Genomic DNA, 55,111 nt, shown 5'->3' with positions numbered 1-55,111 from the left:
GACTGGGCCGGCCATGCGAATGCCACCACCGGCAACCTCGAAGAGCTCGCCGACTTCAACGCCTCGGTCGAGGCCGTGCACACCTGGGTGGAGGAGAACTCCAGCTGGGATGAGACCCTGCTCATCGTCACCGCTGACCACGAGACCGGCTACCTGTCCGGCCCGAGCGATGAGGACCATTGGAAGCCGCTGACCGGCGAGGCCGGCGAGCTGCCGCGCACCGGTGCCGAGCTCGGCCTCGCCGGCGGCATTGCAGCCGGCCTCGCCGCCCTCGGCAGCACGGCCGTCTACCTGGCGCGCCGCCGCCAGCAGCACTGAGCCGGTGCGAACCACAGCTGAGCCGCCGCTGATCCGCGGCTGAGGCCAGCCCGCGGCTGAGGCTCAGCAGCCCAGAGGGCCCCGGGAATCCTCCCGGGGCCCTCTGCTGTGCTCGGCCGATACAGTGGGGCTCATGGGCTATCAGACTCTGTGCCGGGAGGCGCATGCCGAGATCGAGATCAAGCGCTCGCGCTTCATCTCCCGCGTCGCCCCGGTCGAGACCGAGGAGGCCGCTCGGGCGATCATCGAAGAGCAGCGCAGCGCGCATCCGAAGGCACGCCACCACTGCACGGCCTTCATCCTCGACCCCGATGGCCGCACCCAGCGCTTCAACGACGACGGCGAGCCTGCAGGCACGGCCGGCGCCCCGATCCTGGAGGTGCTCACCGGTCACGAGCTGACCAATGTGGTGGCGGTGGTCACCCGCTACTTCGGCGGCACTTTGCTGGGCGCCGGCGGGCTCGTGCGCGCCTACGGCGGCGCGGTGTCCGAGGCCCTGACCGATGCCGCGGTCGTCACTCGCACGCTGCTGACGCCGGTGCGGGTGGAGCTGGACTACGGCACCGCGGCCGCGGCTGAGCGGCAGGCCCAGCAGGCCGGCTGGAAGATCATCGACAGCGAGTACGGCGCCGCCGTCACGCATGTGCTGGCCGTGCCCGCCGCGGAGGTGGAGGCGTGCCTGGCGATGCTCGCCGACGTTTCGGCCGGGGAAGCCGCGCCCGAGGCGGGGGATCCGATCTATCGGTAGGCCCACCTCGGCGGCGGGGCAGGACTCCCGAGGTGCCGAAGCGGGGCTGGGTTCCCGAGGCTGCGGGGCTGCTCAGTCGAGGCTGGCGATACGGGCGACCTGCGCATTGGTGAGCATGACGAGGTCGTCGGGGCGCAGTTCGATCTCCATGCCGCGGCGTCCGGCGGAGACGTAGACGGTGGAGAACTCCTGCGCGGAGAGATCCATGACCACCGGTGAGGAGTTGCGCTGCCCGAACGGGCTGACGCCGCCGACCATATAGCCGGTGCGGCGCTCGGTCTCGGCGATGCCGGTGAGCTGAGCCTTCTTGCCGCCGCACACGGCTGCGACCGCTTTGAGGTCGAGCTGCCCGGATACGGGAACCAAAGCGACGACGGGCTGCTGATCCACATGGATCATGAGGGTCTTGAGGATGCGGCCGGATTCGACGCCGAGCTTCTCAGAGGCTTCAGTGCCATAGCGGCGTCGGGTCGGGTCGTGGTCGAACTGATGGACTGAGTAATCGATGCCGGCAAGGTTGAGCACGCGCAGAGCGGGGGTTGCCGCAGCGTGTGATCGGGCTGCAATCGACATGGGATTCTGTGCCTCCTGCCTGCCTGGCCGATCAGGCTGCTGACCGGCGAGACGGGCGGGTGAGTTGACGGTGTGGGGACGTTGGACGTCAGCTACTCTAAAGTACCGGTCCGGCTGAAGACCAATCATTTGTGGAGTTCCGACAAGCACAGAGCCGAAATCGAGCACCTCGGGCGGGTGATTTTGTCGCCCAGCGCCGGGAATCCGTCAGGCACTGTGCCTGACTGCTCCAGTGTCCAACGGCCGCGTGTCTGTCAGCCCTCACCTGTCAGCCCCAGCCGAGCTCGTGGAGCCGCTCATCGTCGATACCGTGGTGGTGGGCGATCTCGTGGACGATCGTCGTGAGGATCTCCTCGCGCAGCCGGTCAGCCGTGCGGGAGAACTCGATGAGGTTGATCCGATAGAGGAAGATGACGTCCGGGGGCACGAAGGACCACGGATCGCCGCGCTCGGTCAGCGGGATCCCGTCGTAGACTCCGAGGATGTCCGGCTCCTCCGGCGGCGGCTCATCCTCAGCGAAGAGGACGACGTTGTCCATATAGTCGAGCACCCCGTCAGGCAGCTCCTGCATGACCTCGTCGACGAGGTCATCGAAGACCGCGTACAGCGCTTCGAAGGCGGCATCGTCGATCGGCTCCAGCTCCTCACCGTCTGCCGGATCCTCATGCTCGGGGTGGCCACAAGTCATGGCGCCAGTCTACTGAGATCGGGCCGCCTCAAAGGCTGTGCCGCAGACCGCAGCAACATCATCGCCACCGGCTCACTGGTGACGTGACAACCAGGTTCGCCAGGATCTTCGGCTGGTGCGCGCCTCGACGGCCGGTGATGTCTGATGCGTGCATTCGCTGAGGCCGCACGGCTCACCGATGACCTGAACCGTCCTGGGATTCGTTCCCAGATGGTTGTCAAAGACGGTTCGCGGTGGGTGAGGGGTTCAGCGTACCGTGCTTCGACTTCTGCTGGGGTCTGGTAGTCCAGCGCTTCGTGCAGCCGGATCCTGTTCGGCCAGTGGACCCCTCTCTCCTTCATCCTCGACGATCTTGCGGTCACCGATGCCGAGCTCATGGCCCGCGTCGCCCAGCTGATCCCCGTCATCAGCACCGCTGAGGCTCCTGCCGTCGAGGGCTCCGCCACGAGGCTGATCGCAGCCGTTCCCGTCGAGCAGATCGCCGAGGTGGCGCTGCCGGCGCTGAAGGCATGCCCGGCAGGTGACTGTGGAGGCAGGATCAGCTCCTGCCTCCACAGCCGCTCACAGCAGGAACTGGCTGGCGATGAAGAAGTACATGAGCACGCCGGTGCCGTCACAGATGCTGGTGATGAGCGGAGCCGAGGCATTCGCCGGGTCGAGACCGATCTTGCTCAGCAGGAAGGGCAGTGACATGCCGATGACGCTGCCGATGATCACGACAACCACCATCGTGACTGCGACGACCAGCGCGATCTCGGGTCCGCCGCGTACCACGCCGAGCACCGACACAGCGGCCGCCATCGTCAGGCCGAGCAGCGCCGCCACCATGATCTCCTTGCCGAGCACCTTGAACCAGTCTTTGAGCACCACGTCACCGGTCGCGATTGCACGCACCATGAGGGTCGCCGACTGGGAGCCTGCGTTGCCGCCGCTGTCGATGAGCAGCGGCAGGAAGAACACGAGTGCAACTACGCTTTCGATGAGTTCTTCGTAGTAGGCGATGCCGGCGCCGGAGAAGATGTTGCCGAACACCAGGATGACCAGCCAGGCGACTCGGCTGCGGTACAGCATCCAGACTGAGGCGCTCTTGATGGATTCGGTGAGCGAGCCCGCCGAGCTCATTCGGTGGAAGTCCTCGGTGGTTTCGGTGTCCATGATCTCTGCGGCACGGTCAGCCGTGATGACGCCCAGCAGGCGGCCGTTCTGCACAACCGGCAGCGCCATGAGGTCGTTCTCCTGAATGATCTGCGCAGCGATCTCACGGTCGGTCTCCGGGGTGACGGTCTGCAGCACAGCGGTGGAGATGTCACTCAGCGGGGTCTCCTTTTCCGCGGTGACGATGCCTCGGAATGACACGACGCCGGTGAGCATGCCTTCGACATCGACCAGGTAGACGTAGCTCGATGCCTCAACATCGCGAGCCAGAGTGCTCAGCTGATTCAGCGCTTCGTCCGAGCGGGTGTGTGCAGAGAGCATGAGGAAGCTCGGCGTCATGTTGCCGCCAGCGGTGTCGGCCTCCCACCGCAGGAGGCTCGCCACCGTCATGCGGGTTTCGTCCGGCAGGCTGCCGAGCACCAGAGCGCGCTCGGTTTCCTCAAGGCTGCGTATGCCGTCGGCAATGTAGTACGGGGACAGATGCTGCAGCACCGCGCCGGCGTCGGTGGGCTTCATGCTGATGACGGCTATCAGACCTTCATAGGGTGTGGCCTTCTGCAGCACCCGAGCCATCGCCTCAGTGCCGAACTGCGCGGTGAAGGAGCACAGTTCCTGCCGGCTGAGCGTCGCCAGGTCCTTCGCCCTCTGCTTCGGCGTCATGGGTGCGTCAACCCATGCGTCGATACCCTGTTCCAGGTTCTCCTGCAGGATGCTGCGCAGGCGGATGCTGGTCTTGCCGCCCTTGCGGGCTGTCATGGTGTCTTTGGTGTTCGAGATGATCGTTGCCATGGGAATGTCCTTCTCGTTTCAGGAAGATTTCGGGCACGCCGAATAACCCTGCGAGAATTGCGACAGAAGAACGCAGATTTCAGGGTTTCTGGGCGCGGATATTCAATCCCTTGAATGAAGAGGGATTGTATTAACGGGACGCCGGAGGTCGACACCGAGTCGACGATCTTCGACTATTCATGCCGTCACCTCCTAGTTTTCGGCGCGCAGAGAACGCGCAGCGCCAGCACAGCATCGAGGCATAGGGATACCTCTGTGCCGTGAGCAGTGATTGTGCAGGCCCCCACGTAAGAGCTTTGGCTCTGCGCGACGTAACCGCCGGTGCGGTAGCCGCTTTGGGTAGACCCTTAAGCCGGGAATACCTGTCCTAGCCTGGCGACATCTCTCGATACTCGGCAGACCAGCGGCCTGTGTTCGCGCAGGAACCTCACCGAACGAAGTCCTGCATAGACTACTCTGACCTATTGGTTTCGGATTGTCAAATCCCCGGCGCGCTTTCTGGATATTCATCATGCAACCCTCGCAGTGCCTTAGATGGTTTTCGCGCCGCACATCACCTGACCGCGCATTTCTGCATCCAACAGCCACCATCACGCAGAGAAGAGCTGGACGCCCCTGCCCCCAGAAGTGCCTGCAGATCCACATCCATACCTCGACGTCCAGCCTCCCCGGCCCGCACGTTCAGCGCAGACCCCGCAGGCGGATCCCGCCTCGGTTCAGCAGATGCGCCCCCGAATCAGCCGGCGGACCCCACCTCGACCGCGGTGACCGACCTCACAGGAATCAACCTCGCGTCGTTTTGCATAACGCTCAGAAGGTGCGCTAAGCTATCGGAGGTTCACGCCCCGGGCAACCGGGAGCTGACAGCCCCATCGGGAGACTGATGCGGAAGCCCCCATCGTCTAGTGGCCTAGGACACCGCCCTTTCACGGCGGCGACACGGGTTCGAATCCCGTTGGGGGTACGTGTAGGATGGAGTTCGCCTCATCCGGCACACAAATGAATAAGGCCCTGTGGCGCAGTTGGTTAGCGCGCCGCCCTGTCACGGCGGAGGTCGCGGGTTCGAGTCCCGTCAGGGTCGCGGAGCAATCGGCTCTTCTGTTTCAGAAGAGCCTTTGTTCTATCAGCAGGCAGATGAGCCACGCTCACTGCCAGCGGATCTGGCTCTGTAGCTCAGTTGGTAGAGCGTTCGACTGAAAATCGAAAGGTCACCGGATCGACGCCGGTCGGAGCCACAGTCACGAAAACCCCCGGGAGACCGGGGGTTTTCGGCTTCTAACAGTCGGCAGCCCCTTAGAAACCCCGGGTTAATGCTCAAAAATGAGTCCGCACCCCCATTGTCGAGGGCGCGTTCTTCGTCCTCAGCGGCGTCATGCTCTTCATCGCCGAGGTCGGCGAGCCGAAGTACAAGAAGTCGACCGTCCGTGAGAACCGCAGGGAACGGCCCCGGGTGATCATCGAGAACGGCACCGAGTCCGCGATGTACCGGCAGTTCCTCGGCATCCGCATGGGAGAACGCGACGACCTGGCCGTCGTCCCCGCCTCGTTCGAGTCGGTCCTGGCCGAGGACGTGGAGACTGGCTACATCTACGTGTTGCGTTCGCTCAGCGACGGCCCGCAGATCGCTAGCGTTCCCGACCTCTACAAGATCGAGTTCTCACGAGGCCCGGTTGAAAATCGGATCGCCCGTGCGGAGCAGGAACCCACCCACCTCATGGCCCCAGTGGAGGTCATCGCGACCTGCCGCACCTCCAACCCCAAGACCTCCGCTCTAGAGCACCTCCTGCACCTCGTGTTCACGGACGCTCGGCTACAGGTCAGCCAGATCGGCAAGAATGGCAGAAGCTACGAGCCCTCCGAATGGTTCAACGTGCCCCTCCCCGTCATCACCCAGGCGATCGATCTCATCACCTCTGGCGACGTCGTCGACTACGAGTACGACACCGCCTCACAGCGCCTAATCGAGCGCAGCTAAAGGGGTCACACGCTCCGGAACTCTCCGATCAGAAGCGCGCGTCTTGCCGGGGCAGGTCGGTGTCACGCCTGGTGATCGCGGGGAGAGACCGGCCGGACGAGGCCCTCCCAGAACTGCTCGTGCTGTCGGTGCTGGCCCACCAGTTTGGGCAGGATCGGTAGGGTCGCGGTGCCGCGCACCAGGACATCGCTGAGGGAGGCGACGACATCGATCACCGAACGTGGTTCGAACTGTCCGGCGAGGCGCTTCGCCTTGGCACGGACGTTGTTCGGCGTCGGGCCCGCGTCGATCACCGAGTGATGCCACAGGCGACTGTGGTGGGCGCAGCGGTTGCGGAGGTAGACGAGTGCTCTCACCCGGTAGGCGAACCCGGCTCGTGCGACGCCGATGCTGGACGCGACAGAATTGGCCAAGGAGCTTTGAGCGCCGCGCTCGACGACCTTCGACAAGGTCCCGAACGACCACGCCTCGACCGCTGACCACACCGGCAGCTCCGCGTACCGCGGAGCATTGCTGGCGGGAGCGCGGTAGCGAAGGATGTGGCGCTCGCGGCTGCGCTCGATGTCGCGCAGACACGACTCCACAGTCGGCTCTGCGTCACCGACATCCGTGTAGAAATCGCGGTCGAGGTAGCTGCCATATGCGCCATGGACATCCGCGATCACCCTGGCAACGTGGGTGCGGAGCAGCAGCTCCGCAAGGGCAAGAGGCCGCGTCAGCGCTGCCCGCAGCTCCTCGTCAGCGTCGTAGATGGCACGGATAGCCTCGAACGAGGCCGATGGTTCGAACGTGTTGGTTCCGAGGTGCGGAGCGCGCTGGAGGTACCGGGCATAGCCGGAGAACCGGTAGTAGTTCGTGGACCGAAGGAACCGGGCGCACTCGTCGCGATCCTCGATGACGAGCCCGCGCTCTGCGAGCAGCTCGACCTGCTGCGCAACGGTCAGGCTCGGCTTCACTCCTACTCCTCGGACAAAAGAGGCCCCTCCCATTTGAGCATCGCCGAGAGGCTTGGGAGGGGGTCGATTGACTCCAGTTTAGCCCGGCAGGGCGGCACTGTCCATGCGGGCGAGGCGTGCTGTCCGTCGCAGCAGGTCAGCCCCGAGTCCACGTGTGTCCCGTATGGGAACGACCGTGCTCACCGATCGACTTCCCCGCAACCCCGGATCTACTCCGGAGATTCGCAGGCAGGCCGCGACAGTCGATGGCAGCGGATTCGAACGTTGACCAGCGTCCACGGAAGATCCTGGCACCCCGCAGAAACCCCGGAAACCCTAGGATTCTTACTCGAAAGGTCACCGGATCGACGCCGGTCGGAGCCACAGTCACGAAGGCCCTCGCATGTCTTGCGGGGGCCTTTCCGCATGCGTGAGCCGCGGATGCTCCGGAGGCTTGCTCGGAATTCTTTTCTGCAGAGCTGTCGATTTCGCCCAGCGCGATCCGTCATGATGATGTCGGACCCTCCGGTTCGATGAACATCCACCTCAGCAGCGACGCTGGGGAGAACGTGAGGAGAAGCTCATGAAGTACGCACTTCTGCTGATGGGACGCACCGATGACCCGAACTGCGGCGAGGACGGGGGCGCCGATCCTGCAGAGTTCTTCGCCTTCGATCAGGAGATCACGAATGCCGGTGTGGTGGTCTCGTCGTTCGCTTTGGAGGACCCGGAGCATGCGGTGAAGGTCGAGGGCAATGCCGCAGGCGACCGGGTGGTCTCCAGCGGGCCGTTTGCTGAGGTCCAGGAATTCGTCGGCGGGACCTACATCATCGACGTCGACAACCTCGATGAGGCGATCGCCTGGGCCAAGAAGAGCCCGGGCTCCAAGCCGGGCGGACATGTGGAGATCCGTCCGGTGGCTCCGTACTGAGAATCGCAACGGTGTCCAGACTCCCCGATGCCGCGACCGAGGCGGCAGTGCGCAGCGCTGTGGAATCCCTGGGCGCTGCGGGACGGGCCCGCGTGCTCGGCGCAGTGGCCCGGCATCTGTCAGATCTGGACCTGGCGGAGGAGATGGTGCAGGAGGCCCTCGTTCAGGCGCTGCGCACGTGGGAGCGCACCGGAATCCCCCGCTCACCCGAGGCCTGGCTCATCACCGTCGCCAAACGGCGGGGCATCGATGCGCTGCGCAGCGACCAGGCGCGCTTGCGGATGATCCCCCGCCTGGAGGCTCAGCAGAACCGCGAGCCTCCAGGAGAGGGGGTCGGCGATCCCTCCGATCAGGTCGCTGCCCCGGATGTCTCGATCCCGGACGACCGGCTCGGGCTCTTCTTCGCCTGCGCGCACCCTGCGCTCACGCCTGAGGAGCAGATTGCGCTGACGCTGCGATTCCTCGCCGGGCTGAGCACGGCTGAGGTTGCGCACGGGCTGCTCGTCCCGGTGCCCACCATGCAGCAGCGGATCGTGCGGGCCAAACGACGGATCAGGACGATGGGCATCTCGTTCGATGTGCCGCCGCGTGCGCTGCTGCCGCAGCGGCTGGCGGGAGTGCAGCGGGTGGTCTACCTCCTGTTCGCCGAGGGGTTCGCTCGCTCGACGGGTCAGGAGCATGTGCGTGATGATCTGACCGCCGATGCCATCCGGCTCGCGCGTGTGCTGGCAGAGCTCATGCCTGGATCTGCGGAGGTCACCGGCCTGCTGGCACTCCTGCTGCTCACCCAGGCCTGACGCCCCGCTGACGGTCCGCCGCCGCTCCCGCGGTGTGCAGCTGACCGATGCCGGGCTGGCTGCCGTCGAACACGCCCGCGAGCTCCTCACCGGAGTCAGCGGTCTGGCCGACGCCGTCGATGGCGAGCTGGGGCGGGTGCACGGCACCCTGCGGGTCGGGTGCTTCCCGACGATCGCCACGTGGGCGATCCCCGAGCTCATCGAGCACTGCCTGACCCACCACCCGGATCTTGAGGTCGTCGGCATCGAAGACGAATCGGCCGGGCTGACCGAACGGCTGCGCGGCGGGGATATCGATGTCGCTGTGCTCTTCACCGCTCACCTGCTGCCAGGCAACGAGGTGATCCACCCGCTGCGCGAGGCGCGCCCGCACCTGCTCCTGCCTGCCGGGCACCGGCTGGCAGGCCGGGAATCGGCGGCCTTGGAGGAACTGGCGGGAGAACCGATGGCGCTGCTCGACCTCCACCCGGTCAGCGACATCCTCCTCGGTGTCATGCGTCAGGCCGGTATCGAGGATTCGGTGCGCTGGCGCAGCCCGACGGCCAATGTCGTGCGCAACCTCGTCGGCCGCGGTCTGGCCTGGACGATCCTCATCGGGCTGGGCACTCCCCTGTACTCGGGTGAAGGTCGCCGGCTGGCGTCGGTGGCGATCACCGACGCCAGCCGGCCAACGGCGTCGTCGCCCTCACCCGCGGCCACCGCCCGCCGAGGCGGGTGATGGCGGCACTCGAGGTGCTCCGCCACAGTGAGGAACACGGAAGAGGTCGCTCATGAAATATCGGCAGCACACGCTCACCGTCGACGGCGAGCAGTTCCGCATCCGGCAGACGGGGCGCACGGAGTATCACTACGACTGGCTCACCGGACCCAATCCGGGCTACGGCTTTGCTGGCGGGACCTATCCGCCTTCCACGCTGACGGATGAGGACCACATCGAGGCGATCCGCGACTTCCTCGCCGAGATCGACCCGGAGACCGGTTACCTCGCAGACGACTGAAGCCTCGGCCGGGACGACTTGGCCCTGCACCCCGCCGACGGAACACGCGCAAGCGCCGGGTTCAGCGTTCACGTTCCTCCCGGTCAGGTGCAGTCGCGCTGAGAGCGGTGCTGACGACCGATTCGGGCCCCGCAGCGGCGGGCGCGACCGGCAGCACGTCGCGACCGGCACCGTGGTTGAGCGTCTGCGTCCGGTATCGCCGCTGGTGCCATACGATCAGTGCCGCGCCGATGGCATAGAGGATGCTGGAACCGACGAACACCGACACGTACCCCAGCTGGCCGGCCACAGACAGGGAGACCGCACCGGCGCCGAAGGACACGAGCATGGCGAACGAGGCGAGCGTGGTGTAGTCCGACCCGGCGCTGCCCGGGCGCGAGTAGTCCATGTTGATCGAGTACACGAGGATGGAACCGGCGGTGTAGCCGAGGAAGAACACGATCGTCACCGCGAGGATGTAGATGGTCGACGCCGCGCCCGAGATGACGGGGATGAATGCCACCATCCCGAGAACCGCCAGTGCACTGCCGACCAGCAGCACGCGCTCCCTGCCGAAGCGCTGAATCAGTGCTCCTGTGGCAAGCGCGGCCACGGTCCCGCAGACACCAGCGAGCAGCGTCGTCAGGCTGGCTGTCTCTTCAGCGCTCCACCCCTGGTCGATGAGACTCGGGGTGATGAGACTGTAGCCTGCGGTGAGCCCCACCCAGGATGTCGGCACCACCAGCAGCATCCAACTGCCAGCGCCCGGCTGCCGCACGACCGTCCAGATGGTGCTCACCGAAACCCGCGTGGCCCGCGCCTCGGCGGCGGCTGGGGGTTCAGGGCTCACGGCGATCAGCAGCGTCGGCAGGAGGGTGAGGACAGCAAGTGTCACGAGGGCGGCGAACCAGCCGGCCCATCCGTAGATCACGGTCGTCAAGCCGCCTCCGACGATGAGTCCGATGTAGTTTCCAGCGACTTGGACGCCGTTGGCGAATCCGCGTTCGTCACTGCGGATCGAGGAGATCGCCAGGGCATCAGCGGCCACGTCCTGCGTCGCGGAGACAAAGATGTAGACGGCCGTCAGCAGCAGGAACAGCCCGAACTGTGCGCGCACGTCCGACAGGCAGGCGATGGCGACGAGGTCGCAGGCGAGCAGCGGCTGGAGGACGAGCAGCCAGCTGCGGTAGTGACCGCCTTTCCGGTTGCGGCCGAATCGGTCGACCACCGGCGCCCAGAGGAACTTCACCGCCCAGAGCATGCCCAAAGCGCTCACGGCTGCCAGCGATTCGAGTGCGACACCCTTCTCGCGGAGGATGGCCGTAGCGCCGGTCATGAGGAACCCGATGCCGAAGTACTGGGAGGCATAGAGAGCAAGAAGCAGCAGGAAGCGCCGTTCGCTGAGGCGGGTTTTCGAGGATCCGCTGCGGATTCGTGTGTCAGAGGCGCGCACGACCAACCTTCCAGAAGCCCGAGCTCATCACCTGACGGCGGGGGACATCGCATTCCTTGACCAGGAAGCGCCGTCCGAGCGCGGCGGTCTTGGCCTCGGCGCACACCCATCCGTAGTCGATGCCGTCCATCTGCAGCTCACCGAGCTCAGCGGCGAGCGCCGAGCCTGGCACGTCGTCGCCGCGGTGCACGACGGTGATGCCAGCCTCGCGTGTGCCCGGCAGGACATGATCCTCGCTCGGAACCTCGACGATCGCGCTGAAGCGCCGGTCGGCATTCGAGGCGTGCGCGGCGAGGATCTCGAGCATGCCGGGAAGACCGGTCTCATCGGCGATCAGGACATGGTGCCCAGCATCGGGAGCACTGCCGTAAGGCGCGGTCTGGAACCGCACGCCGACGGGATCGCCGGCCTGGACGCGCGTGATCCAGCGGGCGCCGGGACCGTCGTGACCGCGGCTGACGATGTCGATGTCGATCTCTGAGAGCTCTCGGCGCTGCTGACGCACGGTGTACCACCGCAGGTCGGGCCGGGAGGCCTCGGGAATGTGCGAAAGCGTCGATCGTGGGTTGAAACCTGCGTAGGCGGGCATCTGCAGGCCCTGCCCGGGCGGCGGCATGAACAGACCCACATACTCATCCGGACCCATCAGCGCCACGTCTGAGATCTCCGGGGCTGTGATCGTGACGCGGCGGAACGCCGGCGTCAGGTCGGTGACTGCGGTGACGCGAGCCGGGAACTGCGGATAGTGGTCGCGTTCTGGTGGCAGCGCCATGGACCGCGAGTAGACCGCACGGATCGTCGACTTCGCGGTGTTCTCCAGCAGATTGCCGCTTTTGGACATGTAGCCCTCGCTTAGGATAGCCAAACCTCAAGAGGGATCATACACTGGATTCCGCAGATCTGCCGCACCGGCCGTGAGTGAATTCGGCTACTGGGAAGCCGGAAGCGGCGGGGATGCACCCCGCCGCTTCCGCATGTCGTCGAATCTCAGACGAGCATCAGCCGTTGCCGGCCTCGGCCACCACTGAGGGGTCGACGACGATCCGGCGCAGCACCTCGGTGAGGTGATCGACGCCGGCGAGCAGATCCTCGTCCTTGGTGAACTCGTTGAGGTTGTGCGAGATCCCCTCGACGCTCGGCACGAACAGCATCACCGTCGGCACGAGGTCCTTCATGTTCGTCGAGTCGTGACCGGCGACGGTCAGGACCTCGCCATGGGCCAGGCCCAGCGCCTCGGCGACGGAGCGCGAGAGCGCGGTGCCCTCCGGCTGGTAGGGGTTCTGGTCCCAGGCGTGCTCGTGGACGATGTCGATCTCGACGCCGACGCTCTCCTCGACCTCAGCCATCGTCGCCCGCAGCTTCTCGGCCGCGCTCTCGATGACGTCCATGCTCGGCGAGCGCAGGTCGAGGAGGATGCGGGCTTCGCTGGCGACGACGACCGGGGAGTTCGGGTAGACGGTGATCTCGCCGACTGCGGTGTGCAGCGCGCCCTCGTCGTAGTCGTCGACGAGCTCGCGAGCGGCGACGATGAGCTTGGCCGCCCCGAGCAGCGCGTCGCGCCGGTCGGCCATGAGCGCCGAACCGGAGTGCGCCTGATCGCCGCGGATCCGCAGCTCGTACTTGTGCGCAGCCCACGTGGCGGATACGAGCCCGATCGTCACCCCGTCCTCTTCCATGCTGCGGCCCTGCTCGACGTGGATCTCGGCATAGGCGGCCAGGTCGAGCTCGACCGGGGCGTCCCCGCGCTCACCGATCGCGTCGAGGGCCTCGCGGACGGTCACACCCTGCTTGTCGCGGGTCTCGAGGGCTTCCTCCAGCCCGAGCTTGCCGGTGAACACCCCGGAGCCCATCATCGAGGGCTTGAAGCGGCTGCCCTCTTCGTTGAACCAGTTGATGACGGCGATGTTGCAGGCCGCCTCACCAGGGCGTTCGGCGAAGTGCTCAGCAAGCCGGAAGGCAGCATGCGCGGCGGCCATGACCCCGTAGGCACCGTCGTAGCGTCCGGCCGTCGGCTGCGAGTCCATGTGCGAACCGGCGAGCACATAGGGGGCGCCGGGGACGAGTTCGAGCAGACCGAACTGGTTGCCGATCTCATCGCGGAGCACCGTCATGCCGTGGTCCTCCATGAGGCGGGCGAACCAGCGGCGCTGCTCGGCATCGGGCTCGGTGGCGGCCTGCCGGTCGACGCCGTTGGTGCCGGGCACTGCACCGAAGGTGGTGTGGACGTTCCAGTCGGCGAGGAAGGCCTCGTGTCGCGATGCGTTCTGAGCGTTCATGCGTGGGCTCCGTTCGAGTCAGCGGCCGCGGGCACTTCGCCTGAGGGTCCGCGCAGGGCCGGGTCGGTGATGACGTGCAGCAGCGCACCGGTGGGGCTGGCCAGTGCCCGCTCGACGGCGCCGGCGATGTCGTCGCTGGTGCGCACCGTCTCACCATGCAGCCCATAGGACTGCGCCATCATGGCGAAGTCCGGGTTGGTCAGATGAGTGCCCGATGGCCGCTGCGGATACTGGCGCTCCTGATGTTCCACGATCGTAGCGAAGATCCCGTTGTCGATGACGACGACGACCATCTTCGCGCCATAGCCCACCGCGGTGGCGATCTCCTGGCCGTTCATCATGAAGCAGCCGTCGCCGGCGACCGAGATGACCGTCCGGTCCGGATGGACGAGGCCGGCGGCCACCGCAGCGGGGATGCCGACGCCCATCGCGCCGTTGCGCGGGGCGACGAGCGAGCTGGGCTGCTCGTGCCGGATGAAGCGCGGCGGCCACAGCGCATGGTTGCCGGCGCCGTAGGTGACGACCGCCTGTCCGTCGACCTGCCGGTCGAACTCCCGCATGAGCGCATGCAGGTCGACGCCGGCGTGGGCGCCCGCAGCTCCGGCAGCAGGATGATTGGCTGGGCGGGCGGTGGAGAAGGCCTCGTGCTCGCTGCGCATCCGCTCCAGGCGGGTGCGGCGCGCCTCCGCGCCCGAGGCGGTGGCCGCCGGGGCTGCTTCCGCGCCCGAGGCGTCTGGCGCCTCGGCGGTCAGGGCCGGGACGATGGCGGCCGGGCTGGCCTGGATGTGCAGGTCGACGCGGCCGGTGTGGCCGAGCAGACCGGGATCCGGGTCGATGACGATGGTGCGGGCCTGCAGGCCGCGGGTGTAGCCGTCGCTCAGCACATCGGAGCGCACCGCGCCGATGAACACGAGCAGATCAGCAGCGTCGACGTCAGCGGCGAGCGCATCGCTGCGCCCATAGCCCAGGCTGCCGACCCAGGCCGGGCTGGAGGCCGGGATCGCATCGTAGGCGCGGAAGTCGGAGGTCACCGGCACGCCGTGGGCTGCGCACCAGGCGGCAAGATCGGCACCGCAGCCGTCATGCCAGCCGTCACCGCCGACGACGACCACGGGGCGCTCCGCCTCGGCGATGGCCGTCCGCACGCCGGCGAGCGCGTCAGCGCTGATAGCCGGGGCCGGCAGCGGGCGCGGGTCGAGGGCCGGGGCGTCGGTGGGGACGGTGAGCACGTCCTCGGGCACGCCGATGATGACCGGTCCGGGCCGCCCGCCGGCGGCCGTGCGCATGGCATCGGAGACGAGTTCGCCAGCGGAGTCCGGATCGTCGAGGACGAGGACTTTCTTCGCCGTCGAGCCGAACCAGGCGTGCGGGTCGAACTCGTGGAAGGACTCGCGGTTGCGGTCGGCGATCGGGATAAGGCCGACGAACATCACGAGCGGGGTCTGGTCCTGGTACGCGGTGTGCACGGCGATCATCGCATTGGCCGCACCGGGGCCGCGGGTGACCATGACGACGCCGGGCCTGCCGGTCAGCCGCGCCTCGGCGAGGGCCATAAAGCCGGCGCCGCCTTCGTGGCGGGCGACGACATTGGTGATGGGGGCGTCGTAGAGTCCGTCGAGGATGTCGAGGAAGCTCTCGCCGGGCACGCTGTAGACGCGCTCGACGCCTTCGCGCACGAGCTGCTCGACCATGAGGTGGCCGGCGCTGCGCTCAGTGAAGGCCGCGTTGGTGTTCGTCATCCGTTCATCTCTCCTTCCGGAGCGTGGGGTCCACGCGCTGTGGGCGGGTGCGCTGGGAGTGCGCTCCGTCGGCGGGTCCGGAGGTGGTGGACCCGGCGGTGGTGGTTCGCATCAGGGCGGGTCGGGATGGAAGCGGATCGGACCGAGGTAGAGATGTGCACACCTGGGCACGACTGCACCGGCCATCCACCCTCACAGTGCCCGCGTGCACAAGCGCTTTTCAATGGACGAGTGCACACGATTGGCTCACCCGGTTATGCGGATGCACAATGACGATATGGAGCCGTCCTCATCACGACCCCGCCTCGATCCGTGGTGGGAGGAAACGCTGTCCGCGCTGGCCGCGCAGGTCCCGCAGCTGGCCGCGGAGTTCGTCAGCCTGCTGCGTGAGGAGGTGCCGGGATATGCGCATCTGTCCAGCGCCGAGGTGACGGAGACGGCCGAGCAGTCCCTCGGCCTGCTCATCGGCCGGCTGGCCGGGCATGCCTCGGCAGCGAAGCTGCGCGCACTGTCCGAAGACCTCGGAAGCCGCCGCACAGCCCAGGGGATCGAGCTCGATGAGATGATCGCAGCGATCCGGCTGGACTTCCGGGTTCTGTGGTCCGGGCTGATCCGCAGCGTGGCACAGGAAGACGCCGCGCAGCTGCTCGCCCACGCTGAAGATGTGCTCGAAACCGTCGAAGAGTACTCGTCATATGCACAGCGCGCTTACCTCAAAGAGGCCGAAGCGCTTGCTGCTGACACCGCCGTCCAGACACGACGGATGCTCACCCACTTCCTCTCCGCAGACGACCCACTCCCCCTGACAGACCGCGTCGCCAAGCTCACCGGGTTCAGTCCGCAGGCGCACTTCACCGTCTGGGCGATGCGGGCTGATGCCGAATCAGATCTGCTGCATCGCTGCGGTCAGTCCCTGCGCCGCCAAAGACTGCGCCACCACTGGTCAGCCGTCGAAGAAACGACTGTCGTCATCGTCGAAGCCGAGCAGCCACCTGACAGACCGGACCTCACAGACGAATCAGTGCTGGAGATCGGCGCAGTGGCCGGACTGTCCGACGTGCCCGCAGCCGCGACTCGTGCCCGGGAGCTCGTTGGCTTCGCCGAGCCCGGATCGTGGGCGACCGAGCGCGATGTGTGGGTGCCGTTTCTGCACAAGCACCTGGCCGCAGGGTTTCCCGAGCAGCAGTCAGCGATCCGAGCCGGTCTCGCCACGCTCTCCCCCGATGAGCGAGAACGAGTCATCGTCACTGTGCTCACCTACCTCGGGTGCGGTTCGACGCAGCGCACGGCCGAGCGTTCCTACGTTCATCGCAATACGGTGCTCAACCGGCTGCGGCTGTTCCGCGAATGCACCGGCCTCGACGTCACCGTTCCCATCGAAGCCGCCGCAGCGCTGCTGGCTCTCGGACGGCCGGTGCCCCCGATGCCCGGTTGAGTCTGCCCACCTGCACAGCACAGCTTCTCCCTGTGTGGGAAGCGCGTGCCGAATTCCCGCACATGAGCGCGGCTCCCGTCCACTCGATGCCCACTCGACGCCGGAGACCGGATCTGCCGCAGGCTGCCCTCCGCCGGGCACCTCGGCGGCGGTGGCGTTGCTGGCAGTGATCGGCCCGACACTCAGGACTACGCCGAAGCTCAGCACCACGCCGGATCTCAGCGCCACGTCGCTGAAAGCGCCTCCCAGGCGGCGTCGATGTCACTGCCCGGGGGCAGCCGGGCGTCGAGTTCGAGGATCGTGAGTCCGTGCGTCGCCGCCCACAGGGCCTGCGCGCGCACTGGGTCTCCGGTGACGATGAAGAAGGGCTCACCGGACCATTCCTCCAGCCCGTCCGGCAGCCGCTGCCGGTCGAGCGGGCCGGTGGTGGCGAGCCGGTAGAGGGCGGGTGCACCGGCGGCGGCCTGCCGGTAGGCGCGCAGCAGCCCCGCGACCGAGGCGTCGGCCGCGATCGCCTGCCGGCACTGCTGTCCCATCTCGACGAGTGCATCGATGAGCAGGTGAGTGCGCAGCTCCTCGCGGCTGGAGAGATGCTTGTACAGCGAGGGTGCGCGGATCCCGAGGTCGGCGGCCAGGGTGCGCATGCTCAGCGCCTCCCAGCCCTCGGCCTCGATGCGGTCCCGCGCGCAGCTCAGGATCTCGCTCAGCCGCCGGCTGCGGGCCGGCAGCTCCGGCAGCTCAGTCATCGACACCTGCGTCATCCATCGCCTGCCTCCAGCGCGCCCTCAGTGCGCAGGGCTGCGGCGCGTGCGTCCACGGCGGTGTTGACGGCGCCGAACTCCGCTTCCATCTCGCTGAGCATACCCGCCGCCCACGGCACGGCTGCGCCGGCGAACACCTCGGTCTGGGTCAGGCGGGTGCCGCCGTCTGGCAGCGGCTCGAGGTGGAAGGAGTGGCGGCCGTCGGCCAGTCCGGGCATCCACGTGTGTCCGATCCACGTGAGTTCGCGTTCGGGTTCGGCGGCGAGCACTTTCGGTCTGAAGGTCATCGTTTCGTCTCCGAAGATGACGGTGTTGTGCAGGCGCTGACCGACGGCGATCGTGCCGCTGCTGTCGATGATCGAGGGGTGCCATGCGCTGTAGGCGCTGTTGTCCGCCAACACCGCCCACACCTCGGCCGGGGTGGCGTCGAGCTCAGTCTCAGCGGTGATGGCGAGGGGCCGGAGGTGGCTGTAGGCCAGTGATCCGGCGGCGAGTGCAAGGGGGATGCAGAGGCAGATGGCGAGGATGCGCAGCGCGGTCATGGGGCGATCCTTCCGGTGCGGCCGGTGGGGCACACCGGCACTACGGCTAACACTGTTAGCCTAACGGCTGAGTCTGCTGCGAAACAACCCCTTCGGGCACCTGCCGCCCAGCGACACCGGTCATCCAGTCAGGCCGCCCACCCCATCACCCAGCCCGTCCCTTCAGGCCGACCACCCGGGCGCCGACCGACTCAGGCACCGGCCGACTCAGGTGCCCGCCTCGGGCGCGGCTTCGCTGCCTGCCACCGGGACTCCGGCAGACGCGGACGGTGCCCGGCGCTGGCACCCGAGGCGAGCCCTGAGCACGGCGACCCACGCAGCTGCGATGAGCGCGAGGGCTGCGGCGAAGGCGGCGAGCGCCACCGGGTTCGTCACCGCCGTCGTCCAGATGAGACGGGTGGGCACGAAGGCCGCGAAGCCGAAGGCGATGAGGGTGCCGACATAGGAGCCGACCATATTGCCGATGTGCCCGCGCTTATTGCCGCGCGTGATCATCCAGACCCCGAGGGTGACGGTGACCGTCGTGAACACCGACAGCCCGTGGAGGAAGGTGAAGCCGTCCTCGAGCCCGAAGAAGAAGCTGGAGCCGCAGGTGAGGTACATGAGCCCCACCCAGGTGCGCCCGAGCATCCGATGCAGGGCGTCGCGGCGGGGTCGGAAGATGTTGATGGGTCCGATGAGGAGGACGAGGAACGCTGCACTGGCATGGACGATAACGGCAAGCGGGATGGTCTCCATACTCGGTAAGATAGTGACGCTGTCTAACAGCGGCAACGTAGATAGCAGCACCCCGGTTCAGTATCCGACAGTCCCAGCTCGCGACGACCTCAGCTCGCGGAACGGAAGGAGAGCACGGTGAAGCTCAGCGCGCTGGCAGAGGCCACCGGCACCTCGACGGCCTCGATCAAGTACTATCTGCGCGCCGGCCTCCTGCCGCCTGGGGCCAAGCGGAACCAGACGACCGCGGTCTACGACGACACCCACGTCGAGCGCCTGGAGCTCATCAGCGCGCTCCGGCAGCTCGTCGGCCTCTCGATCGAGCAGATCCGCACGCTCACCGATGTCATCGACGATCCGCAGGCAGGCATGCTCGATGTCATGGAGACCGCCCAGCTGCTCGCCGGCGGGCTGCCGCCGCTGGGCACCGCGGCGCAGGCTGCCGCGGATGAGCGCACAGCGGCCGCCGAGGCGAAGGTCACCGCGGTGATCGAGGCCCAGGGCTGGCCGGACACACCCAGCGCTGCCCGGGCAGCGGCCACCTCGGTGGTAGCGGAGCTGACGGAGCTGGGGCTCAAGGTCGGCGATGAGTACCTGCAGCTCATCGCGCGCGCCGTCGACATGATCTCCGATTCCGATATCGAGATCTCCGGTTCGCGGGACCGGGTCGCAATGCACGTGGCGGTCGGCACCCACCGATACTCACGCCTCGTGCTCGCGCTGCTGCAGCTCGGCCAGACCTCGCACAGCATCGCGCGGTCCGGCGAGCAGCCAGGCCGGTGAGCAGCCGGGCAGGTGAAGACACAGCCCGGTGACGCAGAATTCATGTGCTGGTGAGCGGAGCGTCATGTGCTCGTGGACGGACAGTCGCCGCAGATCAGTGCCGCACACGCTACACCCCCATGCCATGATCCCCACCATGCACTCGCCTGTGCCCCACCACCTCCCGGTCCGCCGCACATCACCTCGCCGTCTCCTCGCCGCCCTGTGCGTCACCGGTCTGGCACTGAGCGGCTGCTCTTTCGGCAAGGACGACGTCGAAACCTCACCGAAGTCCCCCGGCGACGACAGCGCTGCGAGCTCCGAAGCCGCTGACGCACCGCCGGCGATCGTCGAGGACGAGGGCTTCTACCGCGCCAACACCCTGCCGGAGCCGATCGTCGAGGTGCCGAGCCCCGAGGGCATGTCCCGGGCCCGGCTCGGGGTGCTGTCCCTGGACTCCGACGGCACGAACGCCCGCATGGTGCTCGCCTGGCTGCCGCCGACGGACGGCCCGGTCGCCCAGCCGGATGAGCTCGTCGCCGAAGCCCAGTCGAACAATTCTCGTCCGTGGGTGCGGCTGGTCGATCTGGACAAGCGCACGCTGACCGAACCGCTCCAGCTCGACTCCCCCGGCGCCAGCTTCCAGGGAAACGAACCGGTCGCCAGTCAGCTCGAAGAGGCCGAGGCGAACCCCCAGCGCAAGGGCGCGGCCATCTCCTCCTATGCCGGCGGATCGTCGATCGAGGCCGGCGAGCCTGATGCCACCGATCTCATCTACATCGACTTCCCTGCTCCGGAGTCGGAGCAGGTCACAGTGCTCGCCGGCGATTCGACCGCCCCGCTCACCGATGTGCCGGTCAGCTCCCAGCAGCCCTTCGACGCTGCCGGCGAGCTGGCGCAGTTCCGCTACGTCGCTGCCCGCGACGGCAAAGAGCTCCCAGGCGACTACGGAGCCGGCGCCACCCGCATGCGTTCGGTGCCGCTGGAGCTGAGCACGGAATCGGTCACCGGCGCCTCGGTCGACGACAAGGGCGAGCAGAAGTCGCTGACGCTCAAAGCCGATGTGCTCTTCGCCCTCGATGCCGACACCCTCGATGCGAAGGCCGATGGGGTCATCAGCTCCGCTGCCGATGAGCTCAAGCGCTCGGCGAAGGGCCGGACGGTCACCATCGAGGGCCACACCGACGACCAGGGCGAGGACGACTACAACCAGTCGCTGTCTGAGCGCCGCGCCGAGGCGGTCAGGAAGGCCATCGAACCCAAGCTCGACGGCGCCGACATCACACTGGAGACGAAGCGCTTCGGCGAGTCCCAGCCGAAGGTGCCCAACGCCGGTGCCGATGGGCAGCCGATCGAGAAGAACCGCGCAATCAACCGCCGCGTCTCGTTCGCCTACGCCCCGGCCGCGGACGTGAATCCGAACGTCGACGCCGGTGAGAAGCTCGCCGACATCCCGGAGATGAAGCCGGCCGACGGGGCCTCCAGCGGCAGCGCGCCCAGCGGCGACGCCTCCGACAGCGCCTCGGGCAGCCCCGACGCTTCCGGCGGGCAGGCGCCGATCGCCTCGGGCATCCTCGCCCCGCCGGAGGGCAACCCGGGACCGGAGCTGCAGATCGACGTGAACTCGCTCTCCGAGGTCGGCGACTACTACGTGCTCGACTACAGCTTCCGCACCGCTGACGGCTCCGACGACGAGCAGGCACTCGCCGGCGACCCGACGAAGCCCGAGGCGCTGCACTTCGGCGAGAACGCCCAGACGACCCTGCGCTCATCTGCCACGAGCGCGATCCGCCTGACACGGCAGAAGCCATCGGAGCTGCCGAGCGATCAGCCCCCTCTCAAGCACTCAGCTGCTGCGTGCGTAGAGGCCGAGCATCTCCCACTGGCGGGTGTAGCGGTTGAAGGCGCGGATCGCACCCTCGGCATCGTCGGTGTCGAGGCAGTCGATCCAGTCGGTGACGTGTTCGGCGCCGGTGTCCGGCCACAGCACCTCGCTCATGCCGCCGAGGTCGAGTTCGAGCATCGCGTTCATATCGAAGTCGTCGAGCCAGTCACCGAAGGCCTCGGTCGATTCGACGACGCTGCGCAGCCGCGACTTCTCGTTCATCACCTCATGGGCCCATTCGACGCGGGCAGCGGCGGTGATGATCGGGGTGTGGATGCGGATCCGGAAGCTGCCGTAGGGAGCATCAGTGCTGATGACGCGGTCGTGGTTCGGGTCGATCGCCAGCCACCACACCGGGGAGACGTCCCAGGCGGCGGTGCGGGTGAAGACGCGGGTGTCCGGGTCGTCCTGCATCCACTCGACCCGCTGGCTGGCGGCCCGACGGCGCGCGGCCTTGGGCACGAGCATGTCGAGCTCCGCGCGCGGATGGGCTTCCATGAGAGTGTCGAGGGCGTGCCAGCAGCGGATGTCGTCCTGCACCGGGCAGACCCGGTCGAAGCTGTCGCCGGTCTCAGCGCCGATGAGGAAGATCGGGGTGCCGCGGTAGGAATCGGCGACGGGGTCCGGCGGCAGACTGATGAGCCGCTCATCAGCGTCAGCGGCGACGAGGCCGTCGATGACATCCCGGTTGGCGCTGACAGGGTAGTCGCTGAACTCCTTGTGCACCGCCATCGGCTCGAAGACCCGCAGCTCAATGGCATAGCTCCGCTCATAACCCATGATCTTACTCTAACCTCTGCTCCATCCTCTGCACTCGGGGTCTGCACCAGCCTCTGCACCGGAATCGCTGCCGCAGCTGCGGCGGCTTTTCTGGACTCATTCGCCTTTTACCCGGTCCTGTCTCATAATGGTGTCCAGACTTCTCCCGCCCAGTTCGGACGACATGACACCTCTGAGACGGCGGGGTAGGATTCGAGACACAGACAACCACGACATCTCGGGGCCGCTGGCCGGCAGTCCCGGGCCTGACCATGGAGGGGGTCGACGCCTGTGGGTCGCGGCCGCGCTAAGGCGAAGCAGATCAAGGTTGCCCGTAAGCTGAAGTACTACAGCCCGGAGACGGATCTGAGTGCACTGCAGCGAGAGCTCGGGGGCGCGTCGACTTCTGAAGACTCCGACGACTACGCAGACGACGGACTCTACGACGATCCCGACTACTCCGACTACGCCGATAAGTACGCCGACGATGAGGACGGCGACGACGGCCGCTGAGCATCGGATCAGCTGACGCAGCACTGACACAGGGCCCTGCCGCACCGGCGGGGCCCTGTTCCGTTCCCGAGGCGCCGGCTCAGTCGAGCAGGATCGCCGCTCCCCCATCGACGCCCTTGGCGCCCTGGACGTAGTACGGATCGGCGGCGAGCGCACCGTCATCTGCGGTGACCTCGCCGAGCAGCCAGGAGCCGGGCAGGGCGGCGAGCACCGCCTCGGCGGCGGCCGGGTCGACGGCCAGGACCATGCCGACGCCGAGGTTCCACGTGCGTTCGCGGTCGGCCTGCGGGACCTGGCCGAGGTCGCCGAGGACGGTGAACACCGGCGGGATCTCCCAGCTTGAGCGGTGCATGCGCGCCAAGGTGCCGGGTGGGATGACGCGGGCGACATTGGCCGACAGGCCGCCGCCGGTGACGTGCGACATGGCGTGCACGGCGCCGGGGCGGGCGTCGAGGACGGCGGCGAGGTCGCCGGTGTAGACGCGGGTGGGGGTGAGGATCTCCTCGCCGAGGGCGCGGGAGAACTCCGGCACCTCACGCTCGAGCGCCCAGCCGGCATCGGCGATGATGCGGCGGACGAGGGAGTAGCCGTTGGAGTGCAGGCCGGAGGCCGGCAGGCCGATGAGCACATCGCCGGTGTTGACGCGTTCGGGGCCGAGCAGGTCATCGGCTTCGACGGCACCGGTGGCGGCACCGGCGACATCGTATTCGTCGACGCCGAGCAGGCCGGGGTGTTCGGCGGTCTCACCGCCGACGAGGGCCACACCGGCTGAGGCGCAGGCTTCGGCGATGCCGCGGACGATATCGGCGATGCGCTCGGGCACGACCTTGCCGCAGGCGATGTAGTCGGTCATGAACAGCGGGCGGGCGCCGCAGACGATGATGTCGTCGACGACCATGCCGACGAGGTCGTAGCCGATGGTGTCGTGGATGTCGAGGGCCTGGGCAATGGCGACCTTGGTGCCGACGCCGTCGGTGGAGGTGGCGAGATAGGGCTTGCGGAAGTCCTTGAGCCAGGAGACGTCGAAGAGTCCGGCGAAGCCGCCGAAGCCCCCGACGACATGCGCATTGTGGGTTTGGGCGACGGCGGACTTCATGAGCTCGACCGCCCGGTCACCTGCTTCGACATCGACGCCGGCAGCGGCGTAGGTCGTCTGACCGGCAGCGTCCTGGTCGGCAGCGTCCTGGTCGGCAGCCTTCTGGCTGGCGGGGGTGTGGCTGGTGGCGTCCGGGATCATCAGCATCCTCTTTCAGCAGCCGCGGTGGCGGGCACGGTGATGGGGTAGTTGCCGGAGAAGCAGGCGGTGCACAGTTCGGATTCGCGCTGCTGGGTGGCGGCGATCATGCCGTCGAGTGAGATATAGCCGAGCGAATCGGCTCCGAGCGACTGGCAGATCTCATTGGTCGTCAGCCCGTTGGCGATGAGCTCGGCGCGGGTGGCGAAGTCGATGCCGTAGAAGCACGGCCATTTGACCGGCGGGGAGGAGATGCGGATGTGGATCTCCTTCGCGCCGGCTTCACGCAGCATCCGCACGAGCGCCCGCTGGGTGTTGCCGCGCACGATCGAGTCGTCGACGACGACGAGCCGGCGGCCGGCGATGTTCTCCTTGAGCGGGTTGAGCTTGAGCCGGATGCCCAGCTGCCGCAGGGTCTGCGAGGGCTGGATGAAGGTGCGGCCGACATAGGCGTTCTTCATCAGCCCCTGCCCGAACGGGATCCCGGATTCCTCGGCATAGCCGACGGCGGCCGGGGTGCCCGATTCGGGTGTGGCGATGACGAGGTCGGCGTCGACGGGGTATTCGCGGGCGAGCTGGCGGCCCATCTCGGTGCGGGCGGCGTGCACGGTCTTGCCGTGCAGGACGCTGTCGGGCCGGGCGAGGTAGACGTACTCGAAGACGCAGCGCGCCTGCTCGGTCTCGGCCCACGTATAGGAGCGCAGCCCGTCCTCGTCGATGGCGATGAGCTCACCGGGCTCGATCTCGCGGACGAAGGAGGCGCCGACGATGTCGAGCGCGGCGGTCTCGCTGGCGACGACCCAGCCGCGTTCGAGGCGGCCGAGCGCCAGCGGGCGCACGCCGTGACGGTCGCGGGCGGCGTAGAGGGTGTGCTCGTCCATGAACACGAGCGAGAAGGCTCCGTCCAGGCGCGGCATGAGCTCCCGGGCAGCGCTCGTGAGATCCGGCTCCGCGGTGGAGGCGAGCAGCTCGGTCACGAGCGAGGTGTCATTGGAGGAGTCGCGCATCGGGCGGGTGCGGGCCGTCTTCTGGGTGGCGGCCTTGACGGTCTCGTCCCGGGCCGAGGCATTGGCGTCGGCCATCTCCTGCAGATCGGCGAAGTTCGTCAGATTGCCGTTGTGGGCCAGGGCGACGGTGCCGAAGGGGGTGGGCCCGAGCGTCGGCTGGGCGTTCTCCCATGAGGACACTCCGGTCGTCGAATAGCGGGTGTGACCGACGGCGATGTGGCCGGGCAGGGTGTCGAGGTCGCTTTCGTCGAAGACCTGGGAGACGAGCCCCATATCGCGGTAGATGAGGATCTGCTTGCCGTTGCTGGCGGCGATGCCGGCCGATTCCTGCCCGCGGTGCTGCAGGGCGTAGAGCCCGAAGTAGGTGAGTTTGGCGACTTCTTCACCGGGAGCCCAGACCCCGAAGACCCCGCATTCGTCCTGCGGGCCGCGGTCGCGGAAGTCGAAATCGTCGCTGGAGGATGCGTTCACGCGTGTCACGGCGTCATTCTCTCACATCCGGCTCGCCCGGCCCCTCCGGCGCCTCCGGCACGGAGCCCTCCGGCGCCTCGGGCGCGGACGGCTCCTCCGCTTCCTCCGGCTCCGCGGCAGCCGGCACAGTGTAGGTGCGGGCGCGCTTGAGGCTGATGCGGTCGAGGATGAGCGCCACCGCCGCGCCGAGGAAGCCGCCGACGGTGCCGCAGAAGATCATGAGCATCCACGTCGCCGAGGCCTGGGTCACCTCGGTCTCGACACCGGACATGTCGACGGGCAGGAAGGACAGGATGCCGCCGACGATCATGCCGAGGATGACGCCGAGGGTGATGAACGCCGAGTACTTGGGGCTGCGGCGGACCGAGACGTCGATCGTGTCGTCGTTCATGGGCTCCTTTGGTTGCCGTGGCTGCAGGCGACGCGCCTACCGGTGTGCGCCCCACAGTCTAGTTCACCCGGCTGGGCGCCGCCGCCGGCCCCGGCACGCTCAGAGCTTCACGACGACGGTCTTCGTCTGGGTGTACTCGTCGAAGGCCTCGATCGACTTCTCGCGCCCGTAGCCGGACTTCTTGAATCCGCCGAATGGCAGCTCGACTCCTCCGCCGGCGCCGTAGGTGTTGACGAACACCTGGCCGGCTTCGATCTCGGCGGCCATCCGGTGGGCGCGCGAGAGGTTCTGCGTCCACACGGCGGAGACGAGGCCGTAGTCGGTGCCGTTGGCGTCGGCGATCGCCTCCTCATCGGTCTCGAAGGTCCGCGAGACGACGACGGGCCCGAACACCTCCTCCTGCCAGATCTCCGAGTCGGCAGCGACATCGGCGACGATCGTCGGGGAGAAGAACGCGCCCGTGGCGCCGCCCTCCGTGCCCGAGGTGCCGACCGCCTTGGGTGCGGCGCCGCCGGTGATGATCTCACCGGAGTCCAGGCGGTCGAGGAATCCGGAGACCCGCTCGAACTGCTTCTGGGACACGAGCGGGCCGAGCATCGGATCCTTCAGGCCCGGCCCGATCGTCACCTCGCGCATGGCCCGGCTCATCTTCTCCAGCACCTCGTCGCGGACGCCGGTGTGGACGAGCAGCCGAGAGCCGGCCGAGCAGGTCTGGCCGGCGTTCTGGATGATCGAGCGGACGAGCGAGGGCACGGCGGCGTCGATATCGGCATCGGCGAAGACGATATTGGCGGATTTGCCGCCGAGTTCGAGCACCGTCGGGATGACCCGGTCAGCGGCGGCATGGGCGATGATCGAGCCGGTGCCGGTCGAGCCGACGAAGCCCAGATGGGCGATGCCCGGATGCTGAGCGAGCGCGGCGCCGGCTTCGCTGCCGAGGCCGGTGACGACGTTGAATGCGCCGGTGGGGAAGCCGGCCTGGTCGATGAGCTCGGCCAGCCGCAGGGTCGAGCGCGGGGTCTCATCGGCCGGCTTGGCGACTGCGCAGTTGCCGGTGGCCAGCGAGGTGGCCGCGGCCCGGCCGACGAGCTGCAGCGGATAGTTCCAGGCGACGATGTGGCCCGTGACGCCGTAGGGTTCGCGGCGGGTGTAGACGTGCATGCCCTCGCCGAGCGGGATCGTCTGCCCGTAGTAGGACTCGATGGTGTGGCCGTAGAACTCGAAGTAGCGGGCGCAGACATCGACATCGGCAAAGGCCTGGCTCAGCGGTTTGCCGGTGTCCTGGCTCTCCAGGCGGGCGAGGTTCTCACGGTCTGCGCGGATGAGAGCGGCAGTGGCGACGAGCAGCCGGGAGCGCTCCTCCGGGGAGGTGCGGCGCCAGCTGCGCTGGGCCTTGACGGCGGCGGTGACCGCCTGATCGACTTCGTCTGAGCTGCCGCGGGCCACCTGCCCGATCGAGGTGTTCGTGGCCGGATCGATGTTGTCGTACGTCGTGAGTGAGGGGACGTGCCGCCCTCCGATAAAGGAGGTGATCTGTGCAGTGTGTGAAGCCATGATCCGAGCCTACGACCCCTCCCCCGCCCTGTCAGCGCAGCCGACCGGATCGCGGACATCGCCCCACCTGTGGCTCGCCGCCGGTCCCGAGGCGTCAGTCCGGTTAGAGCGCCGTCGTCCAGCCGGTGCCCGGCAGGTTCTCGAAGACGAGGTTCGTCTGGGTGCGGGTGATGGCCGGGTGGCTGGCGAGGTTGTCGACGACGAAGTCGCGCAGCGCATCGGCATCGGTGGCGACGACGTGGATGATGAAGTCGTCGCTTCCGGCCATGTGGAAGACCGAGAGCACGCCCGGCCAGGTGGGGGCATCGCGGCGCAGCGCGGCGATGGCGGTGCGGTCGAGGTGGCCGATCTGGCACGAGACCATCGCCTCCAAGGGCAGGCCGATGCGGTCCTTGTCGACGGTGATGCCGAACTTCTCGATCACCCCGGTGGACACGAGCCGGCGGATGCGCAGCGCAACCGTCGATTCGGCCACCCGCAGCTGGCGGGCCAGCGCCCGGCCGGAGGCGCGGGCGTCGGCGTCGAGCAGGCGCAGCAGCTGCCGATCGATCGCGTCGAGTTCGACATCGGCCATGGGCACTCCCCCTTCCGCATCGCAGTGTCTGCGGCGGACTGCGATCCGATGTCCATTGTGCCGCAGTTCCTGCAGGATCATCCGCCCATCATGCAATTATCTGCAGCGGATGCGCAGGTTCACGCCGAAGAGGAGTTGAATGCAGGCTATGAGCCACATCACGCCCGGCGACTCCGCCGCCCACGACACCCACCCTGACACCCTGGCCGTGCACGGCATGGCCGCGCGTGCCATCAGCGAGGGCACTCACGTTCCGACGATCGATCTGTCGACGACCTACCCGCTGCCCGAGGTGGAGTCCGGCGGGGATTCCTATGAGCTGCTCGCCGGGGGCGGCCGCGCCAAGGATGGGGCGACCTCGCTGGTCTACCAGCGGCTGTGGTCGCCGAACGCCTCGGACTTCGAAGAGGGCCTGGCCGCACTCGAAGGCACCGAGTCAGCCGTCAGCTTCGCCACCGGGATGGCGGCGATCTGCGCGGTGCTCCAGCAGCGGGTGGCTGCCGGCAAGCCGCACATCGTGGCGATCCGCCCACTCTACGGCGGCACCGACCATGTGCTGGCCACCGGGTTCCTCGGCACTCGCGTCACGTGGGCGACCCCCGACACTGTGACTGAGTCGATCGAGGCCGACACCGGTCTCGTCGTCATGGAGACCCCGGCGAATCCGACGCTCGAACTCGTCGACATCGCAGCCGTTGTCGCGGCAGCCGGTGAGGTGCCGGTCATGGTCGATAACACCTTCGCCACTCCGGTCCTCCAGCAGCCGCTGGCGCACGGGGCTGCGTATTCGGTGCACTCGGCGACGAAGTACCTCGGCGGCCATGGTGACGCGATGGGCGGCATCGTCGCCTGCTCCGAGGAGCGGGCCCGCGAGCTGCGCGGCGTGCGCGCCCTCACCGGTGCGCTGCTGCATCCGATGGGCTCCTATATGCTCGCCCGCGGTCTGCGCACCCTGCCGGTCCGCATGCGCCAGCAGCAGGAGAATGCCCAGGCTGTCGCCGAGGCGCTCAACGGCCACGAGGCGATCGCCCGGGTGTTCTTCCCTGGCCTCGACCGCCAGGACCCGGCCGGGCTCATCGGCTCGCAGATGTCCGGCCCCGGCGCGATGCTCGCCCTCGACATGGCCGGCGGCTACCAGGCCGCGGCGGCATTCGCCGAGCGCACCCGCCTGGCTGTGCACGCGGTCTCACTCGGCGGCGTCGACACTCTCATCCAGCATCCGGCCTCGCTCACCCACCGCCCGGTCGCCCCTGACGCCCGCCCGGCCGCCGGTGTCGTGCGCGTCTCGATCGGACTGGAGGATCCGCGCGACATCATCGCCGATTTCTCCCAGGCGCTCAGCTGAGGGACAACTTCCGGAAACATCTCAGCGACCGCGCCTGTTTCGGCGCGGCCGCTGCGCATGTCGGCGGTAGAATGACAGTTTATGAAGACCGGTTCTCCCCTCGGTCCATGGGCGATCGGCTGGCGCATCGCCGCACCTGCAGCTGCACTTGCGGTGCTGACGACCGGCCAGTTCCTCATGACCAACGACTATTTTCCCCTCGGCTCGCTGTCGCAGTACTCGACCGCCCGTGACCTCGACGGGCAGGTGAAGACCGCCTACGTGCTGGCCCGGTTCCCCGGCAGCGACCGCGGCGTCAAGCTCAGCCTCAACCTCAACAACGTCGGCATCGAACGCGGAGATGTCGAATCCCAGCTCGGCAACATCATCGACGACCCGTCGATGCTGCAGACGATCGCCGACGGCTACGCCCGCCTCCACCCGGGTGAGCCGCAGCCGACCCATCTGACGCTGTGCCGGTCGATCAAGCAGCTGAAGAACGGCGTCGAGACCGGCGAGGAGCAGAAGGTCGTGCTTGCCGAATGGCAGGTGCAGTGATGAATCGCTTCACCGACTGGCTGCTGCCCGCCGTCCCGGCTGCGCGCCTGGCGGTCTTCCGCGCCATCATCTACATATTCGTGCTCATCGACGTCTTCGCCATGTCCAACGACGTCGTCAACCACGGCTACAAGCCCGACTTCTACCAGCCGACGCTGCTGCCGCGGCTGCTGCACCTGCCGCCGGTGTCCGTCTGGGGTGCGCACACCCTGCAGGTGCTGCTCATCGTCTTCTGCGTCCTCGGCGCGATCGGCATCGCCCAGCGCATCACCACCATCGGCGTGGCCGTGTGCTTCTGGCTGTGGATGATGTACTCGCAGGGCTACGGCTATGTCGCCCACGACCATATGGCGCTCATGTTCGCCGTGCTCCTCATCCCCACCGCCGGCGTCATCGCCTTCTCCGACTTCGAGCCCGACCGGCGCGCCGGCTGGGTGCTGCGGATCGTGCAGATCTGCGTCGTGCTCACCTACTTCTATTCGGTGCTCATGAAGTGGATCGCCTCTGGCTCACTCATCCGCTGGGCCAACGGCGCGGTGTTCGTGTGGGCGATCATGCGCCGCGGATCGGTCTTCATCCGCTGGACGCTCGAATACCCCGGCCTGCTCATCGTCGCCCAGTGGTCGCTGCTCATCGTCGAGGTCCTCACCCCGATCGCCCTGTTCGTCAAGGGCCGGATCCTCTACGCGATCGTCATCTTCTTCTGCCTCTTCCACCTCGCGACCTACCTGTCGCTGGGCATCCACTTCCTGCCGACGGTCGTGTGCTGGGCGGCGTTCCTGCCGCTCGAGCGTCTGATCCCGGCCTACCGCCGGCGCACCGCGCCCGAGGCGGAGGTCGCCTCAGCCTGAGAGCTCACCTGCCGGGTGCGAGACTCGGCACCGGCAGCCCGAAGACCTGCTTCAGGGCACGCTGGGCTGCGAACCAGCCGTTCATGCCGTGCACGCCCGGGCCCGGCGGGGTGGCCGCCGAGCACAGGTAGACGCCCGGGATGCCGAGCAAGTACGGATCCCACGTCAGTCTGGGCCTGGCGACCATTCGGTACAGCGACACGGTGCCTGCGGCGATGTCGCCGCCTGCGTAGTTCTCGTTGTGCTCTGACATCTCGGCGGCCGGCACGCAGGCGGAGTCGACGATGACATCGCGGAATCCGGGGGCGAACCGCTCGATCTGGGCGGTGATGTGCTCGGTGACATCGACCGGGCAACTGGCCGGCACATGCGCGTACGTCCACAGCGGCCGCAGACCGGCGACCTCCCGGCTGGGATCGGCGACCGTCGGGTCGGAGACGAGCACGACGGGACGCTCCGGCAGCCGGCCGGAGGTGACCTCCGCCTCGGCGGCGGCCATCTGCTCCCTCGTCCCACCCAAGTGCAGGGTGCCCGCAGCTGCCAACTCAGCATCGCGCCACGGGACCGGCCCGGAGAGCACGAAGTCGACCTTCGCCGCGGCGTCCCCGTGCCCGAAGCGTGTGAGCCCCGCCCGGACCGAAGCCGGCAGGCTGGCGTCCCAGATGCGGGCGGCGGTGCCGGCGGAGGTGTCGAGCAGGTAGGTGCGGGCCGGCGGCAGGTCGGCGGCGGTGTCGATGTGCACTCCCGTCCTGACCTTCCCGCCGTGGGCTTCCAAGTCGGCGGCGAGCGCATCGGTGATGGCCTGAGAGCCGCCGACCGGGATCGGCCAGCCGGCGCCGTGGGCGAGTGTCGCCAGCAGCATCGCTGCGGCCGCGGTCGCCGGTGAGGGCAGCGCGCCGATCGCATGGGAGGCGACACCGGCGAGCAGGGCGCGGGCGGGTTCGGTGCGCAGCGGCAGGTTCCAGGCCGGGGTCCCCTGCTGGAACAGCCGGGCCATGAACCCGGCTGATCTGGCCAGTGCTGCCGGGCTGCGCAGGGCGGCCGGCAGGGACCGCTTATCACCGAGTGAGAACCACACGATCTCCTCGATGTGCTCAGCGAAAGGTTCGAAGAACCGCTTCCACGCCGGGCCGTCAGCGCCAAGGCCCGCGGCGGTCCTATCGAGGTCGCGCCAGGCGAGCGCGGCCGGCTCATCATCGAGCGGCTGGGCGTAGGAGATCTCCGGCACCGCCAGCTCAACACCACGAGAAGCGAGGTCGAAGTCGAGGAGGAACGGGCTCGCGAGCGCCATCGGGTGGACGGCCGAGCAGATGTCGTGGAGCAGTGATGAGGCGCCGGGCCGGTCGGCAGCGAGCCCGAGGTTGAGCGTGCGCGCTCCCCCGCCGATGCTCGGCTGCGCTTCGAGCACTTCGACGGCCAGCCCTGCGCGGGCGAGGGTGACGGCGGCGGCCAGTCCATTGGGTCCGGAGCCGACGATGACGGCATCGAGTGCCGGGCTCCGCCGCGCAGTCGGTGACTGGTTCATGAGCTCAGCTGCCGGCGAGTTCAGCGGGAGTGAACAGCGGCAGCTGCTGGCTCAGATCGGCCCGGGTGCCCGACGCGATGGCGGGGTCGGCGGTGCGTGCGTCGGTGAAGCTCAGCTCGCCGATCGCCAATTTGAGCCATGTCTCGGGGTCGGTTTCGACGACATTGGGCGGGGTGCCGCGGGTGTGCTTGGGCCCGGCGATGCACTGGGTGACCCCGAAAGGCGGGATGCGCACTTCGACGGTGCCGCCCTCATGCCGGGCGGCGAGCTCTTCGAGGGTGTAGCGCACGGCCATCGCCAGGGTGCCCCGTTCGACGGCGTCGGCGCCGGTACGGCGGGCCTGCTCCCAACGGGCCAGTGCGGCCCGGCCCTCGGTCTGGTCGATTCTGCGGCGGATGCTCATGACTGTTCCCTCCCGTGCATCGCATCGTACAGGCCCGACCCGGCGCGCACCTGCCCGACGACGGCTGGGGCACCGTATTCGTCGATTCCGCCGGTGATCTGCGGGGCCAGATCGCTGATGACCGGCAGCGCGGCCTCAGCGTCGATCGCCCCGGCATGGGCGAGCAGCTCCAGGGCGACCATCGAGGTGATCCGGTTCGATCCGTCGAGGCATTTGACTGCGACCGCCCAGCCGTCGCGGGTGCCCATGACCATGACGCCTTCAGCACCGAACTTCGCGAGCACCCCGAGGCGTTCGATCGCCACCGCATTCGGCCGGCCGTGGCCGTCGATCGCCCAGGGATGCTCGAGCACCGCCTCGGTCAGCAGCCGGGCCGGTTCGCTCGCACCGGCAGCGATCTGCCCGATGCCCCGGGCCAGGCGGGTCAGCGGCATCGCATGTACCGGCGCCCCGCAGCCGTCGGTGCCGAGGAAATCGGAGGGCGCTCCGCAGTACTGTTCGACCGCCTCGGCGACGGCCTGCTGGACCGGGCTGTCCGGTGCGAGATAGGCGGCCGGGTCCCAGCCGTTGCGGACGCAGGCTGCGAGGAAGGCGGCGTGCTTGCCGGAGCAGTTGAAGAAGACCCGCGAGCTCTGCCGGCCCTCCGCGCGGGTGAGATAGCGGAAGTCGGGATCGGCCGGCGCGACCGCAGGACACTGCAGCGCGGTCTCATCGAGACCGGCATCGGCGAGCATCGCCTCGACGACCCTGACATGCTCGGCTTCTGAGCGGTGGGAGGCGGTGGCGAGCACCGCGGCTTCCCCGGCGAGCGGGACACCGGCGTCCATCATCGCCACCGCCTGCACCGGCTTGAGGCACGAGCGGGTGAGCACCGGCGCCTCGGGCGTGCCGACGGAGGCATAGACGGCGCCATCCGGGTCGAGGACGACAGCGGAGCCGATATGGCGGGATTCGATGAACCCGCTGCGTTCGATGACGGCGAGCTCAGCCGCCTGCGCAGCGGTCATGGTGGCGGTTGCGGGGGCGGCGGATGCACTCATGCCTCCACTCTAAGCCTGTGCGCGCTCCCCCGGTGTCCTGTGTCCAGGACAGTCCGCCTGCTGAGCCGGTCCGCATACTAAGCTAGTGAGCATGAAGGTTCTCGTGCTGGGCTCAGGGGCCCGCGAACATGCCATCGTCGCCGGTCTGATCCGCGATCCGCAGGTCGACGCTGTCGTCGCCGCCCCGGGGAATCCGGGCATCGCGCTCATGTGCGACACCCGCCCGGTCGAGGCCGCCGACCCGGCCGCCGTCACCGCACTCGCCGCGGAGGTCGACGCCGATCTCATCGTCATCGGGCCCGAGGCGCCGCTCGTCGCCGGTGTCGCCGATGCGCTGCGCGAGGCCTCCTTTCCGGTCTTCGGTCCCAGCGGCGAGGCCGCCGTGCTGGAGGGGTCGAAGGCCTTCGCCAAGGAGATCATGGCCGCTGCCGGCGTGCCCACCGCCGAGGCGGTCGCGGCCACGAGCGTCGACGAGGCCGCCGTTGCCCTCGACCGGTTCGGCGCCCCGCACGTCGTCAAGGCCGACGGGCTGGCCGCCGGCAAGGGCGTCGTCGTCACCGACGACCGCGAGGCCGCACTCGCCCACGCCCGCTCGTGCCTGTCGGTCGCCGACCGGGTCGTCATCGAGGACCACCTCGACGGCCCCGAAGTCTCCCTCTTCGTCCTCTGCGACGGCGCCACCGCCGTCCCACTCGAACCGGCCCAGGACTTCAAGCGCATCGGCGACGGGGACACCGGCCCGAACACCGGCGGAATGGGCGCCTACTCCCCGCTGCCCTGGGCCCCACCCGGCCTCGTCGACGAGATCGTCACGACCGTCGCCCAGCCGGTCGTCGACGAGATGGCCCGCCGCGGCACCCCGTTCTCCGGGCTGCTGTACTGCGGGCTGGCGCTCACCGCCAAGGGACTGAGGGTCGTGGAGTTCAATGTGCGCTTCGGCGACCCGGAGACCCAGTCGGTCCTCGCCCGCCTGGAGACCCCGCTCAGCACCGCGCTCATGGCCGCAGCCACCGGCACTCTCGCCGAGCTGCCGCCGCTGGAATGGACCTCGGACGCCTCGGTCACCGTCGTCATGGCCGCCGCCGGCTACCCCGAGGCGCCGGTCACCGGCTCCCCGATCACCGGGCTGACCGAGGCAGTCGCCCAGGACGGGGTGATGGTCCTGCACGCCGGGACGACCGCCTCGGGCGCGGGAGACCAGCTGGCCACCAGCGGCGGGCGCGTGCTCTCCGTCGTCGCCAACGCACCGACACTCGCCGAGGCCCGCGAACGCGCCTACGCCGCGACCGCGCTCATCAGCTGGGAGGGTGAACAGCACCGGTCCGACATCGCCGCCGCGGCGGCCGCCGGCCAGATCACGATTCCGTCCACCACCGACTAGCACCACCGACTGAGGAGGTCCGCCATGAGCACCGACGCACCGCAGAGCCTGCCGGGCTGGCAGCACGTGTACTCCGGCAAGGTCCGCGACATGTACGTGCCCGCAGACGGCCCGGCCGAACTGGCTGGCGCCGAGCGCGTGCTGCTCGTGGCCAGCGACCGGATCTCCGCCTACGACTTCGTCCTCGACACCCCGATCCCGGACAAGGGCGCGGTGCTCACCGGGCTGAGCCTGTGGTGGTTCGACCAGCTCGCCGAGGTGATCGGCAACCATGTCATCTCCACGAACGTTCCCGAGGCGGTGGCCGGGCGGGCGCTCGTGTGCCGGCCTCTGGACATGTTCCCGGTCGAATGCGTCGCCCGCGGGTACCTCACCGGTTCGGGCCTGAAGGACTATAAGCGCACCGGTGCGGTGTGCGGGGTCGCGCTGCCCGCTGGCCTGCGCGAGGCCGACAAGCTGACACCGGCGATCTTCACGCCGGCCACCAAGGCCGAGCTCGGCGATCACGACGAGAACATCAGCTTCGAGAAGACCGTCGAGCTGCTCGGTGAGGAGGATGCCGAGCTGCTGCGCGATGTCACCCTGCGCATCTACACCCGGGCTGAGGAGATCGCCCGGGAGCGCGGCATCATCCTCGCCGATACGAAGTTCGAGTTCGGCCGGGATGCCGACGGCCGGGTGCTGCTCGCCGATGAGGTGCTGACCCCGGACTCCTCCCGGTTCTGGGATGCTGAAAGCTATGCACCGGGCCAGGTGCAGGCCAGCTTCGACAAGCAGTTCGTCCGCGACTGGCTCACCGGCCCGGACTCCGGCTGGGACAAGGACTCCGGCCAGGCCCCGCCGGCCCTGCCCGCCGAGATCGTCGCCAAGACCCGGCAGCGCTACATCGACGCCTTCGAACGCATCACCGGCGAGACCTTCCCCGGCTGAGCCCGGTTCACTCCCCGGCCGGATCGACCTCCGGGGTGCGCATCCACTCACGCTGCCCGTGGGTGAGCCGGCGCAGATCCGTATCCGAGTCGAAGCTCGCACCGATCGCACCGGCGAACAGCCCGAGCGCGGCGGAGAGCCACGCGAGCTCGACGTAGTCGTTCCACTCCGTCTCATCACCGAGCACATCGGCCATGAATTGGGCGTCGATGACGATGAGCGAGGACAGCAGAATGACGACGAAGAGGATGAGGTAGACCAGCGCCACCCCGACGAGCAGCGTCACCACCGTCGAGAAGTTGTACAGCACCGTCACCGCGGCCAGGGATTCGCGTTTGGGCTTGTCCCACAGCCGGTGGCCGAAGATGAGCCAGGTCGCCACGAGCGTGATCGACAGCAGCCCGATGAGGATGAGCCGGGCGGTCGGCAGATAGTCGGCCATCTGCCAGATCGAGGTGTAGAAGATGCCGAAGGCGCCGGCGGCCGCGGCGGCGGCGAGCGCACTCGAGAGCTTCGGCACCGCCTTCCACGGCTCATTGGCCATGATCATGCCCATCGCCATGCGCGGCCCGCCGGTGAACGTGTGGGCGTGCAGCAGATGCTCGCGGTCCTCCTGGTCGTAGGTCCACGACGACCACCGGAATCCCGAGGAGGGCCGCTCGTGCGGGTCCCCGTCGATCATGTGCATGACCGCGGCCGTCATCGTCGTCACGAGCCGTTCGGATCTGGCCCACGCCCCGAAGGTCGGCAGTGAGATGACGGCGATCGACGGGCCGGTGAACACCTCGGCGATGAGCGGATGGCCGCGGGTGTGGCGCGGGATCTCGGTGAGGAACACTGTGGCGTGGGCCGGTTCGGTGAGCTCAGCGAGCTCCTCGGCGGATTCCATATCGAGTTCGAACTCCGGGGTCAGGAGCAGGGTTGCGCTGCGAACCTCGACGCTGACGTCTTGCTCGAGCTCGATGGCCAGGCGCTCGGCGAGCTCGTCCTTGGCGGCTTCGGCCCGCTTGGTCGGGGTGCCGGGATCGGCGATGAGCACGACCCGGTCGAATGTCGCCGGCAGCTGTGGTGCGGCAGACATGGCCACCTGCCCTTCCGGCCGCGTCGTCAGCGGCAGAGACTGCGCGATTCGCGGTCACGCTACCAGAGGCTGCCCGGGCTGTGGGCGCTGTTAGGATTGAGACTGCTCACGGTCGGCTGCCGGTCAGCCGCGCACATCGCATAAGGGAGAACGTGGACATGGCACGTGTCGTCGTCGAGGTCATGCCGAAGCCGGAGATCCTCGATCCGCAGGGCAAGGCGATCAGCTCAGGGCTGCGCCGGCTGGGATTCGACGGGTTCACCGACGTCCGGCAGGGCAAGCGCTTCGAGCTCACCGTTGACGGTGAGGCCACCGATGAGGTGCTGGCCGATGTCCGCGATGCCGCGGAGAAGCTGCTGTCGAACCCCGTCATCGAGAACGTCGTCGCCGTGCGCGTCGAGGATGCCGGTGTCGACGCTGCCGGTGCCGAGGCAGGTGCCCGGTGACCGACCGCAGCGCCTACACTGCCGGCGGCCCCCTCATCGGCGCGCCCGCCTCGACGGCTGCGGCCCCGGGCGCTGCGGGCGCCCGGATCGGCGTCGTCACCTTCCCCGGCACCCTCGATGACCGGGATGCCGCGCGCGCGGTCACCCTGGCCGGCGCCGAGGCGGTGCACCTGTGGCATGCCGATGAATCCCTGGACGGCGTGGATGCGGTGATCCTGCCCGGCGGGTTCTCCTACGGCGACTATCTGCGCTGCGGTGCGATCGCCCGCTTCGCCCCGATCATGGACTCCGTCATCGCCGCCGCGAAGGACGGCATGCCCGTCCTCGGCATCTGCAACGGCTTCCAGCTGCTGTGCGAAGCCCACCTGCTGCCCGGCGCGCTCGTGCGCAACGACTCCCAGCAGTTCGTCTGCCGTGACCAGAAGCTGCGCATCGAGAACGCCCGCACCGCGTGGACGAGCGACTTCGCCGACGGTCAGGAGATCGTCATCCCACTCAAGAACGGCGAAGGCGGCTATATCGCCGATGACGCCGCGCTCGACATGCTCGAAGGCGAGGGCCGGGTCGTGGCCCGCTATCTGGAGGTCAACCCGAACGGCTCCCGCCGCGACATCGCCGGCATCACCGATGCCACCGGCCGGATCGTCGGCCTCATGCCCCACCCCGAGCACGCCGTCGAAGCCGGGTACGGTCCCGACACGACTGAGGGCATGCGCACCGGACTCGACGGACAGGGCTTCTTCATCTCGGTCATCTCCGCACTCGTCAGCGCCTGAGCGCTAGAGTTGGGACTATGACTGACACGCTGCAGGACCTCGTCAATCGGGCCGTCTTCCTGTCCTCTGAGATGCAGGCCGCCTTCGGCCGCCGGATCGCCGGTGCCGACTGGGAGGTCGACTTCGGCGCCGAACCGCCGACGCTGCGTTTCACCGGCGAGCAGAGCCTCGACGTGCGCGCCCACATGCTCGGCAGCGAGTCCCAGCAGACCCAGACCTGGCATTGGGGCTGGGACAACATCAACGGCTTCCCCGCCCCGGTCGTCGACCTCTCCCACACCGTCCGCAGGCACGGCGCGGCTCATGAGCTCACGGAGTTCACCACCGAGGAGATTGACCTCTCCGATGAGCTGGCCCTGCGCCTGACGCTTGCCGCCAAGACGATCACCGGCACGTGGGCGCACTACCCGGTCGATGCCGGCGGCGGTTCGGTCGTGTGGCTGCTCGTCGAGCACCCCGAACTGACCCTCGGCGAACCGGAGATCCGCGACCTCGTCCGCTCCCTGGCCCAGGGCCTGACCGAGACCGAGGTGACCGATCACCGGGGCGCACTCATCGCCTACTCCCAGCAGCGCGGGTTCCCGCTGGCCGAGCTGGAGGGCACCGGCCTGCGCCTGCTCGCCGCCGACGGCAGCGCCGATGTCACCTTCGATGAGCAGAACCGCATCACCAACTGCTCCCTGCACCAGCCGCTGCAGGGCGAGGCCGCCGAGCAGTTCGCCGGCCACGGCTCCACACCTGCGACCACGCCCGCCCCGGCGGCCGAGGAACCGGCCCCGGAACCCGTTCCCGAGGCGGTGGAGCCCGAGCCTGCCCCGGCACCTGCCGAACCGGTCGCCGAGCCCACGCCCGCACCGGAACCGGAGCCGGCCCCCGAGCCCGCACCGGGGCCCGTCGCTCCGGCCCCGGCAGCCGAGGAGCCGGCCCCCGAGCCTGTGCCGGAGCCTGTGCCGGAGCCGGAGAAGAAGGAGAAGCCGAAGAAGAAGGGCTTCTTCAAGAGGCTCTTCGGCGGCTGACGGGCTAATATTGAACGAACATCGTACTGCAATAGTCCCATATTCATGAGCATAACCTGAATGAACAGTCTTAGAAATCTAGAAAATGGCACCTGACACCTATCAACTGTGGCGCTGAACTCGCGGCGGTGTAAGAATGGTCACACCAATCGCGGCAGGAGCCCAAATACGATAGGAAGATGAAATGCATATCAAGAAGATTCAAACGGGCGCAATCTTCACGACCGCTGCTCTGGTTGCTTCACTGATGAGCACTTTGCCAGCTCACGCAGATACAAAGGAGAATCAGCACGCTGATGTGAGCACGGCCGGTCAGACCGTTTCGGCATCTGGAGCGAGCAACAATTCGAAAGTCACGTCTGCCGAAGGCTTGAACGACAAGCTCATTCAGAAATATGATCCATACGTCACTCAGAATAAGCAAGGCGCTTACGCCCTCAATCTCCCCAAAGGAAAGACATTTCCTCAATCAGAGGTACAGCTGGTAGAAAAGGCGATCGAGAAGACGAACTCCGAACTCAAAAAGATCTCGTCATCTGCAGAAGCTAAACAGACCGAGGGCGGCAACTTCATCGTTCAGAAATCGCATGGAGGCTTCAAAGCCCATTGGTGGGGATTCGAGGTGTGGCTCGACAACTACGCAGTAGGACAGACACAAAAGATTCTCGCCGCAGGTGCTGGGGTCAGTGGTCTGACCGCGGCGATCATGTCGTGGACCGGTGTAGGCGGCGCCGTTGCTGGAGTGATTGCAGGAGCGTTCGCCGCAGCCGGTGGAATCGCCGGGCTCTGCAACTGGTCCAACAAAGGAATCTCCATTAAGAAGCCACACATCGGCCCTACCATCTGCTGGCCGCGGTAACGGACGATTCATCCGCTCCCACTGAAATGGGCCCAACCGTTGAAGGACGGCGAACATGAAAATCGGATACCCACTGTCCATAGCCCTGTCAGTCCTCGGTCTCGCGGTGCTGTTCGGTGACGGCTTCGGACTCATCGACCACTCATTTGAAGCTGCCCTAGGACTGATAGTGCTCTCCTTGATGATCACCTTCTGGCAGCGTTCACGTGATCGGCGTGGTCCAGAGCGGCACCATCGCCCAGGAGATCAGACAGCATGACGCCAGTAGCGCCACCATCGCGAGCAGCCTGAGGTCCACCGGGCCGACCGCGATGGTGGCGCTACCGCGAGTGCGTGAATCTTTGCCCAATGACCCAAGAACCTTGGCCGCGCTCACTACGCTTGCCGTCATCATCCCGGCATCTGTGAGGACACTGTTCCCATTCCAGCTACATCCCAAGAGACGGTCGCCTCCAGTTGTGCTGCACGATCGGACGATGACAAGGTGAATACCTAGCCCCACCCTTGAGAGGTGACACTCATGAGACATCTGGCATACCTGGCCGCCGTCGTCCTGGCAGTCGCCGGTCTCATCGTGCTGCTGACCGGCGGATCTGCTGCGATCGCCCTGGGGCTCATCATCATTTCGATGATGATCACCCTCTGGCCGCGGGAAATGGACCGACGACGATGACCTGGCTTCGGAACGCCAGCCCCGGCACGCTCATGACCTTGGGTCTGCTCGTCATGGTCGGGATGCTGCTCGTCCGCGAATTCGTTCCCTCGGGCCCCGTCACCTGGGTCGCGCTGGCCGGCGGGGTCCTCGCGCTGGCCTTCATCATCCCCGCCTACATCCGTGCGCTGCTCAGCCGCCGACCTGACCGTGAGGATTCCCCGAACCCTGAGGAACCACGATGACCGACTTCATCCCCAACGCCGGGGCCTGTCTCGTCACGACGAACGCCTACACCGGACGCGGCCCGATCTGCTGGGCGCATCGGGAGACCTCGAAGGACCCGGCCGACAACGGCTGGCGGATCCTCAGCGAGATCGACGAATCGGACTACCTGTCGGATCCGGCGAACTGGACGATCGCCGACTTCAACGAGCTGTGCACGATCGAACCGGCTCTCATCGAGATCTGGGACCTGCCGGTCGGCACCGAGCTGTGCCTCGACGTGGCCGCCGACGGCAGCCGACAGTGGATCGACGAGGAGACCGGCGCCCCGATCAGCCGCAGCTGACTGCTCAGCTGGCCACCGCCTCGGCGGCGGTGCACTCCTCGCAGTGCGGGTGCTTGCCAGCCGCAGCGCAGTCCTCGCAGCGCAGGAACTGCTTCCGGCAGGTCTCGTCGGCACAGTTGGCGAACAGCGGGGTGGGCTGGTCGCACTCCCGGCAGCGGCCCAGCGATTCGGCGCCGGAGCCGAACTCCATGTGCATGCGCTTGTCGAAGACGTACAGCGAGCCGTCCCACAGCCCGGAGTTGCCAAAGGTCTCGCCGTAGCGGACGATGCCGCCGTCGAGCTGGTAGACCTCTTCGAAGCCGCGGTTCTTCATGAGCACCGAGAGGATCTCGCAGCGGATGCCGCCGGTGCAGTAGGTGACGATCGGCTTGTCCTTGAGGTCGTCGTAGGCACCGGATTCGATCTCGGCGATGAAGTCGCGGGTGGTGTCCGTGTTCGGGATGACCGCGTTCCGGAACCGGCCGATCTCGGCCTCCATCGCATTGCGGCCGTCGAAGAAGACGACGTCGTCGCCGCGTTCGTCCATGAGCTTGTGCAGCTGGCCGGGCTTGAGGTGCACTCCCCCGCCCTGCACACCGTCCTCGGTGACCTTGACCTCATCAGGATTGCCGAAGGTGACGAGCTCCGGGCGGACCTTGACGCTCAGGCGCGGGAAGTCATCGCCGGTGCCGTTCGACCATTTGATGTCGGCCTTGCGGAAGGGCGCGTAGCTCTTCGTCGTGCGCACGTACTGCTTGACGTCATGGATCTCCCCGCCGACGGTGGCGTTGATGCCGTCAGCGGAGATGATGATACGGCCCTTGAGGTTGTGGCGCTCGCACAGCGCGTGCTGCCACAGGCGCACCGCCTCGGGGTCGGCCAGCGGGGTGAAGACGTAGAACAGGACGATCTTGGGAACGGACATAGCCACATTCTAATTCGCGGCTCAGCGCGGCGGCGGCGAGGCCGGAGCCGGGCGCACCGGCGCGGAGACCTGCGTGTCGAAGCGCGTACTCGCCATTCTGCGCTCAGCATGCGCGACGAGGTCGAGCAGGTCCCGGGCGATATGCCCACGGATGCCTCTGCCGACAGCCAGACTGTCGGTGATCCCAGCCTCGCTGAGCTGCTGCAGAGCTCTGCGCACCGATGGCGCTGACGCACCCGCCAGCTGCTCGGCGATGCGCTGGGTGAGAATCGGAGTTCGGGGCAGCAGCTCGAGGAGCTTCCACACGACGGCATCGGTGCGTGGGCGCCGGGCCAGCTGTGATTCGAGCGCCTCACGGTAGTCGTCGAGCACGCTCTGCACCTCCTGCATGAACCGCTCAGCTTGGCTGACAGCTGCATCTGCTGCGGTGATGAAGAAGTCCAGCCACGTGTTCACGCCTGCGCTGATGTCGAGTGCGGCGGGAGGCTCGGCGCCCGTCATCGAGGCACCCGGCGGTGTCGCCCGGTAAGCCGTCAGGCCGTCGACGTACTGCTGCTGCCATGTCATGAGCACCTGGCTGATGGGCAACACAGCGCCGGAGGTCAGCCCCCGCCGCGTGAGCACCGAGTGGATGAGGGCGCGTCCGATCCGTCCATTGCCGTCTGCGAAGGGGTGCAGCGTTTCGAACTGTGCGTGAGCCAGTCCCGCCTGGATGAGACCGCCTGTGGCCGCACCGTTGATGAACGCCATGAGATCCTCAAGCGCTTGCGGCAGGATTTCTGGCTTCGGCGGGATGAACTCGGCCTCGCCCGGGTGGACGGCCGAACCTCCCAGCCAGTTCTGACGCTCACGCAGCCCCAACTGACTGAAGCCGGGCAGCAGCTGTCGCTGCAGCTCCTCGAGATCGCTCCACGTCACTGCTGCAGCACTGCCGAGAGTGTCGACAGCCGCCACGACTGCAGCGATATTGCCTGCCACTTCGGCCGCCTGATGACCGAAGCCGCTGAGCGCGTCCTGCGAGCTGAGTTCGGCGAGCACCACGTTCTTCACCGAGGGACTGACTCCCTCGATGCGTGAGCTGGCGACGGCTTCGGTGCGGATGAGGAAACGAGCGATGCCCTCGAACGCCCCGGCTGCCTCCGAGCTGCCGATGGCGCGGATCCGGCGTTCGACGTGCGCCGCCCTGACCGCGAGTTCCGCGTCGATCCGCCAGTCTGCACCGGATGTCAGGGACATCGGCACGAACGTCCAGTAGCTGCCCGCCCATCTCTCGCGACGAGACCGCGCCGCTGCCGACGGGGCCCATGTGTCTGCGTCCCAGCGCACCATCGCGTCAGCCTTTCATTCCTCGACCCAGGATCGAAACCTTAGACCCTATCCTTACACCCATTCTGGGTCTGTCGAAAGCTTCACGGCGATCCTTTCCCCTCGCCTGCCGGCCTCTCCCATCCCAGCCCGGAGGCCACCTCGGGCGCGGTTTGAAGATAGGATGTCGAGTGGGATTTCACGAAAGGACCACACGAGGCGTATGTCGGACAAGCACGTCAAGGAGACCGTCGAGTTCGCCGCAGCGAACCCGGATGTCGAGCAGCCTTACGCGGAGCTGGGACTCAAGGCCAACGAGTATGAGCAGATCCGCGAGATCCTCGGGCGCCGGCCGACCTCGGCGGAGCTGGCGATGTACTCCGTCATGTGGTCCGAGCACTGCTCGTACAAGTCCTCGAAGGTCCACCTGCGCAAGTTCGGCGAGCACGTGACCGATGAGATGCGTGAGCATCTGCTCGTCGGCATGGGGGAGAACGCCGGCGTCGTCGACATCGGCGAAGGCTGGGCGGTGACCTTCAAGGTCGAATCCCACAACTCGCCCTCCTACGTCGAGCCCTACCAGGGGGCGGCCACCGGAGTCGGCGGCATCGTCCGCGACATCATCTCGATGGGCGCCCGCCCGGTCGCCGTGCTCGACCAGCTGCGCTTCGGCGAGATCTCCCACCCTGACACCGCCCGCGTCGTCCACGGCGTCGTCGCCGGCATCGGCGGCTACGGCAACTGCCTCGGCCTGCCCAACATCGGCGGCGAAACCTGGTTCGACCCCTCCTATCAGGGCAATCCGCTCGTCAACGCCCTCGCCGTGGGCGTCATGAAGCATGAAGACATCCGCCTGGCCAACGCCTCGGGCGTGGGCAATAAGGTCGTGCTCTTCGGTGCGCGCACCGGCGGCGACGGCATCGGCGGCGCCTCGATCCTCGCCTCGGAGTCGTTCGACGACACGAAGCCCTCGAAGCGCCCGGCTGTGCAGGTCGGCGACCCGTTCGCCGAGAAGGTCCTCATCGAATGCTGCCTGGAGCTGTTCGCCGCCGGTGTCGTCGAGGGCATCCAGGACCTGGGTGCCGCCGGCATCTCGTGCGCGACCTCGGAGCTGGCCTCCAACGGTGAGGGCGGCATGCACGTCAAGCTCGACGATGTGCTGCTGCGCGATCCGTCGCTGACGCCGGAGGAGATCCTCATGTCGGAGTCGCAGGAGCGGATGATGGCCGTGGTCACCCCGGAGAAGCTCGACGAGTTCCTCGCGATCACCGGCAAGTGGGAGGTCGAGTCGTCTGTGCTCGGCGAGGTCACCGACACCGGCCGGCTCGTCATCGAATGGCACGGCGATGTCATCGTCGACGTGCCCCCGCGCTCCGTCGCCCACGACGGGCCCGTCTACGAGCGCCCCTGCACCGAACCGTCCTGGCAGGCCGAGACCCGCGCCAACACCGTCGAGGCCGCCGGGCTGGCGAGGCCGCAGTCCGATGAGGAGCTGCGTGCGACGCTGCTTGAGCTGCTCGGCTCGCCGAACCTGTGTTCGAAGAACTGGATCACCGGCCAGTTCGACCGCTACGTGCAGGGCAACACGGCCCTGGCGTATCCCGATGACGCCGGTGTCATCCGCATCGACGAGGAGTCCGGCCTGGGTGTGGCGATCGCCACCGACGCCAACGGCCGCTACTGCTACCTTGATCCGTCCGAGGGAGCGAAGCTGGCTCTCACCGAGGCGTACCGCAACGTCGCCACCTCCGGTGCCCGCCCGATGGCGGTCAGCGACTGCCTCAACTTCGGCTCCCCTGAGGACCCGGAGATCATGTGGCAGTTCGCCGAAGCCATCGACGGTCTCGCCCACGCCTGCGAGGACCTCGCTGTGCCGGTCACCGGCGGCAACGTCTCGCTGTACAACCAGACCGGACAGACGGCGATCTACCCGACCCCGGTCGTCGGTGTGCTCGGCGTCTTCGACGATGTCGCCCGCCGCAGCCCCTCGGGCTGGCGGGATGCCGGCCAGACGATCTACCTGCTCGGTGAGACCGCAGCTGAGCTCGACGGCTCAGTGTGGGCCGATGTTGTGCACGGCCACCTCGGCGGTGTGCCGCCGAAGTACCGTCCGGAAGCCGAGCGCGAGCTCGCCGACATCCTCATCAACGCCTCCCGCGACGGCATGATCGATGCCGCCCACGACCTGTCCGAAGGCGGGCTGGCTCAGGCGCTGGCCGAGGCCGTCCTGCGGTTCGGCACCGGCGCGCGGGTGTGGCTGGAAGAGGTGTGCGACCGCGATGGCATCGACCTGTTCACAGCGCTGTTCTCCGAGTCGACGGCGCGTGCCATCGTCGCGGTGCCGCGGTCCGAGGAGGTGCGGTTCACCGATATGTGCACCGCCCGGAAGTTCCCGTTCGCCCGCATCGGCATGACCGACACCGGCGAGGACGGCAACGCCACCCTCGAACTCGTCGACCACTTCACGATCTCCGTGACCGAGCTGCGCGAGACCCACGAGGCGACGCTGCCGAAGCACTTCGGGTGAGGCTCGAACTGTTCCTCACAGATCCTCCGAGCGGATCTGTGAGGAACAGGGAGCACGACACCTGGCGCTGTCACGCCATCGAAGGGATGATGGGGCCGGAATGACGCAGCTCCTCAGCTTCGTTGCAACTCCAGCGCTATCTCCCAATCGTCGAACTGCTGAAATTCCAGTGCAGAACACGGCACGTCGACCACGCTCACTTCAAGTTCCGTCTCGTGTACTGCGACCACATGACACCAGCGGGCACCCGCACCATAGAACCGCCTCAAGCGCGGCTGAGCGACAAGACGGAAGAACGCCCGAAAGTCACTCCCGCCGGCGTTCACGACAAGCGACTCAGGACACCCGAATGCAGAGCGGATGGAGCTGCGTTCAAAGCTGCCACGCGGATAGAGCGGCCCGAGCTCACCGGCCACAATCCGTTGCAGGTACTTGGCGATGAGCGTCACGTCGGCATCGAGGGTGCTTTCATCATCGACGTCGAAGAACCACTCGTCGCCTGCGAACTGCAGTGAGACATCGATGTACCGCTCCCAGTAGAAATAGATGTAGAGCACGAGATCCCCCATGTGCTCCAGGACTTCCGCCTCGTTCGAGTCAGCACGATGGCGGGTCGGGATGCGCAGCATCACTCCGTCGGTTCGCACGTCCCCTTTCTCGGGCGCCCACGGCTCGTATGTCAGCGAGGCGGTCCGCGGCGACGTCATGGCCTCCAGCGGTTGCAGCACCTTCAGCACCTGGGGCCGCAGGCGCCCCCACCGACCGGCAGTCGCATCCTCGGGAACTGCATCAGCCACCCGCTCAGCAATATCCATAGCTCTGACATTACTGTCGGCTTCCCCAACCGACGGCACCCCATGCCGAAGCACTTCGGCTGAGGCTGACGGCCACGTAACGCTGCGCGGCCCCGGTGAAAGCATCTCACCGGGGCCGCGCTGTCTTCAGAACCTCAGGCCATGCCCTTGAGGATCGCGTTCCAGTACAGCGCCGGCAGCCCGTGACGCTTGAGCACCCACATGTCGGTGCGCTCCTTCGTTGTGTCGATGAACGGGAACGACGGCCTCGGGCGCATCGTGTAGTCGAACTCGGCGAGGATCGTCTTGCCGCGCGCGGTCGTCAGCGGGCACGAGGCGTAGCCGCCATAGGACTCCGCCAGCAACTCGTCCTTCAGCGTTGCCAGCAGGTTCGCCACAAGCACCGGGGCCTGCTTGCGGATCGCGGCACCGGTCTTCGAGTTCGGCGTCGATCCGGCATCGCCGAGGGCGAAGACGTCCGGGTAGCGCACACGCTGGAGCGTGTGCTTGTCGACGTCGATCCAGCCCTTGGGATCCTCGCCTGCCAGCGGGGATTCCTTGATCCAGTCCGGCGCCGACTGCGGCGGCACCACATGGGCCATGTCGAAGCTGATCTCCTCGCTCGTGCCAGCGGCGTTGTCGCGGATCGTCGCGGTGCCGGCTTCGGCATCGAGGCTCGTCATCTCCGAGTTGTAATGCACTTCGATGCCGTAGCGCTCGATGACCTTCTCCAGCTCGTCGGAGAACTCCTTGACCCCGAACATCGCAGGCGTCGGCAGCACGAGCACGACCCGGATGCTGTCCAGCACGCCGCGGCGCTGCCAGTGGTCGCACGCCAGGTAGGCGATCTTCTGCGGGGCGCCTGCGCATTTGATCGGGCCAGACGGCATGGTGAACAGCGCCGTGCCCGAGGCGGTGGCCTGGATGAGCTGCCAGGTCTTGGGGGCGAGCTCGGGCAGGTAGTTCGTCGAGACGTTCGGGCTCTGCAGCGCCTCGCGCATGCCCGGCACCTCGTCGAAGTCGAGTTGGATGCCCGGGCAGACGACGAGCCGGTCGTAGGCGATCTGCAGACCCGAGGACAGGCTCACCCGGCGGGCTTCCGGATCGACCTCGGTGGCGGAGTCCTTGATCCACGACACGCCTGCCGGCATGACGTCGGCCTGGGCGCGGCGCAGCTCGCGAGCAGGAGCGCATCCGCCTCCCACGAGGGTCTGCAGGGGCTGGTAGATGTGCTGTTCGCGCGGTTCGATGACCGCGATGTCGGTCTTGCCGGCTTTGCGCAGCCGGGCGGCGACGCTGAGCCCGGCGTTGCCCCCTCCGATGATGACGATGGCGTGGTGCAGCGGATGCGAGCTCGTGGTCATAGCGTCAGTCTCCTCAGGTGATCGGCGTTGATCTACTGCAAATGTACAGACAACCTTCTGCCGGGTCTAGGGTCTGGGCGCTGAGGACCTGTTGAGGATCAAGTCCGCGGCTGTCACCGGGCTGTTGGCTTCCGCCGAGAGCGGAGATACGCCCACACCGTCACGCCGATTCCGAGCAGCGCTGACACAGCTGCGATGGCGACGTTGCGACGAGCGTCGCCCCGGCATTCAGCCACCCCTTCTGGCAGCGGCTGCCCACCGGATTCCGCAATGAACGCCGTGGTGACACTCGACGGACAGATCCAGAGTCCGTCTCCGTCTGGATAGCTGACACGGAAGCCGACGCACGCCGCCATGCTGCCGATGAAGAGCACAACGGCGAGTGCGCCGAGCAGACTTGTGCCCAGCCGGACGCCCGGCCGCCGCACGAGGGCGACGATGAAGATGCTCATCGAGATGAGCAGCAGGACAAGCAGCCCGATGACCGCATAGTCGGTCAGTGGCGCATCCGGGAGACCAATAGACGTCCACTGTCACCGATTCGACAAGATGCATATCTGCTGTGCGAGAACCGAGGAACAACCCCGATGGGGCCATCACCCCTGATGCGAGCCGAACCTGTCGGGATACCGTCCGCTCTCGCGCGGCGGCAGGCGCTTCGAACCGGTCCGCGACGACAGGGTGCCGTCGGAGCGGCGGAACCAGCGGCGCTGCGGTTCGTACGGGTCGATGACATCGGGAGCCTCCCCCTCCGCCTCGGGCAGTACGACGCATTCCTCGGTCTCGTACTCGTCATCGCGCAGCCGGCGGATGTACTCCTCCGGTGGCAGGACTTTCTTCCACTGCTTCGTGCGCATCGGCGGCAGCACGCCGGCGTCCTCACGCAGGGCGCGCAGCAGCAGGTACATCTCGAAGTAGCCGAAGATGAAGAACGGCAGACCGACGAGGATGATCGTCGACTGCAGCGCCTCGAGCCCGCCGGAACCGGAGAACACGAGCAGGGTCGCGGTCACCAGCCCGATCGCCAGGGCCCAGAAGATCCGCTGGCCGAGCGGGTTGTAGTCCTCATGCCCGTTCGTCATCGTGTCGGTCACGAGTGCAGCGGAGTCCATCGAAGTGACGAAGAAGACGACGACCACGAGGATCGCGACGACGGAGACGGCGAAGGCCAGCGGGTAGTGCTCGAGGAACGCGAACAGCGCGCCGGGGATGTCGCCGTCGTCGACGACCCGCTTGACGAGTCCGCCGTCACCGGACTGCCGGCCGATGCCCTCGATGGCAAACGAGCCCCAGCCGAAGATCCCGAACCAGATGACCGAGAAGGTCGCCGGCACCGCGAGCACGCCGGTGACGAACTGGCGGATGGTGCGGCCGCGGGAGATGCGGGCGATGAAGATGCCGACGAACGGCGACCAGGTGATCGTCCATGCCCAGTAGAACACCGTCCACGTCGACTGCCAGCCGGATTCGGCGATGGTGTCGTTCCAGAAGGCGAGTTCTGGCAGGGTGACGATGTAGGAGCCGAAGGACTCGATGGTGCCCTTGATCATGTACAGCGTCGGGCCGGTGAAGAGGACGAAGAGCAGCAGCAGAACAGCGATGACGATGTTGGCGTTCGACAGCACCTTGATGCCCTTCTCCAGCCCCAGCGACACAGAGGTCAGGGCGATAAGGGTGACGACGCCGATGATGATGAGCTGCCAGCCGGCGTTCTCCGGCACTCCGAAGAGCTGGGAGAGCCCGCCGTTGATCTGCAGGGTGCCCAGACCGATCGAAACAGCCACACCGAAGACGGTGCCGACGATCGCGACGGTGTCGATGATCTTGCCGATCGGGCCGTGGATCTTCTCGCCGAGCATCGGCTGGAAGATCGAGGACACCCGGGCGGGCAGGTTGCGCTTGTGGATGAAGTAGGCGAAGCACAGGCTCGGCAGCGCGAAGATCGTCCACGTGTGGAACGTGAAGTGGTACAGCGTGAAGTTCATTGCATCCCGGGCCGCCTCCGCGGTACCGGCCTCGATGCCGAGGCCGGCGCGCGGCGGGCTGCCGAGATGGCTGATCGGCTCGGCGACACCCCAGAACATGAGAATCGTGCCGATGCCGGCGGCGAACAGCATCGCGAACCATGCCCGGCCCGAATGCTCGGGCTCTTCGTCGTCGCGGCCGAGCTTGACCCGCCCATAGCGGGAGAAGGCGATGTAGATGAGGAAGATGAGGAACAGCGTCACGCCGAGGATGTAGAACCAGCCGAGCGTGTCGAGCAGCCACGCCGAGGCTGCCGACACCGCGGCATCGAGCTGCTCGGTGAAGACGATGGTGCCGAGCACGAACAGCAGGATGATGCCGGCCGAGGCGAAGAAGATCACCGGCGAGGTGCGCAGGTGCAGCATGTCGTGGAGTTTTCGCAGCATCGTTCGCAGTCTCCTTTCGGCACGAACCACGCAGCGATGACTTCTGGTTCCACGCGATCCGCAACGGGATCAGTTTCTTCGACTCTAGCGGCTCACATCGCTCCTGCCCAGGACATCGAGCATCCATGCGTAGTCGAATGCGTCTTCCTTCCACGCGTCATAGCGCCCGGATGCCCCGCCGTGACCGGCCGACATCTCCGTCTTCAGCAGCGCATCCGCACCGACCTCGCGCAGCCGGGCAACCCACTTGGCCGGTTCGACGTAGAGCACCCGGGTGTCGTTGAGCGAGGTGATCGCGAGGATCTTCGGGTAGTCCTGTTCGGTGACGTTCTCGTACGGAGAGTAGGAGCGCATGTACTCATACACCTGCCGGTCGTGCAGCGGATCGCCCCATTCCTCCCATTCGATGACGGTCAGCGGCAGCTCCGGCATGAGGATCGAGGTGAGCGCGTCGACGAACGGCACATGCGCACTGATCCCGGCGAACCGGTCCGGGGCCATGTTCGCCACCGCGCCCATGAGCAGCCCGCCGGCCGACCCACCGGTGGCCACCAGCTTCTCCGAGCTCGTCACCCCGGTGCCGATGAGGTGGTCGGCTACGGCGATGAAATCGGTGAAGGTGTTGCGCTTGGCGGTCGTCTTGCCCTCGTCGTACCAGTGCCGACCCATCTCTCCGCCGCCGCGCACATGGGCGATCGCGAAGACGACGCCGCGGTCGAGCAGCGATAGCCGCTTGACGCTGAAACCGGGGTCCATGCTCAGCTCATAGGAGCCGTAGCCGTAGAGCACCATCGGTGCCGGGCCGGCATCCCGGGCGCCGGTCTTCCACACGAGCGAGACCGGCACCTCGGTCCCGTCCTCAGCCCGGGCCCACATGAGCTCCTGCTCATAGGCGTCCAGGTCGACGCCGCCGAGCACCGGCTGGCGTTTGAGCACGGTCCGCTGCCCGGTGTCCATGTCGTAGGCGAACACGGTCCCCGGCGTCACCATCGACGTGTAGGTCAGCCGCAGCCGCGGCTGCTCGAACTCCGGGTTCGCGCCGGTGCCGAGTGTGCCGACGGGTTCGTCAACGGCGATCTCCGCAAGCGTCCCGTAGGGCGCCGCTTCCGATGCGGTGATCGCCACGGTGCCCACGCGGGCAAATCCGCCGTGCCGGTAGGAGATGACGAGGTGGCCCGCGAACGCGTCGACGTCTTCGATCCGGTAGCCGGTCATGTCCCCGCCCAGCACCGGCCGGCCCTCGCCTGCCGGGTCTGCCGCAGGCACGTCGACGATGTCGAAGTCGGCGCGGTCGCGGTTGTGGGTGATGATGAACCGGTCCTCACCGGCGACGATCGCGTGCTCGACGCTGTACTCGACACCCTGCTGACGCTCCCACACCGCCGTCGGTTCACCGGTCGGCTCATCGGCGGGCAGCACCCACCAGCCTTCGGTCGTCTTCGACCCGGTGACGATGCACACGTACTTCTGCGAACGGGTGAGCCCGACGCCCACGAAGAACCGCTCATCGGGTTCGTGGAACACCTCGACGTCTGCTTCTGCCCCGGTCCCGAGGCGGTGGCGCCACACGGTGTCGGGTCGCCAGGCGTCGTCGCAGGTGGTGTAGAAGACGTATTCGCCGGTGCCGTCGAAGGTCGCCCCGGCGAAGGTGTTCTCGATGACCTCCGGCAGATCCTCGCCTGCCTCCAGGTTGCGGATGCGCAGCGTGTAGCGCTCATCGCCGGTCAGGTCGGCCGCCCACGCGAGCTTCGTGCCATCGGGTGAGATGCTGAAGGAGCCGAGGGAGAAGAACTCGCTGCCGGCGGCCTCAGCATTGGAGTCGAAGATGACCTCCTCGCCTGCCAGCTGCTGGCCGTCGGCCACCTCGGGCGGGGTCCAGTCGTCTGGGCCGCTGATCGGGGCGCGGCAGGAGATGCCGTAGTCCTTGCCCTCCTCGGTGCGGGTGAAGTACCACCAGCTGCCGCGCCGGACCGGCACGGACATGTCGGTTTCCTTCGTGCGTGTGCGGATCTCGGTGAAGATCGTCTCGCGCAGGCCCTCCAGGTGTGCTGTGCGGGCGGCGGTGTAGGCGTTCTCCGCCTCCAGGTGGGCGGTCACCTGCGGGGAGTCCTTGTCCCGCATCCATTCGTAGTCGTCGGTGAAGGTGTGGCCGTGGTGGGTGCGGTCGGTGGGGATGCGCTGGGCGTTCGGCGCCTGTGCGTCACGTGGTGCAGTCGTCATACCCTCAAGCCTACGGTGTCCTCAGCTTCTCTGGCGGGCTCCCAGCGGAAGGACGATCAGACCAATGGCGCAGAACGCCGCCGCAGGAAAGGCCAGGAGCGCAGCGTGCGTGAGGACGATATCGGCCCATGAGAAGTATTCACGGCGCCGATCGACAAGCGCCGCGGTAGCTGTTCCGAAAAGATAGCCACAGAGCCCCGGAATCACAATGTACGTCAGATAGATTCTCAGAACGCGTTTCCATCCTGGGACCGATAACAAGCTGCGGAATTTCATGCAGAAGACGAGGATCTCAGCGATGATAAGACCGACGATGAAAGGCGACAGGAGGAATACCAGAAGCATCGCGTCGGTCAGGCTCAGGGTCCCGCCGGAGATCATCAACCCCGCAGCAAGCATCACCACGAGCCACGTCACGGAGACGGTCAGCACGTACACCAGTTGTGCGCGACTATCAGTTTTCACATTCCCCCTTCTAGGGCAATCTCAACGAAATTCACCAACTGGAAACCACCGGCAAACAAACCGCACGACAGGTCGAGGATCAGATATTAACGCAAACCCAAGGGGTCGGTCACGGCAACTTAACCGGCTCTTCAGAGTTGAGTGTGGGCACGCCGATCGGGCAGGGGTGCTGGGGATAAGCATCGAGGTCCCTGATGATGAGTGGACTTTAACGGCTCATCGTAATTGAGAGTGTAGAACTGGTCTGAAGCCGCCGGACTCGAGCAGACTTCTCGCGATGTAGTGCGTGAGGTTGCGGAAGCCGAGTGCTGAGCCCCGTAGGTGTTCGAGCCTGCCATTGATCGCTTCGGTAGGCCCGTTCGATGTTCCCGGTCGGGTGAAGAACGCCAGGATATCAGCAGCTCGACGCTTCAGAGTCTGTCCTAACCGCTTGAGTTCGGCCAGTCCTGTCGGCAGATTCGTCGTCAGATCGTCGATGACTGTTTGTAAGAGCTTCTTGCCCTCGTTGCCGTCGTTGGTTCGGTAGGCGCGCACAATGTCTTGATAGACGGCCCAGGTGACTTCGACGGCGGTGAAGTTGGCGTCGGCGAAGAGGTCTACGATCCTCTCCTGCTGTTTGGCCGTGAGCAGATCACCTGACTTGCACAGGTTGGCGGGGTTTTCGGAGCTTTTGGTTTGTTTGTGCTGGTCAGCGAGTCGGGCTCGGTCGTGGTGGGTGACTAATATGGGGGTATGAATCCGTTCGTGCGTAGGGTTCCGACTGCTTCGGGAGCGACGGCTGTGCAGATCGTCGATAAGACTGGTGGCCGGTATCGGATCGTGGAGCATCTCGGTTCGGCGTACACGCCCGAACAGCTCGCAGCGTTAGTGGCTGCGGGGAAGGCGAAGCTGGCTGATCCGTGGCAGCTGCCGCTGGAGTTCGACGTCGAAGACAAGCCGCGGGCCGCTGGTGCGGTGGTGAAGTCGAGCCGGTCAGGGATCCTGATTGACACGATCCGGGCCGTGTATGCCCGGTTGGGTTTCGATGCTGTTGACGATGAAGCGTTCTTCCAGCTCGTGCTCGCCCGCCTGGTCGAACCGACCTCGAAGTCCGATAGTGTCCGGGTTCTCGGTGAGCTCGGTGTCGATGTTGTCCACCGCAATACGTTCCTTGCCTGTCTGGCCCGGGCTAAGGAGCGGGACTATCGCGGCAGGATCGCGGCGAAGTGCTTCGATCACNTCGTCGCGGCTGATGCCGGGATGCTCTCAGCGAAGAACCTGAAAGCCATCGACGAGGCTGGACTGCGATTCATCGTCGGATCCCGACAGGCCAAAGCCCCACACGACCTGGCTGCCCATTTCGCCTTCAACGGCGATCACGCCGCCGATGGCACGACCGTAGACACGCTGACTCCGAAAGGAGCCAAGCGGCTGGACCCAGCGCGCGTGAACGTCAGGCGTGAACCCGTCTGGAACCCTCAGGAGCATCCGGATCAGTGGCGGGCGATCTGGCAGTACCGGCGCAAACGCGCCCTGCGAGATGCCCGGACCCTGAACCTCCAACGCAACCGCGCGCTAGCGATCATCGACGGGGACAAACCAGCGAAGAAGGCCCGGTTCGTGAAAGTCACTGACGAGGAGAAAGCCTTCGACGAGAAGGCCTACGAGCAGGCGATGAAGCTCACCGGCTGGAAAGGCTACGTCACCAACATCGAGGCCGCCATCATGCCCGCAAGCGAGGTCATTGCCAGCTACCACGACCTCTGGCAC

54 protein-coding genes, 3 tRNA genes, 1 pseudogene and 1 riboswitch (1 of these 59 cut by a window edge) are annotated in these 55,111 nt (G+C 67.1%); of the genes and pseudogenes, 28 read left to right on the top strand and 30 right to left on the bottom strand.

Annotated features, from left to right (window positions below; translation table 11 throughout):
- Together ACFFN1_RS03875 and ACFFN1_RS03870 are read left to right on the top strand one after the other, a co-directional pair.
- Window positions 1-318 carry the 3' portion of an alkaline phosphatase gene (locus ACFFN1_RS03875; RefSeq protein ID WP_376838779.1) on the top strand. The gene continues 1,044 nt to the left of window position 1, outside the view, so 318 of the gene's 1,362 nt are visible here — the last part of the coding sequence; its start codon lies beyond the left edge, outside the window; its stop codon occupies window positions 316-318.
- Window positions 319-451: 133 nt separating this feature from the next.
- Window positions 452-1,066 carry a YigZ family protein gene (locus ACFFN1_RS03870; RefSeq protein ID WP_376838777.1) on the top strand — a complete coding sequence of 205 codons (615 nt, stop codon included), beginning with the start codon at window positions 452-454 and terminating at the stop codon, window positions 1,064-1,066.
- Window positions 1,067-1,138: 72 nt separating this feature from the next.
- Here the strand turns inward: ACFFN1_RS03870 and ybaK are convergent, their stop codons facing one another.
- The 3 genes from ybaK to mgtE all read right to left on the bottom strand — a co-directional run bounded on the left by ybaK (window position 1,139) and on the right by mgtE (window position 4,271).
- On the bottom strand, window positions 1,139-1,639 hold the full coding sequence (ybaK, locus tag ACFFN1_RS03865) for a Cys-tRNA(Pro) deacylase (protein WP_376838775.1): 501 nt from the start codon (window positions 1,637-1,639) through the stop codon (window positions 1,139-1,141).
- A gap of 268 nt (window positions 1,640-1,907) precedes the next feature.
- A complete protein-coding gene (locus ACFFN1_RS03860; protein ID WP_376838830.1) occupies window positions 1,908-2,210 on the bottom strand; it encodes a metallopeptidase family protein in 303 nt (100 codons plus the stop codon).
- A 678-nt stretch (window positions 2,211-2,888) separates the two neighbouring features.
- Window positions 2,889-4,271, bottom strand: coding sequence for a magnesium transporter (mgtE, locus tag ACFFN1_RS03855; RefSeq protein WP_376838773.1), 1,383 nt, complete (start codon window positions 4,269-4,271; stop codon window positions 2,889-2,891).
- Between the two features lie 274 nt (window positions 4,272-4,545).
- Window positions 4,546-4,717: riboswitch (M-box (ykoK) riboswitch) on the bottom strand.
- A 445-nt stretch (window positions 4,718-5,162) separates the two neighbouring features.
- On the opposite strand from mgtE, the gene ACFFN1_RS03850 reads away from it, so the two are divergent.
- The 4 genes from ACFFN1_RS03850 to ACFFN1_RS03835 all read left to right on the top strand — a co-directional run bounded on the left by ACFFN1_RS03850 (window position 5,163) and on the right by ACFFN1_RS03835 (window position 6,246).
- Window positions 5,163-5,235 (top strand) — tRNA-Glu (locus ACFFN1_RS03850).
- Window positions 5,236-5,278: 43 nt separating this feature from the next.
- Window positions 5,279-5,352 (top strand) — tRNA-Asp (locus ACFFN1_RS03845).
- 81 nt (window positions 5,353-5,433) lie between these two features.
- Window positions 5,434-5,506: transfer RNA gene (locus ACFFN1_RS03840), tRNA-Phe, on the top strand.
- 137 nt (window positions 5,507-5,643) lie between these two features.
- Entirely contained in the window at window positions 5,644-6,246 is a 603-nt protein-coding gene (locus ACFFN1_RS03835; protein WP_376838771.1) for a GIY-YIG nuclease family protein, read from the top strand.
- 62 nt (window positions 6,247-6,308) lie between these two features.
- Here the strand turns inward: ACFFN1_RS03835 and ACFFN1_RS03830 are convergent, their stop codons facing one another.
- Window positions 6,309-7,202, bottom strand: a complete 894-nt coding sequence (locus ACFFN1_RS03830; RefSeq protein ID WP_376838769.1) for an Abi family protein — start codon at window positions 7,200-7,202, stop codon at window positions 6,309-6,311.
- Between the two features lie 562 nt (window positions 7,203-7,764).
- Between ACFFN1_RS03830 and ACFFN1_RS03825 the strand changes: the two genes are divergently transcribed.
- The 4 genes from ACFFN1_RS03825 to ACFFN1_RS03810 are packed head-to-tail and all read left to right on the top strand — an operon-like array spanning window position 7,765 to window position 9,907.
- The gene (locus tag ACFFN1_RS03825; RefSeq protein WP_376838767.1) at window positions 7,765-8,112 is read left to right on the top strand and encodes a YciI family protein; all 348 of its coding nucleotides are present in this window, start codon (window positions 7,765-7,767) and stop codon (window positions 8,110-8,112) included.
- Between the two features lie 11 nt (window positions 8,113-8,123).
- Window positions 8,124-8,909 (top strand): RNA polymerase sigma factor, encoded by a 786-nt coding sequence (locus ACFFN1_RS03820; protein ID WP_376838765.1) that lies wholly within the window; start codon window positions 8,124-8,126, stop codon window positions 8,907-8,909.
- 34 nt (window positions 8,910-8,943) lie between these two features.
- A complete protein-coding gene (locus tag ACFFN1_RS03815) occupies window positions 8,944-9,627 on the top strand; it encodes a LysR substrate-binding domain-containing protein (RefSeq protein ID WP_376838763.1) in 684 nt (227 codons plus the stop codon).
- A 52-nt stretch (window positions 9,628-9,679) separates the two neighbouring features.
- Window positions 9,680-9,907 (top strand): hypothetical protein, encoded by a 228-nt coding sequence (locus tag ACFFN1_RS03810; protein WP_376838761.1) that lies wholly within the window; start codon window positions 9,680-9,682, stop codon window positions 9,905-9,907.
- 61 nt (window positions 9,908-9,968) lie between these two features.
- Here ACFFN1_RS03810 and ACFFN1_RS03805 read toward each other — a convergent pair whose 3' ends face one another.
- The 4 genes from ACFFN1_RS03805 to ACFFN1_RS03790 all read right to left on the bottom strand — a co-directional run bounded on the left by ACFFN1_RS03805 (window position 9,969) and on the right by ACFFN1_RS03790 (window position 15,354).
- Complete coding sequence (locus ACFFN1_RS03805; RefSeq protein WP_376838759.1) at window positions 9,969-11,339, bottom strand: MFS transporter; 1,371 nt, start codon at window positions 11,337-11,339, stop codon at window positions 9,969-9,971.
- Window positions 11,326-12,180, bottom strand: coding sequence for a siderophore-interacting protein (locus ACFFN1_RS03800; RefSeq protein ID WP_376838757.1), 855 nt, complete (start codon window positions 12,178-12,180; stop codon window positions 11,326-11,328). Before ACFFN1_RS03800 ends, ACFFN1_RS03805 begins: the two co-directional genes overlap by 14 nt.
- Before the next feature lie 157 nt (window positions 12,181-12,337).
- Complete coding sequence (locus ACFFN1_RS03795) at window positions 12,338-13,615, bottom strand: M20 family metallo-hydrolase (protein WP_376838755.1); 1,278 nt, start codon at window positions 13,613-13,615, stop codon at window positions 12,338-12,340.
- A complete protein-coding gene (locus ACFFN1_RS03790; protein WP_376838753.1) occupies window positions 13,612-15,354 on the bottom strand; it encodes a thiamine pyrophosphate-dependent enzyme in 1,743 nt (580 codons plus the stop codon). The genes ACFFN1_RS03795 and ACFFN1_RS03790 overlap by 4 nt, the downstream gene beginning before the upstream one ends.
- A 277-nt stretch (window positions 15,355-15,631) precedes the next feature.
- Between ACFFN1_RS03790 and ACFFN1_RS03785 the strand changes: the two genes are divergently transcribed.
- Complete coding sequence (locus tag ACFFN1_RS03785) at window positions 15,632-16,789, top strand: RsbRD N-terminal domain-containing protein (RefSeq protein ID WP_376838751.1); 1,158 nt, start codon at window positions 15,632-15,634, stop codon at window positions 16,787-16,789.
- 218 nt (window positions 16,790-17,007) lie between these two features.
- Here the strand turns inward: ACFFN1_RS03785 and ACFFN1_RS03780 are convergent, their stop codons facing one another.
- The 3 genes from ACFFN1_RS03780 to ACFFN1_RS03770 form a co-directional block, all read right to left on the bottom strand.
- Complete coding sequence (locus ACFFN1_RS03780; RefSeq protein WP_376838749.1) at window positions 17,008-17,535, bottom strand: TetR/AcrR family transcriptional regulator; 528 nt, start codon at window positions 17,533-17,535, stop codon at window positions 17,008-17,010.
- An 11-nt stretch (window positions 17,536-17,546) separates the two neighbouring features.
- The gene (locus tag ACFFN1_RS03775; RefSeq protein WP_376838747.1) at window positions 17,547-18,092 is read right to left on the bottom strand and encodes an SRPBCC family protein; all 546 of its coding nucleotides are present in this window, start codon (window positions 18,090-18,092) and stop codon (window positions 17,547-17,549) included.
- Window positions 18,093-18,299: 207 nt separating this feature from the next.
- Window positions 18,300-18,830: a DUF2306 domain-containing protein gene (locus tag ACFFN1_RS03770; protein ID WP_376838745.1), complete on the bottom strand. Its 531-nt coding sequence runs from the start codon at window positions 18,828-18,830 to the stop codon at window positions 18,300-18,302.
- A gap of 117 nt (window positions 18,831-18,947) precedes the next feature.
- On the opposite strand from ACFFN1_RS03770, the gene ACFFN1_RS03765 reads away from it, so the two are divergent.
- Window positions 18,948-19,592 (top strand): MerR family transcriptional regulator, encoded by a 645-nt coding sequence (locus tag ACFFN1_RS03765; protein ID WP_376838743.1) that lies wholly within the window; start codon window positions 18,948-18,950, stop codon window positions 19,590-19,592.
- A gap of 64 nt (window positions 19,593-19,656) precedes the next feature.
- A pseudogene (locus ACFFN1_RS16890) lies at window positions 19,657-20,907 on the top strand (OmpA family protein); the annotation flags it as partial.
- 510 nt (window positions 20,908-21,417) lie between these two features.
- On the opposite strand, the gene ACFFN1_RS16885 reads toward ACFFN1_RS16890, so the two are convergent.
- Window positions 21,418-22,188 carry a DUF8083 family protein gene (locus tag ACFFN1_RS16885; protein ID WP_465251182.1) on the bottom strand — a complete coding sequence of 257 codons (771 nt, stop codon included), beginning with the start codon at window positions 22,186-22,188 and terminating at the stop codon, window positions 21,418-21,420.
- Window positions 22,189-22,506: 318 nt separating this feature from the next.
- Here ACFFN1_RS16885 and ACFFN1_RS03755 point away from each other — a divergent pair, with 318 nt between their 5' ends.
- Window positions 22,507-22,728: a DUF3073 domain-containing protein gene (locus ACFFN1_RS03755; protein ID WP_376838739.1), complete on the top strand. Its 222-nt coding sequence runs from the start codon at window positions 22,507-22,509 to the stop codon at window positions 22,726-22,728.
- A gap of 79 nt (window positions 22,729-22,807) precedes the next feature.
- On the opposite strand, the gene purM is transcribed toward ACFFN1_RS03755, so the two are convergent.
- From purM to ACFFN1_RS03730, 5 genes are all read right to left on the bottom strand, one after another.
- The gene (gene purM / locus ACFFN1_RS03750) at window positions 22,808-23,965 is read right to left on the bottom strand and encodes a phosphoribosylformylglycinamidine cyclo-ligase (RefSeq protein WP_376838737.1); all 1,158 of its coding nucleotides are present in this window, start codon (window positions 23,963-23,965) and stop codon (window positions 22,808-22,810) included.
- Window positions 23,965-25,449: an amidophosphoribosyltransferase gene (gene purF / locus ACFFN1_RS03745; protein ID WP_376838735.1), complete on the bottom strand. Its 1,485-nt coding sequence runs from the start codon at window positions 25,447-25,449 to the stop codon at window positions 23,965-23,967. Before purF ends, purM begins: the two co-directional genes overlap by 1 nt.
- A gap of 4 nt (window positions 25,450-25,453) precedes the next feature.
- Window positions 25,454-25,831, bottom strand: coding sequence for a hypothetical protein (locus ACFFN1_RS03740; protein ID WP_376838733.1), 378 nt, complete (start codon window positions 25,829-25,831; stop codon window positions 25,454-25,456).
- A 99-nt stretch (window positions 25,832-25,930) separates the two neighbouring features.
- Window positions 25,931-27,385 (bottom strand): aldehyde dehydrogenase family protein, encoded by a 1,455-nt coding sequence (locus ACFFN1_RS03735; protein ID WP_376838731.1) that lies wholly within the window; start codon window positions 27,383-27,385, stop codon window positions 25,931-25,933.
- 103 nt (window positions 27,386-27,488) lie between these two features.
- Window positions 27,489-27,959: an Lrp/AsnC family transcriptional regulator gene (locus tag ACFFN1_RS03730; protein WP_376838729.1), complete on the bottom strand. Its 471-nt coding sequence runs from the start codon at window positions 27,957-27,959 to the stop codon at window positions 27,489-27,491.
- 148 nt (window positions 27,960-28,107) lie between these two features.
- Between ACFFN1_RS03730 and ACFFN1_RS03725 the strand changes: the two genes are divergently transcribed.
- The 3 genes from ACFFN1_RS03725 (at window position 28,108) to ACFFN1_RS03715 (ending at window position 30,692) form a co-directional block, all read left to right on the top strand.
- A complete protein-coding gene (locus tag ACFFN1_RS03725; protein ID WP_376838727.1) occupies window positions 28,108-29,304 on the top strand; it encodes a trans-sulfuration enzyme family protein in 1,197 nt (398 codons plus the stop codon).
- Between the two features lie 81 nt (window positions 29,305-29,385).
- Window positions 29,386-29,841 carry a hypothetical protein gene (locus ACFFN1_RS03720; protein WP_376838725.1) on the top strand — a complete coding sequence of 152 codons (456 nt, stop codon included), beginning with the start codon at window positions 29,386-29,388 and terminating at the stop codon, window positions 29,839-29,841.
- Window positions 29,841-30,692 (top strand): HTTM domain-containing protein, encoded by an 852-nt coding sequence (locus ACFFN1_RS03715; protein ID WP_376838724.1) that lies wholly within the window; start codon window positions 29,841-29,843, stop codon window positions 30,690-30,692. The genes ACFFN1_RS03720 and ACFFN1_RS03715 overlap by 1 nt, the downstream gene beginning before the upstream one ends.
- 4 nt (window positions 30,693-30,696) lie before the next feature.
- Here ACFFN1_RS03715 and ACFFN1_RS03710 read toward each other — a convergent pair whose 3' ends face one another.
- Genes ACFFN1_RS03710 through ACFFN1_RS03700 form a run of 3 tightly spaced genes read right to left on the bottom strand, consistent with a single transcriptional unit; the run spans window position 30,697 to window position 33,660 of the window.
- On the bottom strand, window positions 30,697-32,217 hold the full coding sequence (locus ACFFN1_RS03710; protein ID WP_376838723.1) for a phytoene desaturase family protein: 1,521 nt from the start codon (window positions 32,215-32,217) through the stop codon (window positions 30,697-30,699).
- Between the two features lie 4 nt (window positions 32,218-32,221).
- A complete protein-coding gene (locus tag ACFFN1_RS03705) occupies window positions 32,222-32,620 on the bottom strand; it encodes a sterol carrier family protein (RefSeq protein WP_376838721.1) in 399 nt (132 codons plus the stop codon).
- Complete coding sequence (locus ACFFN1_RS03700; protein WP_376838719.1) at window positions 32,617-33,660, bottom strand: asparaginase; 1,044 nt, start codon at window positions 33,658-33,660, stop codon at window positions 32,617-32,619. The genes ACFFN1_RS03705 and ACFFN1_RS03700 overlap by 4 nt, the downstream gene beginning before the upstream one ends.
- 91 nt (window positions 33,661-33,751) lie before the next feature.
- Between ACFFN1_RS03700 and purD the strand changes: the two genes are divergently transcribed.
- Both purD and ACFFN1_RS03690 read left to right on the top strand, forming a co-directional pair.
- Entirely contained in the window at window positions 33,752-35,041 is a 1,290-nt protein-coding gene (gene purD / locus ACFFN1_RS03695) for a phosphoribosylamine--glycine ligase (protein WP_376838717.1), read from the top strand.
- Between the two features lie 24 nt (window positions 35,042-35,065).
- On the top strand, window positions 35,066-35,971 hold the full coding sequence (locus tag ACFFN1_RS03690) for a phosphoribosylaminoimidazolesuccinocarboxamide synthase (protein ID WP_376838715.1): 906 nt from the start codon (window positions 35,066-35,068) through the stop codon (window positions 35,969-35,971).
- Between the two features lie 7 nt (window positions 35,972-35,978).
- Here the strand turns inward: ACFFN1_RS03690 and ACFFN1_RS03685 are convergent, their stop codons facing one another.
- Entirely contained in the window at window positions 35,979-37,052 is a 1,074-nt protein-coding gene (locus tag ACFFN1_RS03685; protein ID WP_376838713.1) for a hypothetical protein, read from the bottom strand.
- A 158-nt stretch (window positions 37,053-37,210) separates the two neighbouring features.
- Between ACFFN1_RS03685 and purS the strand changes: the two genes are divergently transcribed.
- The 7 genes from purS to ACFFN1_RS03650 all read left to right on the top strand — a co-directional run bounded on the left by purS (window position 37,211) and on the right by ACFFN1_RS03650 (window position 41,372).
- Window positions 37,211-37,498, top strand: coding sequence for a phosphoribosylformylglycinamidine synthase subunit PurS (purS, locus tag ACFFN1_RS03680; protein ID WP_376838828.1), 288 nt, complete (start codon window positions 37,211-37,213; stop codon window positions 37,496-37,498).
- 35 nt (window positions 37,499-37,533) lie between these two features.
- Entirely contained in the window at window positions 37,534-38,274 is a 741-nt protein-coding gene (gene purQ, locus ACFFN1_RS03675) for a phosphoribosylformylglycinamidine synthase subunit PurQ (RefSeq protein ID WP_376838826.1), read from the top strand.
- A 17-nt stretch (window positions 38,275-38,291) separates the two neighbouring features.
- Complete coding sequence (locus tag ACFFN1_RS03670; protein WP_376838711.1) at window positions 38,292-39,290, top strand: DUF6882 domain-containing protein; 999 nt, start codon at window positions 38,292-38,294, stop codon at window positions 39,288-39,290.
- 184 nt (window positions 39,291-39,474) lie between these two features.
- Window positions 39,475-40,149, top strand: a complete 675-nt coding sequence (locus ACFFN1_RS03665; protein WP_376838710.1) for a hypothetical protein — start codon at window positions 39,475-39,477, stop codon at window positions 40,147-40,149.
- 520 nt (window positions 40,150-40,669) lie between these two features.
- Entirely contained in the window at window positions 40,670-40,822 is a 153-nt protein-coding gene (locus ACFFN1_RS03660) for a hypothetical protein (RefSeq protein ID WP_376838708.1), read from the top strand.
- Window positions 40,819-41,046, top strand: a complete 228-nt coding sequence (locus tag ACFFN1_RS03655) for a hypothetical protein (protein WP_376838706.1) — start codon at window positions 40,819-40,821, stop codon at window positions 41,044-41,046. The genes ACFFN1_RS03660 and ACFFN1_RS03655 overlap by 4 nt, the downstream gene beginning before the upstream one ends.
- Window positions 41,043-41,372 (top strand): immunity protein Imm33 domain-containing protein, encoded by a 330-nt coding sequence (locus ACFFN1_RS03650; RefSeq protein WP_376838704.1) that lies wholly within the window; start codon window positions 41,043-41,045, stop codon window positions 41,370-41,372. The genes ACFFN1_RS03655 and ACFFN1_RS03650 overlap by 4 nt, the downstream gene beginning before the upstream one ends.
- Before the next feature lie 4 nt (window positions 41,373-41,376).
- Here ACFFN1_RS03650 and trhO read toward each other — a convergent pair whose 3' ends face one another.
- Window positions 41,377-42,276: an oxygen-dependent tRNA uridine(34) hydroxylase TrhO gene (gene trhO, locus ACFFN1_RS03645; RefSeq protein WP_376838702.1), complete on the bottom strand. Its 900-nt coding sequence runs from the start codon at window positions 42,274-42,276 to the stop codon at window positions 41,377-41,379.
- A 21-nt stretch (window positions 42,277-42,297) separates the two neighbouring features.
- Complete coding sequence (locus tag ACFFN1_RS03640) at window positions 42,298-43,512, bottom strand: Fic family protein (protein ID WP_376838701.1); 1,215 nt, start codon at window positions 43,510-43,512, stop codon at window positions 42,298-42,300.
- A 292-nt stretch (window positions 43,513-43,804) separates the two neighbouring features.
- Here ACFFN1_RS03640 and purL point away from each other — a divergent pair, with 292 nt between their 5' ends.
- Window positions 43,805-46,108 carry a phosphoribosylformylglycinamidine synthase subunit PurL gene (gene purL / locus ACFFN1_RS03635; protein ID WP_376838699.1) on the top strand — a complete coding sequence of 768 codons (2,304 nt, stop codon included), beginning with the start codon at window positions 43,805-43,807 and terminating at the stop codon, window positions 46,106-46,108.
- 113 nt (window positions 46,109-46,221) lie between these two features.
- Here purL and ACFFN1_RS03630 read toward each other — a convergent pair whose 3' ends face one another.
- From ACFFN1_RS03630 to ACFFN1_RS03600, 7 genes are all read right to left on the bottom strand, one after another.
- Window positions 46,222-46,923: a hypothetical protein gene (locus tag ACFFN1_RS03630; RefSeq protein WP_376838697.1), complete on the bottom strand. Its 702-nt coding sequence runs from the start codon at window positions 46,921-46,923 to the stop codon at window positions 46,222-46,224.
- Window positions 46,924-47,057: 134 nt separating this feature from the next.
- Window positions 47,058-48,266, bottom strand: a complete 1,209-nt coding sequence (locus ACFFN1_RS03625) for an NAD(P)/FAD-dependent oxidoreductase (protein WP_376838695.1) — start codon at window positions 48,264-48,266, stop codon at window positions 47,058-47,060.
- A 113-nt stretch (window positions 48,267-48,379) separates the two neighbouring features.
- A complete protein-coding gene (locus ACFFN1_RS03620) occupies window positions 48,380-48,718 on the bottom strand; it encodes a hypothetical protein (protein WP_376838693.1) in 339 nt (112 codons plus the stop codon).
- 144 nt (window positions 48,719-48,862) lie between these two features.
- Window positions 48,863-50,677, bottom strand: a complete 1,815-nt coding sequence (locus ACFFN1_RS03615; RefSeq protein WP_376838691.1) for a BCCT family transporter — start codon at window positions 50,675-50,677, stop codon at window positions 48,863-48,865.
- Window positions 50,678-50,761: 84 nt separating this feature from the next.
- On the bottom strand, window positions 50,762-52,897 hold the full coding sequence (locus tag ACFFN1_RS03610; RefSeq protein WP_376838690.1) for a S9 family peptidase: 2,136 nt from the start codon (window positions 52,895-52,897) through the stop codon (window positions 50,762-50,764).
- A gap of 21 nt (window positions 52,898-52,918) precedes the next feature.
- Window positions 52,919-53,362, bottom strand: coding sequence for a hypothetical protein (locus tag ACFFN1_RS03605; RefSeq protein ID WP_376838689.1), 444 nt, complete (start codon window positions 53,360-53,362; stop codon window positions 52,919-52,921).
- 216 nt (window positions 53,363-53,578) lie between these two features.
- Window positions 53,579-54,190: a transposase gene (locus tag ACFFN1_RS03600; RefSeq protein ID WP_376838687.1), complete on the bottom strand. Its 612-nt coding sequence runs from the start codon at window positions 54,188-54,190 to the stop codon at window positions 53,579-53,581.
- Between ACFFN1_RS03600 and ACFFN1_RS03595 the strand changes: the two genes are divergently transcribed.
- A partial coding sequence (locus ACFFN1_RS03595; protein WP_446680469.1) for an IS1634 family transposase occupies window positions 54,095-55,111 on the top strand: 1,017 nt, incomplete at its 3' end. The genes ACFFN1_RS03600 and ACFFN1_RS03595 overlap by 96 nt on opposite strands.

It is taken from the genome of Brevibacterium otitidis, assembly GCF_042429315.1.
GTDB lineage: Bacteria > Actinomycetota > Actinomycetes > Actinomycetales > Brevibacteriaceae > Brevibacterium > Brevibacterium otitidis.
The sequence above is the reverse complement of the archived record's forward strand: the minus strand, read 5'-3'. Positions and strand labels throughout refer to the sequence as shown.

What these genes read in the sequence shown, in the direction of transcription:
- ACFFN1_RS03870 (WP_376838777.1), top strand. Translation starts at nt 452, where the DNA reads ATGGGCTATCAGACTCTGTGCCGGGAGGCGCATGCCGAGATCGAGATC.
- ybaK (WP_376838775.1), bottom strand. Translation starts at nt 1,639, where the DNA reads ATGTCGATTGCAGCCCGATCACACGCTGCGGCAACCCCCGCTCTGCGC.
- ACFFN1_RS03860 (WP_376838830.1), bottom strand. Translation starts at nt 2,210, where the DNA reads ATGCAGGAGCTGCCTGACGGGGTGCTCGACTATATGGACAACGTCGTC.
- mgtE (WP_376838773.1), bottom strand. Translation starts at nt 4,271, where the DNA reads ATGGCAACGATCATCTCGAACACCAAAGACACCATGACAGCCCGCAAG.
- ACFFN1_RS03835 (WP_376838771.1), top strand. Translation starts at nt 5,644, where the DNA reads ATGCTCTTCATCGCCGAGGTCGGCGAGCCGAAGTACAAGAAGTCGACC.
- ACFFN1_RS03825 (WP_376838767.1), top strand. Translation starts at nt 7,765, where the DNA reads ATGAAGTACGCACTTCTGCTGATGGGACGCACCGATGACCCGAACTGC.
- ACFFN1_RS03810 (WP_376838761.1), top strand. Translation starts at nt 9,680, where the DNA reads ATGAAATATCGGCAGCACACGCTCACCGTCGACGGCGAGCAGTTCCGC.
- ACFFN1_RS03800 (WP_376838757.1), bottom strand. Translation starts at nt 12,180, where the DNA reads ATGTCCAAAAGCGGCAATCTGCTGGAGAACACCGCGAAGTCGACGATC.
- ACFFN1_RS03795 (WP_376838755.1), bottom strand. Translation starts at nt 13,615, where the DNA reads ATGAACGCTCAGAACGCATCGCGACACGAGGCCTTCCTCGCCGACTGG.
- ACFFN1_RS03790 (WP_376838753.1), bottom strand. Translation starts at nt 15,354, where the DNA reads ATGACGAACACCAACGCGGCCTTCACTGAGCGCAGCGCCGGCCACCTC.
- ACFFN1_RS03785 (WP_376838751.1), top strand. Translation starts at nt 15,632, where the DNA reads ATGGAGCCGTCCTCATCACGACCCCGCCTCGATCCGTGGTGGGAGGAA.
- ACFFN1_RS03780 (WP_376838749.1), bottom strand. Translation starts at nt 17,535, where the DNA reads ATGACTGAGCTGCCGGAGCTGCCGGCCCGCAGCCGGCGGCTGAGCGAG.
- ACFFN1_RS03775 (WP_376838747.1), bottom strand. Translation starts at nt 18,092, where the DNA reads ATGACCGCGCTGCGCATCCTCGCCATCTGCCTCTGCATCCCCCTTGCA.
- ACFFN1_RS03770 (WP_376838745.1), bottom strand. Translation starts at nt 18,830, where the DNA reads ATGGAGACCATCCCGCTTGCCGTTATCGTCCATGCCAGTGCAGCGTTC.
- ACFFN1_RS16885 (WP_465251182.1), bottom strand. Translation starts at nt 22,188, where the DNA reads ATGGCGGTGCACAAGGAGTTCAGCGACTACCCTGTCAGCGCCAACCGG.
- purM (WP_376838737.1), bottom strand. Translation starts at nt 23,965, where the DNA reads ATGATCCCGGACGCCACCAGCCACACCCCCGCCAGCCAGAAGGCTGCC.
- ACFFN1_RS03740 (WP_376838733.1), bottom strand. Translation starts at nt 25,831, where the DNA reads ATGAACGACGACACGATCGACGTCTCGGTCCGCCGCAGCCCCAAGTAC.
- ACFFN1_RS03735 (WP_376838731.1), bottom strand. Translation starts at nt 27,385, where the DNA reads ATGGCTTCACACACTGCACAGATCACCTCCTTTATCGGAGGGCGGCAC.
- ACFFN1_RS03730 (WP_376838729.1), bottom strand. Translation starts at nt 27,959, where the DNA reads ATGGCCGATGTCGAACTCGACGCGATCGATCGGCAGCTGCTGCGCCTG.
- ACFFN1_RS03725 (WP_376838727.1), top strand. Translation starts at nt 28,108, where the DNA reads ATGAGCCACATCACGCCCGGCGACTCCGCCGCCCACGACACCCACCCT.
- ACFFN1_RS03720 (WP_376838725.1), top strand. Translation starts at nt 29,386, where the DNA reads ATGAAGACCGGTTCTCCCCTCGGTCCATGGGCGATCGGCTGGCGCATC.
- ACFFN1_RS03715 (WP_376838724.1), top strand. Translation starts at nt 29,841, where the DNA reads ATGAATCGCTTCACCGACTGGCTGCTGCCCGCCGTCCCGGCTGCGCGC.
- ACFFN1_RS03710 (WP_376838723.1), bottom strand. Translation starts at nt 32,217, where the DNA reads ATGAACCAGTCACCGACTGCGCGGCGGAGCCCGGCACTCGATGCCGTC.
- ACFFN1_RS03705 (WP_376838721.1), bottom strand. Translation starts at nt 32,620, where the DNA reads ATGAGCATCCGCCGCAGAATCGACCAGACCGAGGGCCGGGCCGCACTG.
- ACFFN1_RS03700 (WP_376838719.1), bottom strand. Translation starts at nt 33,660, where the DNA reads ATGAGTGCATCCGCCGCCCCCGCAACCGCCACCATGACCGCTGCGCAG.
- purD (WP_376838717.1), top strand. Translation starts at nt 33,752, where the DNA reads ATGAAGGTTCTCGTGCTGGGCTCAGGGGCCCGCGAACATGCCATCGTC.
- ACFFN1_RS03690 (WP_376838715.1), top strand. Translation starts at nt 35,066, where the DNA reads ATGAGCACCGACGCACCGCAGAGCCTGCCGGGCTGGCAGCACGTGTAC.
- ACFFN1_RS03685 (WP_376838713.1), bottom strand. Translation starts at nt 37,052, where the DNA reads ATGTCTGCCGCACCACAGCTGCCGGCGACATTCGACCGGGTCGTGCTC.
- purS (WP_376838828.1), top strand. Translation starts at nt 37,211, where the DNA reads ATGGCACGTGTCGTCGTCGAGGTCATGCCGAAGCCGGAGATCCTCGAT.
- ACFFN1_RS03670 (WP_376838711.1), top strand. Translation starts at nt 38,292, where the DNA reads ATGACTGACACGCTGCAGGACCTCGTCAATCGGGCCGTCTTCCTGTCC.
- ACFFN1_RS03665 (WP_376838710.1), top strand. Translation starts at nt 39,475, where the DNA reads ATGCATATCAAGAAGATTCAAACGGGCGCAATCTTCACGACCGCTGCT.
- ACFFN1_RS03660 (WP_376838708.1), top strand. Translation starts at nt 40,670, where the DNA reads ATGAGACATCTGGCATACCTGGCCGCCGTCGTCCTGGCAGTCGCCGGT.
- ACFFN1_RS03655 (WP_376838706.1), top strand. Translation starts at nt 40,819, where the DNA reads ATGACCTGGCTTCGGAACGCCAGCCCCGGCACGCTCATGACCTTGGGT.
- ACFFN1_RS03650 (WP_376838704.1), top strand. Translation starts at nt 41,043, where the DNA reads ATGACCGACTTCATCCCCAACGCCGGGGCCTGTCTCGTCACGACGAAC.
- trhO (WP_376838702.1), bottom strand. Translation starts at nt 42,276, where the DNA reads ATGTCCGTTCCCAAGATCGTCCTGTTCTACGTCTTCACCCCGCTGGCC.
- ACFFN1_RS03640 (WP_376838701.1), bottom strand. Translation starts at nt 43,512, where the DNA reads ATGTCCCTGACATCCGGTGCAGACTGGCGGATCGACGCGGAACTCGCG.
- purL (WP_376838699.1), top strand. Translation starts at nt 43,805, where the DNA reads ATGTCGGACAAGCACGTCAAGGAGACCGTCGAGTTCGCCGCAGCGAAC.
- ACFFN1_RS03630 (WP_376838697.1), bottom strand. Translation starts at nt 46,923, where the DNA reads ATGGATATTGCTGAGCGGGTGGCTGATGCAGTTCCCGAGGATGCGACT.
- ACFFN1_RS03625 (WP_376838695.1), bottom strand. Translation starts at nt 48,266, where the DNA reads ATGACCACGAGCTCGCATCCGCTGCACCACGCCATCGTCATCATCGGA.
- ACFFN1_RS03620 (WP_376838693.1), bottom strand. Translation starts at nt 48,718, where the DNA reads ATGAGCATCTTCATCGTCGCCCTCGTGCGGCGGCCGGGCGTCCGGCTG.
- ACFFN1_RS03615 (WP_376838691.1), bottom strand. Translation starts at nt 50,677, where the DNA reads ATGCTGCGAAAACTCCACGACATGCTGCACCTGCGCACCTCGCCGGTG.
- ACFFN1_RS03610 (WP_376838690.1), bottom strand. Translation starts at nt 52,897, where the DNA reads ATGACGACTGCACCACGTGACGCACAGGCGCCGAACGCCCAGCGCATC.
- ACFFN1_RS03600 (WP_376838687.1), bottom strand. Translation starts at nt 54,190, where the DNA reads ATGCTCCACGATCCGATACCGGCCACCAGTCTTATCGACGATCTGCAC.